46 protein-coding genes (2 of these 46 running past the window's edge) are annotated in these 57,671 nt (G+C 71.6%); 31 read left to right on the top strand and 15 right to left on the bottom strand.

Annotation, left to right across the window (positions count from 1 at the left end):
* Positions 1 to 1,390: the 3' portion of a protein kinase gene (locus FHS39_RS18185; protein ID WP_184350394.1), read on the top strand. 1,088 nt of this gene lie to the left of the window's left edge; the window shows 1,390 of its 2,478 coding nt (coding positions 1,089-2,478); its start codon lies beyond the left edge, outside the window; it ends in the stop codon at positions 1,388 to 1,390.
* Positions 1,391 to 1,415: 25 nt separating this feature from the next.
* On the opposite strand, the gene FHS39_RS18190 is transcribed toward FHS39_RS18185, so the two are convergent.
* Positions 1,416 to 2,999 (bottom strand): class I adenylate-forming enzyme family protein, encoded by a 1,584-nt coding sequence (locus tag FHS39_RS18190; RefSeq protein ID WP_184350395.1) that lies wholly within the window; start codon positions 2,997 to 2,999, stop codon positions 1,416 to 1,418.
* Positions 3,000 to 3,159: 160 nt separating this feature from the next.
* On the opposite strand from FHS39_RS18190, the gene FHS39_RS18195 reads away from it, so the two are divergent.
* The 4 genes from FHS39_RS18195 (at position 3,160) to FHS39_RS18210 (ending at position 7,479) form a co-directional block, all read left to right on the top strand.
* Positions 3,160 to 4,359, top strand: a complete 1,200-nt coding sequence (locus FHS39_RS18195; RefSeq protein WP_045932230.1) for an amidohydrolase family protein — start codon at positions 3,160 to 3,162, stop codon at positions 4,357 to 4,359.
* A gap of 7 nt (positions 4,360 to 4,366) precedes the next feature.
* Positions 4,367 to 5,536 carry an acyl-CoA dehydrogenase family protein gene (locus tag FHS39_RS18200; RefSeq protein ID WP_184350396.1) on the top strand — a complete coding sequence of 390 codons (1,170 nt, stop codon included), beginning with the start codon at positions 4,367 to 4,369 and terminating at the stop codon, positions 5,534 to 5,536.
* Positions 5,537 to 5,542: 6 nt separating this feature from the next.
* Positions 5,543 to 6,586, top strand: a complete 1,044-nt coding sequence (locus FHS39_RS18205) for an acyl-CoA dehydrogenase family protein (protein ID WP_184350397.1) — start codon at positions 5,543 to 5,545, stop codon at positions 6,584 to 6,586.
* A gap of 413 nt (positions 6,587 to 6,999) precedes the next feature.
* Positions 7,000 to 7,479, top strand: a complete 480-nt coding sequence (locus FHS39_RS18210; protein WP_184350398.1) for an ATP-binding protein — start codon at positions 7,000 to 7,002, stop codon at positions 7,477 to 7,479.
* A gap of 245 nt (positions 7,480 to 7,724) precedes the next feature.
* Here the strand turns inward: FHS39_RS18210 and FHS39_RS18215 are convergent, their stop codons facing one another.
* Complete coding sequence (locus FHS39_RS18215) at positions 7,725 to 8,651, bottom strand: cyclase family protein (protein ID WP_184350399.1); 927 nt, start codon at positions 8,649 to 8,651, stop codon at positions 7,725 to 7,727.
* Positions 8,652 to 8,734: 83 nt separating this feature from the next.
* Between FHS39_RS18215 and FHS39_RS18220 the strand changes: the two genes are divergently transcribed.
* The 5 genes from FHS39_RS18220 to FHS39_RS18240 all read left to right on the top strand — a co-directional run bounded on the left by FHS39_RS18220 (position 8,735) and on the right by FHS39_RS18240 (position 14,844).
* On the top strand, positions 8,735 to 9,646 hold the full coding sequence (locus FHS39_RS18220) for an SDR family NAD(P)-dependent oxidoreductase (RefSeq protein ID WP_184350400.1): 912 nt from the start codon (positions 8,735 to 8,737) through the stop codon (positions 9,644 to 9,646).
* A gap of 99 nt (positions 9,647 to 9,745) precedes the next feature.
* Complete coding sequence (locus FHS39_RS18225) at positions 9,746 to 10,909, top strand: acyl-CoA dehydrogenase family protein (RefSeq protein ID WP_184350401.1); 1,164 nt, start codon at positions 9,746 to 9,748, stop codon at positions 10,907 to 10,909.
* On the top strand, positions 10,906 to 12,369 hold the full coding sequence (locus tag FHS39_RS18230) for an aldehyde dehydrogenase family protein (RefSeq protein ID WP_184350402.1): 1,464 nt from the start codon (positions 10,906 to 10,908) through the stop codon (positions 12,367 to 12,369). The genes FHS39_RS18225 and FHS39_RS18230 overlap by 4 nt, the downstream gene beginning before the upstream one ends.
* Before the next feature lie 96 nt (positions 12,370 to 12,465).
* Positions 12,466 to 13,539 carry a Zn-dependent alcohol dehydrogenase gene (locus tag FHS39_RS18235; RefSeq protein WP_184350403.1) on the top strand — a complete coding sequence of 358 codons (1,074 nt, stop codon included), beginning with the start codon at positions 12,466 to 12,468 and terminating at the stop codon, positions 13,537 to 13,539.
* 297 nt (positions 13,540 to 13,836) lie between these two features.
* Positions 13,837 to 14,844, top strand: a complete 1,008-nt coding sequence (locus FHS39_RS18240; RefSeq protein ID WP_184350404.1) for a hypothetical protein — start codon at positions 13,837 to 13,839, stop codon at positions 14,842 to 14,844.
* Positions 14,845 to 14,899: 55 nt separating this feature from the next.
* Here the strand turns inward: FHS39_RS18240 and FHS39_RS18245 are convergent, their stop codons facing one another.
* Genes FHS39_RS18245 through FHS39_RS18255 form a run of 3 tightly spaced genes read right to left on the bottom strand, consistent with a single transcriptional unit; the run spans position 14,900 to position 18,738 of the window.
* Positions 14,900 to 15,571, bottom strand: coding sequence for a flavin reductase family protein (locus FHS39_RS18245; RefSeq protein ID WP_246470330.1), 672 nt, complete (start codon positions 15,569 to 15,571; stop codon positions 14,900 to 14,902).
* Positions 15,572 to 15,602: 31 nt separating this feature from the next.
* Positions 15,603 to 16,490, bottom strand: coding sequence for an enoyl-CoA hydratase/isomerase family protein (locus FHS39_RS18250; protein WP_184350405.1), 888 nt, complete (start codon positions 16,488 to 16,490; stop codon positions 15,603 to 15,605).
* A 16-nt stretch (positions 16,491 to 16,506) separates the two neighbouring features.
* Complete coding sequence (locus FHS39_RS18255) at positions 16,507 to 18,738, bottom strand: acetate--CoA ligase family protein (protein WP_184350406.1); 2,232 nt, start codon at positions 18,736 to 18,738, stop codon at positions 16,507 to 16,509.
* A 126-nt stretch (positions 18,739 to 18,864) separates the two neighbouring features.
* On the opposite strand from FHS39_RS18255, the gene FHS39_RS18260 reads away from it, so the two are divergent.
* Positions 18,865 to 19,287 carry an OB-fold domain-containing protein gene (locus tag FHS39_RS18260; RefSeq protein ID WP_184350407.1) on the top strand — a complete coding sequence of 141 codons (423 nt, stop codon included), beginning with the start codon at positions 18,865 to 18,867 and terminating at the stop codon, positions 19,285 to 19,287.
* 18 nt (positions 19,288 to 19,305) lie between these two features.
* Here FHS39_RS18260 and FHS39_RS18265 read toward each other — a convergent pair whose 3' ends face one another.
* On the bottom strand, positions 19,306 to 20,478 hold the full coding sequence (locus FHS39_RS18265) for a thiolase C-terminal domain-containing protein (RefSeq protein ID WP_184350408.1): 1,173 nt from the start codon (positions 20,476 to 20,478) through the stop codon (positions 19,306 to 19,308).
* Positions 20,479 to 20,573: 95 nt separating this feature from the next.
* Here FHS39_RS18265 and FHS39_RS18270 point away from each other — a divergent pair, with 95 nt between their 5' ends.
* On the top strand, positions 20,574 to 21,779 hold the full coding sequence (locus FHS39_RS18270; RefSeq protein ID WP_184350409.1) for an acyl-CoA dehydrogenase family protein: 1,206 nt from the start codon (positions 20,574 to 20,576) through the stop codon (positions 21,777 to 21,779).
* Complete coding sequence (locus FHS39_RS18275; RefSeq protein ID WP_184350410.1) at positions 21,779 to 22,252, top strand: nitroreductase family deazaflavin-dependent oxidoreductase; 474 nt, start codon at positions 21,779 to 21,781, stop codon at positions 22,250 to 22,252. The genes FHS39_RS18270 and FHS39_RS18275 overlap by 1 nt, the downstream gene beginning before the upstream one ends.
* 163 nt (positions 22,253 to 22,415) lie before the next feature.
* Here FHS39_RS18275 and FHS39_RS18280 read toward each other — a convergent pair whose 3' ends face one another.
* Positions 22,416 to 23,063 (bottom strand): TetR/AcrR family transcriptional regulator, encoded by a 648-nt coding sequence (locus tag FHS39_RS18280; protein WP_045932215.1) that lies wholly within the window; start codon positions 23,061 to 23,063, stop codon positions 22,416 to 22,418.
* A 321-nt stretch (positions 23,064 to 23,384) separates the two neighbouring features.
* Between FHS39_RS18280 and FHS39_RS18285 the strand changes: the two genes are divergently transcribed.
* Both FHS39_RS18285 and afsK read left to right on the top strand, forming a co-directional pair.
* The gene (locus FHS39_RS18285; RefSeq protein WP_184350411.1) at positions 23,385 to 24,191 is read left to right on the top strand and encodes a VOC family protein; all 807 of its coding nucleotides are present in this window, start codon (positions 23,385 to 23,387) and stop codon (positions 24,189 to 24,191) included.
* Positions 24,192 to 24,414: 223 nt separating this feature from the next.
* Positions 24,415 to 26,928, top strand: a complete 2,514-nt coding sequence (afsK, locus tag FHS39_RS18290; protein ID WP_184350412.1) for a protein serine/threonine kinase AfsK — start codon at positions 24,415 to 24,417, stop codon at positions 26,926 to 26,928.
* Positions 26,929 to 26,992: 64 nt separating this feature from the next.
* Here afsK and FHS39_RS18295 read toward each other — a convergent pair whose 3' ends face one another.
* The 3 genes from FHS39_RS18295 to FHS39_RS18305 all read right to left on the bottom strand — a co-directional run bounded on the left by FHS39_RS18295 (position 26,993) and on the right by FHS39_RS18305 (position 29,448).
* Positions 26,993 to 27,760: an enoyl-CoA hydratase-related protein gene (locus tag FHS39_RS18295; RefSeq protein ID WP_184350413.1), complete on the bottom strand. Its 768-nt coding sequence runs from the start codon at positions 27,758 to 27,760 to the stop codon at positions 26,993 to 26,995.
* Positions 27,757 to 28,236 carry a Zn-ribbon domain-containing OB-fold protein gene (locus tag FHS39_RS18300; protein ID WP_246470331.1) on the bottom strand — a complete coding sequence of 160 codons (480 nt, stop codon included), beginning with the start codon at positions 28,234 to 28,236 and terminating at the stop codon, positions 27,757 to 27,759. Before FHS39_RS18300 ends, FHS39_RS18295 begins: the two co-directional genes overlap by 4 nt.
* 63 nt (positions 28,237 to 28,299) lie before the next feature.
* The gene (locus FHS39_RS18305; protein WP_184350629.1) at positions 28,300 to 29,448 is read right to left on the bottom strand and encodes a lipid-transfer protein; all 1,149 of its coding nucleotides are present in this window, start codon (positions 29,446 to 29,448) and stop codon (positions 28,300 to 28,302) included.
* 315 nt (positions 29,449 to 29,763) lie between these two features.
* On the opposite strand from FHS39_RS18305, the gene FHS39_RS18310 reads away from it, so the two are divergent.
* Positions 29,764 to 31,410: an AMP-binding protein gene (locus FHS39_RS18310; RefSeq protein ID WP_184350415.1), complete on the top strand. Its 1,647-nt coding sequence runs from the start codon at positions 29,764 to 29,766 to the stop codon at positions 31,408 to 31,410.
* Positions 31,411 to 31,534: 124 nt separating this feature from the next.
* Here the strand turns inward: FHS39_RS18310 and FHS39_RS18315 are convergent, their stop codons facing one another.
* The 3 genes from FHS39_RS18315 to afsR all read right to left on the bottom strand — a co-directional run bounded on the left by FHS39_RS18315 (position 31,535) and on the right by afsR (position 35,837).
* Positions 31,535 to 31,831, bottom strand: coding sequence for a hypothetical protein (locus tag FHS39_RS18315; RefSeq protein ID WP_184350416.1), 297 nt, complete (start codon positions 31,829 to 31,831; stop codon positions 31,535 to 31,537).
* 597 nt (positions 31,832 to 32,428) lie between these two features.
* A complete protein-coding gene (locus tag FHS39_RS18320) occupies positions 32,429 to 32,617 on the bottom strand; it encodes a hypothetical protein (protein ID WP_184350417.1) in 189 nt (62 codons plus the stop codon).
* 292 nt (positions 32,618 to 32,909) lie between these two features.
* A complete protein-coding gene (gene afsR, locus FHS39_RS18325) occupies positions 32,910 to 35,837 on the bottom strand; it encodes an SARP-family global regulator AfsR (protein WP_184350418.1) in 2,928 nt (975 codons plus the stop codon).
* Positions 35,838 to 35,991: 154 nt separating this feature from the next.
* On the opposite strand from afsR, the gene FHS39_RS18330 reads away from it, so the two are divergent.
* The 10 genes from FHS39_RS18330 (at position 35,992) to FHS39_RS18375 (ending at position 49,881) form a co-directional block, all read left to right on the top strand.
* Positions 35,992 to 37,212, top strand: a complete 1,221-nt coding sequence (locus tag FHS39_RS18330; RefSeq protein ID WP_184350419.1) for an amidohydrolase family protein — start codon at positions 35,992 to 35,994, stop codon at positions 37,210 to 37,212.
* Between the two features lie 97 nt (positions 37,213 to 37,309).
* Complete coding sequence (locus FHS39_RS18335; RefSeq protein ID WP_184350630.1) at positions 37,310 to 38,221, top strand: TIGR03619 family F420-dependent LLM class oxidoreductase; 912 nt, start codon at positions 37,310 to 37,312, stop codon at positions 38,219 to 38,221.
* Between the two features lie 15 nt (positions 38,222 to 38,236).
* The gene (locus FHS39_RS18340; RefSeq protein ID WP_184350420.1) at positions 38,237 to 39,031 is read left to right on the top strand and encodes an SDR family NAD(P)-dependent oxidoreductase; all 795 of its coding nucleotides are present in this window, start codon (positions 38,237 to 38,239) and stop codon (positions 39,029 to 39,031) included.
* A 151-nt stretch (positions 39,032 to 39,182) separates the two neighbouring features.
* The gene (locus tag FHS39_RS18345) at positions 39,183 to 40,310 is read left to right on the top strand and encodes an LLM class flavin-dependent oxidoreductase (RefSeq protein ID WP_184350631.1); all 1,128 of its coding nucleotides are present in this window, start codon (positions 39,183 to 39,185) and stop codon (positions 40,308 to 40,310) included.
* A gap of 108 nt (positions 40,311 to 40,418) precedes the next feature.
* Positions 40,419 to 42,221 (top strand): amidohydrolase family protein, encoded by a 1,803-nt coding sequence (locus FHS39_RS18350; protein WP_184350421.1) that lies wholly within the window; start codon positions 40,419 to 40,421, stop codon positions 42,219 to 42,221.
* 195 nt (positions 42,222 to 42,416) lie between these two features.
* A complete protein-coding gene (locus tag FHS39_RS18355; protein WP_184350422.1) occupies positions 42,417 to 43,967 on the top strand; it encodes an APC family permease in 1,551 nt (516 codons plus the stop codon).
* Between the two features lie 225 nt (positions 43,968 to 44,192).
* Complete coding sequence (locus tag FHS39_RS18360) at positions 44,193 to 45,656, top strand: alpha/beta fold hydrolase (RefSeq protein WP_184350423.1); 1,464 nt, start codon at positions 44,193 to 44,195, stop codon at positions 45,654 to 45,656.
* A gap of 1,831 nt (positions 45,657 to 47,487) precedes the next feature.
* Entirely contained in the window at positions 47,488 to 48,054 is a 567-nt protein-coding gene (locus FHS39_RS18365) for a papain-like cysteine protease family protein (RefSeq protein ID WP_184350424.1), read from the top strand.
* Between the two features lie 11 nt (positions 48,055 to 48,065).
* Entirely contained in the window at positions 48,066 to 48,899 is an 834-nt protein-coding gene (locus FHS39_RS18370; RefSeq protein ID WP_184350425.1) for a hypothetical protein, read from the top strand.
* Positions 48,900 to 49,035: 136 nt separating this feature from the next.
* The gene (locus FHS39_RS18375) at positions 49,036 to 49,881 is read left to right on the top strand and encodes a hypothetical protein (protein WP_184350426.1); all 846 of its coding nucleotides are present in this window, start codon (positions 49,036 to 49,038) and stop codon (positions 49,879 to 49,881) included.
* Here the strand turns inward: FHS39_RS18375 and FHS39_RS18380 are convergent.
* A complete protein-coding gene (locus tag FHS39_RS18380; RefSeq protein ID WP_184350427.1) occupies positions 49,851 to 50,141 on the bottom strand; it encodes a hypothetical protein in 291 nt (96 codons plus the stop codon). The two genes, FHS39_RS18375 and FHS39_RS18380, sit on opposite strands and share 31 nt — an antisense overlap.
* A 53-nt stretch (positions 50,142 to 50,194) precedes the next feature.
* Between FHS39_RS18380 and FHS39_RS18385 the strand changes: the two genes are divergently transcribed.
* Entirely contained in the window at positions 50,195 to 50,512 is a 318-nt protein-coding gene (locus FHS39_RS18385; protein ID WP_184350428.1) for a MazG-like family protein, read from the top strand.
* A gap of 81 nt (positions 50,513 to 50,593) precedes the next feature.
* Positions 50,594 to 51,460 carry an AraC family transcriptional regulator gene (locus FHS39_RS18390; RefSeq protein WP_184350632.1) on the top strand — a complete coding sequence of 289 codons (867 nt, stop codon included), beginning with the start codon at positions 50,594 to 50,596 and terminating at the stop codon, positions 51,458 to 51,460.
* 25 nt (positions 51,461 to 51,485) lie between these two features.
* Here the strand turns inward: FHS39_RS18390 and FHS39_RS18395 are convergent, their stop codons facing one another.
* Positions 51,486 to 52,982: a CehA/McbA family metallohydrolase gene (locus FHS39_RS18395; protein WP_184350429.1), complete on the bottom strand. Its 1,497-nt coding sequence runs from the start codon at positions 52,980 to 52,982 to the stop codon at positions 51,486 to 51,488.
* Between the two features lie 176 nt (positions 52,983 to 53,158).
* On the opposite strand from FHS39_RS18395, the gene FHS39_RS18400 reads away from it, so the two are divergent.
* The 3 genes from FHS39_RS18400 to FHS39_RS25500 all read left to right on the top strand — a co-directional run.
* Complete coding sequence (locus FHS39_RS18400; RefSeq protein ID WP_184350430.1) at positions 53,159 to 54,016, top strand: TIGR03619 family F420-dependent LLM class oxidoreductase; 858 nt, start codon at positions 53,159 to 53,161, stop codon at positions 54,014 to 54,016.
* Between the two features lie 111 nt (positions 54,017 to 54,127).
* Positions 54,128 to 56,734, top strand: a complete 2,607-nt coding sequence (locus tag FHS39_RS18405; protein ID WP_184350431.1) for a bifunctional FO biosynthesis protein CofGH — start codon at positions 54,128 to 54,130, stop codon at positions 56,732 to 56,734.
* Positions 56,735 to 56,836: 102 nt separating this feature from the next.
* Positions 56,837 to 57,671, top strand: partial view of a DUF8017 domain-containing protein gene (locus tag FHS39_RS25500; protein ID WP_246470332.1) — the 5' portion only. Its footprint extends 419 nt past the window's final position; the window shows 835 of its 1,254 coding nt (coding positions 1-835); the start codon lies at positions 56,837 to 56,839; its stop codon lies beyond the right edge, outside the window.

Genomic DNA, 57,671 nt, shown 5'->3' on the forward strand with positions numbered 1-57,671 from the left:
GACCGTGACGGGCGCTGCGGCGGGGGCTGACGCGTCGGCTTCCGGGCCCGGGACGGGCGGTTGGGCGCCTGCCGCGGGTCCGGTCAGTGCCCTCGCCGCGGAGCGGGCGCGGCAGGCACGCATGGTGGTGGTCGGCGCCGTCACCGAGCGCTGGGCGCCGGAGCAGGCATGGCCGGTCCAGGAGAACTGGCAGCTCGCTCCCCCCGTGGGGCCCCCGGCCGACCTCTGGGCGCTGGGCGCGCTGCTCTTCCGCGTCGTCCAGGGCCACGCCCCCTACCCCGAGGACAGCACCTCCGACTTGGTGCAGCTCGTCTGCGTGGAGCCGCCCGCCTACGCGGAGGAGTGCGGCGCGCTGCGCCCCGTCGTCGAGTCGCTGATGCGCAAGGAGCCGTCGGAGCGCCCGGAGTTCGAGGAGCTCCGCGGCTGGCTGCGGTCGCTGATCCGGTCCGCGCCGGAGCCGGACATCGGCAGCCGTACGGTCACCGTCCCCTCGATCGGGCCCGGTCTCCCCGCCGACCCCGGGCGGCTGCCGGTGATAAGGCGGCGCGGCGAGCTGGTCCGCCGCCGACGCGGCCGCGCTGCCGCCGCCGATGCGGCGTCGGCTCACGGACGGCACAAGCGGGCGCCCGGCCGGGAGCGGGCCGGTTCGGTCGCCATGGGGCACCTTCAGGAGCAGCGGGTGCGCACCGCCCCCGCGCCCCGCCGCCTCGGCCGTCTGCTGCTGGGGCTGATCCTGCTCGCGCTGGTCGGTGCGGTGCTCTATGCACTGCTGTTCATGCCGCGCGCCGAACAGAGCGCCGGGCAGACCCCTGCCGACCGCAGTGGCAACGCGGGAGCGATGAGTGCCGCGCCGGGCGGTGCAGGGGCCGCGGGTACGGCCGGGCGTCCGGCGGACACCGGCACCCAGGCGAGCCGGACGGTCGCCGCGGACGGCGTCGCCAAGGGGTTCACCCTGCGCAAGGACCCCAAGGGCTTCTCCGTGGCCGTCCCCGACGACTGGCAGCGCCGCGGTGAGAACGAGCGCGGCCAGGTCGTCTACGTCGGCGGCGACTACGAGCTGATCGTGGTGCCCGGCCGGGACACGGTGGCGGAGTCCGGCGGCGACCCCATGGCCTACCAGCAGGACAAGGAGCCCGAACTGGCCCCGTACCGCTCCTCCTCCTGGTCCGGCGCCTCCGGCCTGCGCCGCATCGACGTCGGCGGGACGGCGACGGCGGAGGGCGCGTTCAACTGGAACGACAGCAGCGGCCGCCAGGTCTATGTGCGCAACTCCGCGATGATCCTGGACTCCCGGTACCACGTGCTGCAGGTGATCGGCCCGATGGACGAGCAGCGCTCGGTGGACACCTTCTTCGACCAGGCCACGGCCACCTACCGGGCCAAGGGCTGAGCCGCTCCCCGCGCCGTGCCGGGGCTCAGGGCCGTGCGCTTTCGCCGCCGAAGCGCTCGCGCAGCTCGTACTTGAGGACCTTGCGCAGCGTGCCGTTGCGCGGCAGCTCGTCCACGAGCTCCAGCTGCTCGGGCAGCTTGTGCACGGACAGCCCCGCGGCCCGCAGGTGGTCCGTGACGGCGCCGAGGGTCAGCGGTGCGGCTCCCGGCCGCTGCTGCACGACCGCGCAGACGCGCTCGCCGCGCACCGCGTCGGGCAGGCCGATGACGGCGACATCCTCGATCCCGGGGTGCCCGTAGAGGAGTTGTTCGACCTCTTGGGCGGAGATGTTCTCGCCCTTGCGGATGATGACGTCCTTGGCGCGCCCGGTGAGCACGAGATATCCGTCCGCGGTGAGACGGCCCAGGTCGCCGGTGACGAGGAAGCCGTCCGCGTCGAACGCCTCGGCGGTGTGCGCCGGGTCGAGGTAGCCGGTGCAGACCGCTTCGCCGCGCAGCCGGATCTCTCCCGTGACCCCGGCGGGCACCGGCCGGCCGTCCTTGCCGACGACACGGATCTCCATTCCGGCGGGGGACCGTCCTTCCGTGGCGGCGAGCTTCTCCGGCGGGTCGTCCTCGGTCCCCATGGTGATCATCGGCGCCTCGGTCATGCCGTAGCCGTGAGTGAGCCGACAGCCCAGCTCGCGCACGACGTCGTGGTACAGCTCCGGCGGCTTGGGGGCGCCGCCTCCCGCCATGAGACGGAGGGTGGGGATCAGGGGGCGGGCGGGCTCCTTGCGCTGCTCGGCGAGGAACATCGCGTAGAACGCGGTGGAGCCTCCGGCGACGGTGACGCCGTGGCGGCGGTAGGCGTCGAGCGAGTCCGGCAGGACGAAGTGTTCGAGGAGGACGGCGGGGAAGCCGCTGAGCAGCATCGTCACGGTGTAGTCGGGCCCGGCCACGTGCGCGTAGGGGAAGGCCATGGAGCCGACGTCGTCCGGGGTGAGGCGGAGCGCGCCGGCGAGGCAGGCGCCTGCGGCGATGAGGGAGCGGTCGGTGTGCAGGACGCCTTTGGGCCGTGAGGTCGTGCCGGAGGTCCAGTAGATCCAGCGCACCGTCGTGCCGTCGCGGGGCGGGGCGGGCAGGACGGCGGGGTCGCCCTCGGGGAGGGGCTCGTAGGCCGGGAAGACGAGCGGTGGCGTGGGGAGGGCGAGGGCGAGACGATGGGCCATCGAGGCGTGGTCGAAGCCCCGCCAGACTCCCGGTACAGCGAAGAACTCCGCTTCGGCCGCCCGCAGCACATGGCCGACCTCGTGCTCCCGGTAGAAGGGGACGATGGGGATCTGGACGGCGCCCAGGCGAGCCAGCGCGAAGGCCAGCTCGACCGTCTCGATCCGGGTGGGCAGCTGCCAGGCCACCCGGCTCCCGGGCCGTATGCCGAGCCCGTACAGCCAGGCGGCGACCCGCTCCGCGCGGGTGTGCAGACCGCCGAAGGACAGCCGGTGGCCGGCGCCGGGGCCGTCGCCCTGGATGAGCGCGGGGGCGCCGGGGGCCAGGGCGGCGCGGCGGTCGAGGAGTTCCCACAGGGTGCGGCAGCGGGCCGGGTCCAGGGCGTCGGTACCAGGGCGCATGGCGTCCTCCTCCGGGGAACCCTCTGGTCTGACCGTACGGGGTATCTGACGCAGCATCAGGTCTGGCGGAGCATAGGCCGGTGCGCCTTGTCGGTCCAGGGGGTGCGGACTAGCCTCGAAGCGAACTGACGGTTCGTCAGATAGGCGAGAGGGAGCCCTCATGGATCTGCCGCGCATCGTCAGCGTCGACGACCACGTGATCGAGCCCGCCCACCTCTTCGAGGCCTGGCTGCCGGCCAAGTACCGCGAGCGCGGCCCCCGGCCCCTGACCACCGGCATCGGAGAGCTGGAGTACACCGGCGGGAAGTACCGCATCGCCATGGACCCCGACGGTCCGCCCGCCGACTGGTGGATCTACGAGGACCTCCGCTTCCCCTACAAGCGCACCATCGCCGCCGCGGGGTTCGACCGCGACCACATGACCCTGGAGGGCATCACCCGCGCCGAAATGCGCCCCGGCTGCTGGGACCCGGCCGAACGCCTGAAGGACATGGACCTCAACCACGTCGAGGCCTCTCTCTGCTTCCCCACCTTCCCCCGCTTCTGCGGCCAGACCTTCGCCGAGGCCCACGACAAGGAAGTCGCCCTGGCCTGCGTACGGGCCTACAACGACTGGATGGTGGAGGAGTGGTGCGGCGACAGCCGCGGCCGGCTGATCCCGCTGTGCCTCATACCCCTGTGGGACGTGCGCCTCGCCGTCGCGGAAATACACCGCAATGCCGAACGCGGCGTACGCGCGGTGACCTTCAGCGAGCTCCCCACCCACCTCGGCCTCCCCAGCATCCACACCGGCTACTGGGACCCCTTCTTCGCCGCCTGCCAGGAGACCGGCACCGTCGTCAACATGCACATCGGCTCCTCCTCGCAGATGCCCGCCGCATCCCCCGACGCACCACCGGCCGTCCAGGCAACCCTGTCCTTCAACAACGCCATGGCCTCGATGTCCGACTACCTCTTCAGCGGCGTGCTCGTGCGCTTCCCCCGCCTGAAACTGGCCTACAGCGAGGGCCAGATGGGCTGGATCCCCTACCTCCTGGAACGGGCCGACGACGTATGGCGCGAGCACCGCGCCTGGGGCGGGGTGCGCGACCTCGTCCCGGAGCCGCCCTCCACCTATTACTACCGGCAGGTCTTCTGCTGCTTTTTCCGTGACAAACACGGTGTCGCATCACTCGATGCGGTGGGCCGGGACAACGCCACCTTCGAAACCGACTACCCCCACGTCGACTCCACTTTCCCCCACACCAAGGAGATCGCCCTGGAGCACGTGCGGGGCCTGGACGGCGAGACGGTTCACAAACTCATGCGGGGCAACGCCATCCGCATGCTCGGCCTGGACCTCGACGCCCCCGGCAGGTGAACCCTCCATGGACCTCACCTACTCCCCGGAAGAGGAAGACTTCCGGCGCTGCCTGCGCGCCTGGCTGCGCCGGACGCTGCCCAAGCTGCCGCCCAAACCGCCGCCGTCCGACTGGCCTGCCCGCCGGGCCTACGACTGCGCCTGGCAACGGGCGCTGTACGACGCCGGGTACGCCGGCCTGCACTGGCCCGTCGACGCAGGCGGCCAGGGCGCCACCCCCACCCAGCACCTGATCTTCCTTGAGGAGACCGAGCTGGCCGGCGCGCCATATGTGGGGGCGAACTTCGTCGGCCTGCTGCACGCCGGTCCCACCATCGCCACCGAGGGCACCGCCGGACAGCGCGCCCGCTGGCTGCCGCCGATCCTGCGCGGCGAGGAGGTCTGGTGCCAGGGCTTCTCCGAACCGGAAGCCGGCTCCGACCTGGCCTCGCTGCGCACCCGCGCCGTCCGCGACGGCGACGCCTACGTCGTCACCGGCAGCAAGATCTGGACCTCGCACGCCCAGGTCGCCGACTGGTGCGAACTGCTCGTCCGCACCGATCCCGCCGCGCCCCGGCACCGGGGTCTCTCCTGGCTCGCCCTGCCGATGGACGCCCCCGGGGTGACCGTCCGCCCGCTGCGGACCCTCGCCGGCTCCACGGAATTCGCCGAGGTCTTCCTCGACGACGTGCGGATCCCCCTCGCCCACCGCATCGGCGCGGAGAACGACGGCTGGCGCGTCACCATGGTCACCCTCTCCTTCGAACGCGGCACGGCCTTCGCCGGGGAAGTCGTGGCCTGCTGCCGCACCCTCGCCCGCCTGGCGGCTGTGGCCAAGGAGAACGGCCGGTGGGAGGACACCGCCCTGCGCCGCCGCCTCGGCCGCCTGAACGCCGACTTCACCGCCCTGTGGCGGCTCGTCCAGGCCAACGTGAGCGAGGCCGAGAGCTCGCTGCGCACCGGAGGCGACGGGGTGCCGGGCCTGGGCGGCTCGGTCTTCAAGCTGCACTACTCACAGGCACGCCAGGAGCTGTACGACACGGCCGCCGACATCCTCGGCCCCCACTGCCTGGACGCCGACCACGAGTGGACCGCCGAGCGGCTCTCCTCCCTCTCGTACACGATCGCGGCAGGCACCTCCCAGATCCAGCGGAACATCATCGCCGAGCGCATCCTCGGCCTTCCCAAGGGACGGTGAGCGGCCATGGACCTCCGGCCGGACGACGACCAGCGGGCCCTGAAGGCGGGAATGCGGGAGCTCCTCCAGGCCCGTTTCCCCCGCGAGCGGCTCCGGGAAGCGGCCGATGCGGACCGGCCAGGACCGGCGTTCGACCGCGCCTTGTGGCGGGCACTGGGGGAAGCCGGGCTCTTCTCCCTGCGGCTGCCCGAGAAGGACGGCGGGGCGGGTCTGGGGCTGCCGGAGGCCGTGCTGGTCTTCGAAGAGGCGGGGCGCGCCCTGCTGCCCGGCCCGCTCGTCGCCACCCACCTCGCCGCCGGTCACGTGCCGGGCGCCGCCGAGGGGGCGGCCGTGGTGACGGCGGTCGACCGACCCGGCATGGTCGAGCATCTGGACGCGTCGGATGCTGTGCTGTTGCTCAACCACCCCAGCGTCCACGTGCTGTCGACGGCCGGGGGCACGGGAAGGGAGAAACTGCCGGGGCGCCCGGTGCGGTCGGTGGATCCGACGACGCCTCTGTACGACGTACGGCAACTCCCCCCGGCGGTCACCGATCACGCGATGCAGGTCGCGGCCCCGGGCGCAGACCGGCTGCGCCGCGAGGCGGCGCTGCTGACTGCCGCCCAGCAACTCGGCAGCGCCTCCCGCACTCTGGAGATGGCGGTGGACCACGCCAGAACACGCATCCAGTTCGGCCGCCCCATCGGGACGTTCCAAGCCGTGCAACACCTCTGTGCCCAAATGCTCGTGCGTGCGGAAATCGCACGCAGTAGCGTGCACGCCGCGTCATTGACGATGACGGCCTGTGATATTTCGGCGGCGAAACTGTTGGCCGATGATGCGGCTGTCCGTAATGCCCGTGACTGTTTGCAACTGCATGGCGGTCTGGGATTCAGCTGGGACATGGATGTGCATCTGCACTTGAAACGGTCATGGCTGCGGCTCGAACAGTGGCAAGGGGCGTACGAGGCCGAGGAGGTGCTGGCGGCCGCACTGTCGAACGGGCCCACGGAGGGCGTCCCGGACCATCGCTTCCGCGAAATGGACTGGACGTTCAATGGCGTTGAGTAATCGATGTGGGTGGAATGCCTGCCTTGCCGCGGATAAAAGATCACGCTGCGTTGATATCGAGTTGTGCCCTTGACGTAACTCGTCACAGTGTGGAGTTGGGTCCGACCTCGGGTACTCTCCCTCGGGTGCGAGTAGTTCAAGGGCGCAACAAAACGGGTGTTGCTCATGTGGTGACATCGGCTGTGGGAATGCCCGTCTATCGCGTCGAAACTGGGTACTCGATTCCCCAATGTTCGACTTCCCGCAGCGAGCGTCGCACAGTATGCAGTACCCCTACCCCTTTGCGCCGGAATATGACCGAAGCGCTTGTTGGGGTAACTGAACGTCAACCATGCTGTCTCTCAAGGGGATCACGCTCCGTGAACCCCGGGAGGCGCGAGGCGTTGTGTCCGCCGGTTCGGATGGTGTGAGCGGTGCAGGTGCTTCAAATGCAGATGGAGGTCGGGGCCGACCCCTCGGAGGTGGGGCGGGCCCGTAGATGGGCGCGGTCACGGCTCGCCGGATCCGGAATAGGGCTCGACGAGCCTCTCGCCGAGACGCTGATCCTGCTGATCTCCGAACTGGTCACCAATGCCGTGGTGCACACGGGCTGTCCGGCTGTGCTGCGCATGCTCTTCCCCGGCACGGGCGCTGCCGCCGGGGTGATGGCCGCAGGCGCCGCGGGCACGGTCCGGGTCGAGGTGGCCGACATCAGCGCTCGTCCGCCGAGCCGGCGGTGCGCCCAGGGTGACGACACGGGAGGCCGGGGCCTGGAGTTGGTGGACGGTCTCGCCGACCGCTGGGGCTGGCACCGTGAGGGTGTGGGCAAGCGGATCTGGTGCGAGGTCGATCGCGGTGACTCGCTCTGGACTGGTGCTTTTGAGTCACAACACGCCGCGACAAATCGGGCGTAGTCGACAAAAGTCCAGACCAGGTGTTGACGTGAAGTGTTCACGTGATCACCCTTGGATGCAGCGATTCGTTGCGAGGGGACGTCGAGAGGTCCGTGTGCCCAGGGCCGCCTTGGCGAGTGCGGGTCGCGGCCCGGCGCGATCACAGGGCTAAGGCGCCGGAGCTGGGTGGCGGCGTACGGTGCCGTGCTCGGGGTGCGCATCTGTGCGCCGCCGCCCGCCCGTCCCCTCGACAGGCCGTTCCGGTCTCAGAGAATCGCGACCGGTGCGACGGGCGCCCCCACTCCGCCGACGAACGGCTCCGGCGTCGCGGCCAGCAGGAACGCGTAGCGCCGTGCTTCTGCGCACGCTTGTGAAAGCTCCTCCAGATTCCAGTTCTGGCCCTGCATCATGCCCATCTCCACCAGGTCGAGTGCGTGGACGGGCAGCCAGAGCCCCTCGATTTCCGGGGGGAAGATCTCGAACGTCAGGGTGTCGTTGGCGACGGCGGCCACATCCCGCGCGTGGAACCATTCGGGCGTGCGAATCGACAGTCCGGGCGAAGGGTAGGTGTACGCCTGCTTGTCGCCGGCCAGGTACCGCTGAATCTGGCCGGTTCGTATGAGCGCGATATCGCCACGGCCGACCGTGACGCCGGCCAGCTCCTCCGCGGCATCCAAGTCCTCCGGCGTGACGACATGGCCGGCGTCGAGGCGGTCCACGCCCCGTGCGCGGGTGACATCGAGCAACACCCCGCGCGAGACGATCGGGCCCGCCTTCTCCACTCCGCTGAAAGCCGCCCGACCGTGAGTGGTGATCGACTCTGCGGGGCGGCCGTTGTACAGCCTGCCGCTGTGTGAGACGTGGGCCAGCCCGTCCCAGTGGGTGGCCGCCTGCAGGCCCATGGTCACGATGTCGTCGCTGGTGGCCACGGTGCCGGGGCCCGCAAGCTCCACATTGATCCCGGTCATGGTGTGCAGCGGATTGACCCTGCCCGGGATGACGCCCGTCTGCACCCCGTCCTGTTGGAGGGGGAGCGCCAAAGGGATGCGGCGGCCACTGGTGACCGTTGCCGCCGTGGCGCGGACGACCGCCTCGGTGATGAGGTTGAGCGTGCCGATTTCGTCGGTGTCTCCCCATCGTCCCCAGTTGTTGATGCGCTTGGCGATCTCGTGGAACTCGGCCGGCAACGACATGGGATCCCTCCCCGGTCTTGTGTTCGTGCCTTCCCTGCCCAAAAATCTAACGGTCCGTCAGATTGGGCCGGAAGGGGTGCGCCGTGGGCAGCTTCTTGGCAGGCAAGGTCGTGGCCGTCACGGGGGCCGGACGGGGCATCGGCCGGGCCGTTGCGCTGGCATGTGCCGCCGAGGGGGCGAAGGTCGTCGTTAACGACTACGGCGTCTCCGTCCACGGTGACGAGCCGGCAAGCGAGGTGGCGGAAGCCGTCGCCCAGGAGATCGCAGCGATGGGCGGCGAGGCGGCGGCCGTGGCCGACGACGTGTCGACCATGGCGGGTGGACAGCGGATCGTCGACACCGCACTCGGGCGGTACGGGCGGCTCGACGGTGTCGTGTGCGTCGCGGGGATCCTGCGCGAACGCATGCTCTTCAACATGACGGAAGAGGAGTGGGACCCCGTCATCGCCACCCACTTGAAGGGGACCTTCACGGTCTTCCGCGCCGCCTCCGCGGTGATGCGCCGCCAGCGCGGCGGCACCCTCATCGGCTTCACCAGCGGCAACCACCAGGGCAGCGTGTCCCAGGCCAACTACGCCTCCGCCAAGGGAGGCGTCATCTCCCTCGTCCGCAGTGCCGCCCTGGGCCTGCACAAGTACGGGGTCACCGCCAACTGCGTGGCCCCCGTGGCGCGCACCCGGATGTCTGAGGGCGTGCCCATGGAGCTCAAGGAGATCGGCGAACCGGAGGACGTGGCCGCCCTGGTCGTCTATCTGCTCAGCGAGCGGGCCCGGGCGGAGGGGATCACCGGGCAGGTCTACACGGCGGCCGGTTCCAAGATCGCGGTCTGGGCCCAGCCGCGTGAACTGCGCGCCGCCTACGCCGAGGGCCCCTGGACGCCGCAGCGCATCGCCGACGTCCTCCCCACGACCGTCGGGGCCGACCCGATGCCGATGCTGGACCAGCTGGCGGCCATGACCGAAGCGGCCGCTGCCGGAGACCGCCCCAACACCTGACCCGGCCCCGGGCCGGGCCGCACTGTTCTGTCGAGTCCGTCGATCGTGTCCAGTCTGTCGATTGTGCTGATTGTGTCGATTTCGGCGAGGGGAGAAGCCGTGGACTTCGCGTTCGGACCGGAGGACGAGGCGTTCCGCCGGCAGGCGCGGGCCTGGCTCGCCGAACACCTCCCGGACGGCGCGGCCCGCACCCCCGGCCGCGCATGGGAACGCGAACTGGGCACCGGCGGCTGGACCGGGCTCGGCTGGCCCCGGGCCCGCGGCACCTACGGCAACCGGGCCGCGACGGTCACCGAACAGGTCGTCTGGGCCGAGGAGTACGCCCGCGCCCAGGCGCCCGCCCGCCTCGGGCACCTCGGCGAAAACCTGCTGGCCCCCACCCTCCTCGCGCACGGCGACGATGCGCAATGCGCCCGCTTCCTGCCCGCCATCGCCCGGGGCGAGGAACTGTGGTGCCAGGGGTACAGCGAACCCGGCGCGGGTTCGGACCTCGCGGCCCTGCGCACCACCGCCGTGCGGGCCGACGGAGGTCGTACGTACCGGATCGACGGGCGGAAGATCTGGACCTCCCTCGCCCACGAGGCCGACTGGTGCTTCGTCCTCGCGCGCACCACGGCGGGCTCGCTCCGCCACCACGGACTCTCCTTCCTGCTCGTCCCGATGGACCAGCCCGGCCGGATCGAGGTCCGCCCGATCCGGCAGATGACGGGCACGGCCGACTTCAACGAGGTGCTCTTCGACGGTGCCCAGGCCCGCGCCGAGCACCTCGTCGGCGGCGAGGGCAACGGCTGGCGGGTGGCCATGGGGCTGCTGGCTCGGGAGCGTGGTGTCTCCACGCTCGTCCAGCAGATCGGCTTCGCCGCAGAGCTGATGAGGGTCACCGGCCTCGCCCTCCGGACCGGTGCCGCAGCGGAGCCGGTCGTACGCGACCGGCTCGTACGGCAATGGGCGCAGCTCCAGATCATGCGCTGGAACGCCCTGCGGACCCTGGGGGCAACCGACGACCCGGGCGCACCGAGCGTCGCCAAGCTGCTGTGGGGCGGCTGGCACCGGCGGCTCGGCGAGCTGGCCATGCAGGTACAGGGCGCGGCCGCCACCGTGGGACCGGGCGACTGGCACGCCGACCGCCCCTACGAGCTGGACGCCCTGCAGCGCCTGTTCCTCTTCACGAGAGCGGACACCATCTACGGCGGGTCCGACGAGATCCAGCGCAACATCATCGCCGAGCGCGCGCTCGGTCTGCCGAAGGAGCCCCGGCCATGAGGGCGTACGGGCACTGGATCGACGGCGCCTGGCAGGCGCCGGAAAGAGGGCACTATCCAGTTGTCAATCCGGCGACCGAACAGGTCGTCGGGGAGGCCCCGGAGGCGACTCCCGCCGAAGTCGCCGCCGCCGTGACCGCCGCGCAGGCCGCCCAAGACGGCTGGTCGCGTACCGATCCGCGCAAGCGCGCGGCCGTGCTGGAACGGATGGCGGAACTGCTCATCGAACACGCCGGGAAGCTCACTGCCCTGCTCCAGGCCGAGACGGGCGCCACCATGCGCCTCACCACGGCCATGCAGCTGCCCACGGCCGTGGACCGCTTCCGCCGCTGCGCACGCGGCGCACTGGAGCCGGACGTCCTCCCGATCGCTCCACGGCCCGTCAGGGCGAGCCCGCTCGCTCCCGGCGGCCTGATCGGCGCCGCCGCGGTGCGCCGCCCCGTGGGCGTGGTCGCCTGCATCACCTCCTACAACTTCCCGGTCGTCAATCTCGCGGGCAAGGTCGGACCCGCCCTGGCCATGGGCAACGCGGTCGTCGCAAAACCGGCTCCCCAAGATCCGCTGTGCTGCCTGGAACTTGGGCCGCTCTTCCGGGAAGCGGGGCTCCCGGACGGCGTCTTCAACGTCGTCACCGGCTCGGGTGCGGCCACCGGCGAAGCGCTGGTGGCCCAACCCGGCGTCGACATGGTCAGCTTCACCGGTTCCACGGCTGTGGGAAAGAAGATCGCCGAGTGCGCGGGGAGGTCGATGAAGCGCACCCTGATGGAACTGGGAGGCAAGGGTGCAGCCATCGTCCTGGGGGATGCCGACACGAAAGTGCTGGAGTCGGCGATCGGGGCGGTCGGTTCGGTCTGGTCCTTCCACAGCGGGCAGGTCTGCACGGCACCGACCCGGGCGCTCGTCCATCGATCGCTGTACGAGCGGGTCGTCACCGGTCTCCGAGACTACGCCGGGTCGTTGATCGTCGGGCAGCCTGTGGATAACTCCACGATCGTGGGTCCGTTGATCTCCGCCGCGCACCGCGACCGCGTCGAGGCCTACATCGCCGGGGCCCGCGAGCAGGGGGCCCGCATCGTCGCCGGCGGCACCCGCCCCGCGCTCCGGCCGGGCTTCTACGCCGCCCCGACCCTCATCGCCGACGTCACCCCCGAGATGCCCGTCGCCCGCGAGGAAATCTTCGGACCGGTGGTGGTCGTCATCCCCTTCGACGACGAAGACGAGGCGATCCGTATCGCCAATAGCACGCCGTACGGCCTCTACGACTACGTCTTCAGCGCCGACACCGGCCGCGCCTGGGCGCTCGCCGCCCGGCTGTGCAGCGGAAACGTCGGTATCAACACCGTCCAGCGGCACCCCGAGACGCCCTTCGGGGGGTTCAAGGAGAGCGGTGTCGGCCGGGACGGAGGCTCCTTCGGCCTGCACGCCTACAGCGAACTCCAGTCGGTCGTCTGGCCCTCCTGACCGCCGGCCCCGGCATGCCCACCCCGCCGCGCGCACCAACGGCAACCGGAATCCCTGGACGCATACCCAACAACCGCCGTTCGAGAGGACACAGCCATGAGGGGCGTCATCTTCGACGGCAAGCGGACCCAGGTCGTGGACGACTTGGCGGTCCGGGAGCCGGGACCGGGCGAAGTGCTCGTCGCCGTCGGCGCCGCGGGCCTGTGCCACAGCGACCTCTCGGTCGTCGACGGGACCATCCCCTACCCCGCCCCCGTCGTCCTCGGCCATGAGGGCGCGGGCCGGGTCGAGGCGGTCGGGGCAGGCGTCACACACGTCTCACCGGGCGATCCCGTCGCTCTGTCCACGCTCGCCTCATGTGGAGCCTGCGCCGACTGCGACCGGGGCCGGCCGACGATGTGCCGCCGGTCCATCGGACGGCCCGGCAGGCCGTTCACACGCCGGGGCGAGGGACTCTTCCACTTCGCCTCGGTCTCCGCCTTCGCGGAACGCACGCTGGTCAAGGCCGCCCAAGCCGTCAGGATTCCGGTGGACGTCCCGCCGGCCTCGGCCGCGCTCATCGGATGCGGCGTGCTGACCGGCGTCGGCGCGGTCCTCAACCGGGCAAAAGTGGAGCAGGGCGACTCCGTGCTCGTCCTCGGCGCAGGCGGTATCGGGCTCAACGTCATACAGGGCGCGCGGATCGCCGGAGCGTCGGCCGTCGTCGCCGTCGACGCCAACCCGGCGAAGGCCGCCCTCGCCCGGAGGTTCGGTGCCACCCACTTCGTCGACGCCCGCGCGAGTGGCGACACCACGGCCGCGGTGCGCGAGATCCTCCCGACCGGCGTCGATCACGCCTTCGAGTGCGTGGGCGACGTCCGGCTCATCCGGCAGGCGATCGACCTCCTGGACCGGCATGGCCAGGCGGTGCTGCTCGGTGTGCCGCCCGCCGGCACGGAGGCGTCCTTCCCGGTCTCGTCGATGTATCTCGACAAGTCGATTCTCGGCTGCCGCTACGGCTCCTCCCGCCCGCAGCGCGACATCCCGCGCTACGCCGGGCTCTACCGTCAGGGCCGACTGCTGCTCGACGAGCTGATCACTGTGACGTATCCGGTGGAGGCCTTCGAGCAGGCGGCGCACGATGTGCTCAACGGTGCGGTCGCCCGTTGCGTCCTCACGTTCGACCAGTGACCCGGGTCTGAACCGCCGTGTGGTCCCTGCCGGAGGTCTTGCGTCCGCCCTGCCGCACGTGTGGGGTGGGCCCTGTCTGCCGGTTGGGGGTCCCGGCGGCCGGAGCCCTCGGACCAGCACACCCGAAGTCCGGTCAAGAAGGACTATTCGGTAAGAATGTTCGCCTGGGCGGCCGGCCTCGGTTCGGTGGTCTCGGGCCTCATCAGTCGACGGATCGGCGGGCCGGGCACGTCTCGGACCTCCGGCAACGGAACCTCTCGGCCTCTGGGGGAATCATTCTTGGAGAGAGGGGCGGATATGACACAGCAGGCTGAGCCGCACGCGATACCGGACGACGCGGAGGGTGCCGCACCGGAGGCATCCGGTGGCGCGCCGGCGCAGGTGACGCACGCCGACGGCTTCGGCGCCGCATTCTGCGCGTCGATGGCCGCATTCTGTGCGGAAACCGTCATCGCGGTGACGGTTGCCGTGCTCGTACTGCTCACACGGGAGCACGACGGCATCCCCAACGGTGTTCCGCTGATCGCCGCAGTGTCGCTCGGGGTCCTGCTGCTGACCGTTATGGTCAGCGGCTTCGTCACGGTCGCCACGGTGATGCCCGCCCTGACGCTGGCCCGCCGGGCCGCGCGCCGCCGGGGCCGTCCGGACGGATGGCTGTGGACCGCGGGCGCCGTGCCGGTGGTGTCGGCCACGACGGTCGCCGCGTTCGGAGCCGTGGCGGCGCTCGGCAGCTTCTCGTTCGCCCGGCCGCTGTCCTACCTGGTGTGGTGGGGGGCGCTCACGGTGGGCATGCTGCCCGCCGCGCTCGCGGGCCGCGCCGCTGCCCGCCGGGTCCACGAGGGCGGCCAGGGGAGCGTGGCGCGGAGAGTGACCCGCAACGGTGCGCTCGCCTGGCTCGCCATCGGCGCGCTCGGCGCGACGGCGTACGGGACCGGGCTGGTCAGCGTGTACGAACCGCCCCGCCTGACCAAGTCGGACATCGCCGGCACCTGGACCGACGGCCGCGGCGGCACGGTCAAGCTCGACTCCGACGGCCTGGCGATCGCCAACGGGCTCGACAACTACATCTGGGACGGCACCGGCAAGGACCTGCCCAAGGACTGCGACGGCTCCGGGACCTGGACGGTCATGAAGGACAGCGGCAGGGTCCAGGGCGTGTCCATGCGCATCAGCTCCTGCGAACTCTCCCGCGACTGGAGCGTCATCGGTACGGAGAAGGCGCCGCGGATCTTCCACGAGATCGGCAAGCCCGGCTCCGGCAAGCGCTATGTGCTGACCAAGGTGGTCAGGCACAAGAAGAGGTAAACGGTTACGGACCTTGTCCTGACCAAGGTGGTCAAGCACTAGAGGAAGTAAACGTTTACGGATCCGGGTGGACCGGACCGAAGCCGTCGAACGTCCCGAAGTCGCCCCGGTGGAAGAGCAGCGGACCGGCGCTCGCCGCGTCCTCGTCCGCGCCCAGTGCTTCCACGCGCCCCACGACGATGAGATGGTCGCCACCCGTGTGCACGGTATGGATGACGCAGTCGATCCACGCCGGTACGCCGGAAAGCCTCGGAGAGCTCGTCACTGGGGCCCGGTCGTAGGGCACACCGGCGAACTTGTCGCCTGTTAGCGCGCTGCTGACCGCGAAACCCCGGCAGAGCGTTCTCTGTCCCGAACCGAGTACGTTGACGCAGAAGACCCCGGCGCGTGCAATGCGGGGCCAGGTCGTGGACGTCCGGCCGACCAGGAACACCACCAGCGGCGGGTCCAGCGACAACGAGGCGAACGACTGGCAGGCGAAGCCCGCGGGCCCCTCCGCGCCCCGGCCCGGGGCGGTGATCACCGTGACGCCGCTGGCGAAGTGCCCGAGGATGCGCCGGAACTCCTCCGACGCCACCGGAAGCTGTTCGTCCGCTCGTACGGCCCGCAGTCTGGGCGGGGGTGCAGGGGTGTGGTGAGCCGGCAGCGAGGAGAGCGGGGCGCCCGTCGAGCGCAGGTAGCGCACGGCGGCTGCCGCCATTCCGGCGTGTCCCATCATGAAAGCCATTGAATCTGATGGTGCGTCAGGTCGGAAGGGGTCAGCGTCCCCGGAAGACCGGAGTGCGGCGCTCGACGAAGGCGGCGACGCCCTCCGTCGCGTCCGCCGTTGCCATGTTGATCTCCTGGGCGGCCGCCTCGGCGGCGAAGGCGGCCGTGCGGTCACTGTCCAAGGAGGCGTTCACCAGCTGCTTCGTCAACGCCAGCGCCCGGGTCGGCCCGAGGGCCACCCGCTGGGCCCATGCCCGGGCCGTTGCTGCCAGGTCCCCGTCCGGAACCACGCGATTGACCAGGCCGAAACGTTCCGCCTCGGTGGCCGCGAGGGCGTCGCCGAAGAACATCAGCTCTTTCGCGCGGTGCGGCCCCACCAAGCGGGGCAAGAGGTACGCGCCGCCGCCGTCGGGGACCAGGCCGCGCCGGACGAACACCTCGATGAACCGCGCCGACTCCGCGGCCAGGACCAGATCGCAGGCCAGCGCAAGGTGCGCGCCCAGGCCCGCCGCGACGCCGTTCACCGCCGCGATCACGGGTTTTTCGCAGTCCAGCACCGCGCTGATCAGCCGCTGGGCTCCCTCCCGGATCGTGCGGGCCACATCGCCCGGAACGCGCTCGGCGGTGGCTGCCGCCGGGGCCGAGCGCAGGTCGGCGCCCGCGCAGAACCCCTTGCCGGTGGCGGTGAGGACGACGGCTCGGACGGCGGGGTCGGCGGAGGCCCGGCCGAAGTGCGAGATGAGGCGTTCGCGCTGGTCAGCCGTGATGGCGTTCAGTGATTTCGGACGGTTGAGAGTGATCCACGCCACGCCGTTGTCAGTGGCGTGGAGTATCAATGAACCATCGGCTGGGTCACCGCCGGAGGCGAAGTCCTGGGCTTCGGCGGAGGGTTCGGAGGTTTCGGAGGCTTTTGAGGTTTCACGGGGGGAGAGGGGCATGGGGGAGTTCCTTGTCTCAAGGGCGGCAGAAGGCGAGCGCGTCGAGGGCCACGGCGCCTTGGCCGCGTTCCAGCACCACCAAGGGGTTGATGTCCAGCTCGGCGAGGCCGTCGTCCAGCTCCAGGGCCATGCGCTGGACGCGCAGGACGGTCTCGACGAGGGCGTCCACGTCGGCCGGGGGAGCCCCCCGCACTCCGCTCAGCAGCGCGCGGCCGCGCAGTTCGCCGATCATGGCGCGGGCGTGGTCCTCGCCGAACGGCGGCACGCGCACGGCAGTGTCGTCCAGGACTTCGACCAGCACTCCGCCCAGTCCCACGGTCACCGTGGGGCCGAAGAGGCGGTCGTGTGTGATGCCGACGGCCATTTCCACACCCCGTCCGACCATTTGGCAGATGAGGATGCCGTCCAGGGGGAGTTGCTCGTAGCGGGCGATGTCGGCCAGCTCGCGGTAGGCGTCGCGGACCTGGCTGGCGGAGGTCAGGCCGATCTTCACCAGGCCGAGCTCGGACTTGTGGGCGAGCTGCGGGCCGGAGGCCTTGACGACGATGGGGTAGCCGACCAGGGCGGCGGCCCGGACGGCTGCCGCGGCGCTGGTCACGAGTTGTTCGCGCGGCACGCGTATGCCGTACGCGCGCAACAGCTGCTTTGCCGCGTGCTCGCTGAGCTGCTCGCCCGGGCGCAGCAGTGGTTCGGCCTTGCGTGCGGACGGGGAGGGGCGGCGGGGCGCGTCGTCGAAGGGGGACCGGTAGCCGGTGGTGAAGCGGTGGTGGTCGAGGTAGGCGCGGATGGCGGTGATGCAGTTGGCGAAGGTGCGGAAGGTGGCCACGCGCGAGGAGCCGAGCAGGGTGGTGCGATAGGCGGCCTCGGTGCCGACCGGGGAGCCCCACACGACGCAGATCAGCTTGTCCGTGGTCTCCGCGGCGTCCACGAGGTCTTGGGCGAGCTTGTCGCTCATGGGCGGGAAGGGGCCGGTGATCGGGCAGACGAGGATGCCGATGGAGGGGTCGGAGAGGAGCGCGTCGAGGATTTTGCGGCCGCGCCAGTCGCCGACGGGATGGCCGCCGTTGTCGATGGGGTTCGCGACGCTCAGATAGCCGGGGATCCATTGGTGGAGCTGCCTCTGCCTGGCCATGGAGAGGGCGGGCAGTTCGAGGCCGGCTGCGGTGGCGAGGTCGGCGAAGTGGGCGCCGGTGCCGCCGGAGATCGAATACACGGCGACGCCGGTGGCGCGGGGCGGCCGGGCGCGGGCCAGCAGGGCCGCGGTGTCCTGCAGCTCGTCCAGGCCGTTGACGCGGATCACGCCGAACTGCCGTATGGCCGCGTCGACGACGTCGTCCGCGCCCGTCAGCTTGCCCGTGTGGGTGGCGGCGGTGCGGGCGCCGGTCTCGGTGCGGCCGACCTTGACGGCGACGACGGGCACCTTGTTGCGGGCCGCCCGGTCCGCGGCGAGCAGGAAGGCGCGGCCGTCCTTGAGCCCTTCTATATACGCGGCGATGGCTCCGACCTCGGGCCGCGTGGCGAAGTAGGAGATGAAGTCGGCGCATTCCAGGTCGGCTTCGTTGCCGGTCGGCGCCCAGTGAGAGAGCCGGATGCCCAGTTCTTGAAGGGCGAAGACGGGGCGGCCCTGGTGGCCTGACTGGGTGATCAGGGCGATGGCGGGTCCGTCGAGATCGTCGCGGAAGTGCTCGAAGGCGTTCAGGTTGGTGTTGGGGCCGAGCATCCGGATTCCCGTGCCCTGGAGGGCGGCGGCGAGCCGGGCCTGTGCGGCGGCGCCTTCGTCCCCGGTTTCGGCGAATCCGGAAGCGAAGACGACGGCGAACTTGACCTTGTACTCGCGGAGTTCTTCGAGGACGGGGGCTGGATCGCCGACCAGGAGGACGGCAAGGTCGATCTGCTCGGGCAGGTCGCGGAGGGAGGCGTGGCAGGGCAGGCCGAAGACGGTGGTGCGGGTGGGGTGTACGGGGTGGACGCGGGCGCCGACGCGTCCGGCCCAGGCAATGAGCTGTCGCGTGATGCCGGTGTTGGGGCGGCCCTCGGTCTCGGAGGCGCCGATGACGGCCACGGCCTCGGGGCGGAAGAAGCGGTCGAGGTCGGGGACCGGCGAGCACAGGGGGCGGCCGCTGACGTCCGTGTCCTCGGGACCCGGGGCCGCCATGCCGTGGACGGCGGGGCCGGGACGTTCGCCGCAGGCCACCACACGGGCCGGGCGGGAGGTGGTGGTGAGGGTGCCGTGAGTCGATCCAAGCATCGTTCTCGCCCACTCCTGCTCGTTGGCCGATAAACTGACGTAGTGTCAGACTATCGAGCTGACGTACCGTCAGGAAATGGCTGTGCGGGGCCGCGTGCACGACCGAATGCAGGGGAGGTCGGTTCCGTGGGAGGCTCGCCGCGCTTCGATGCGCCGGAGATCGACGACTTCACGCGGCCGTACTGGGAGGCGGCCGCCGAGGGGCGGTTGCTGATCCGCCGCTGCCGGGCGGAGGCGTGCGGCAGGGCGCACTTCTATCCGCGCGAGTTCTGCCCGCGCTGCTGGAGCGAGGACGTCGTCTGGGAGGAGGCGAGCGGCCGGGCCACGCTCTATACGTGGTCCATCGTCCATGTGAACGACCTGCCTCCCTTTGGCGGGCACCTTCCGTATACCGCCGCCGTGATCGACCTCGAGGAAGGGCCTCGCATGTCAGCCGAGGTGATCGGGTGCTCTGAGGGCGGACTGCGGGTCGGCATGCCCCTGGGGGTGGCCTTCCGGGCGGGGGCGAGGGCTCCGTTGATGGTGCCGGTGTTCCGCCCTGCCGGGTAGGGGGTGCCGGCCCGGCCGTCACAGCCTGCCCAGGATGGCCGTTCCCGACGAGCAGAACCAGCCGCCCGTCCCCGAGGCGACGGCGAGGCGGGGGAGGCTGCCGTCGCGCGTGCGGACCTGGCGCCCCGGGCCCGCCTCGCCGCGCAGCTGCCGTACCGCCTCGACGAGGAGGAAGAGGCCGCGCATCCCGGGGTGGCAGGCGGAGAGCCCGCCGCCGTCGGTGTTGACCGGCAGGTCGCCGCCGATCGTCAGCCGCCCCTTCGCCGCGAACGCGCCGCCTTCGCCCTTTGCGCAGAAGCCCAGGTCCTCCAGCGTTACGAGCGTCATATAGGTGAAGGCGTCGTAGAGCTCCGCGACGTCGATCTCCTGGGGCGTGACGCCCGCCCGGTCGAAGGCCAGCCGCCCCGAGACGGCCGCCGGGGAGACGGTGAAGTCCTCCCATTCGGACATGGCCGTGTGCGACACGGCGGTGCCCGTGCCCAGCACCCACACCGGCGGCCGCGCCGCGTCCGCCGCGTACTCCTCTGCCGCCAGCAGCACGGCGCAGCCGCCGTCGGACCGTATGCAGCAGTGAAGCTTGGTGAACGGATCGGCGATCATCTTGCCGCCGAGGACGTCGTCGACCGTGATCGGCGTGCGGTACAGGGCGTCGGGATTGTGAGCGGCGTTGGCGCGTGTTTGAACGGCGATGTCCGCCAACTGTTCCAGCGTGGTGCCGTACTGGTGCATATGGCGGCGGGCGGCCATCGCGTACTTGGCGACGAGTGTGTGCCCGTAGGGAGCCTCGAACTGTGCGGGACCGCGGGTGCCGAAGGAGAGGGCTCCGGTGCGGCGGCCCGCCCTGATGTCGGCGCGCGCGGTGGAGCCGTACACCAGAAGGACGGCGTTGGCATGGCCCGCGGCGATGGCGTCGGCGGCGTGGGCGGCCATGACCTCCCAGGTGGAGCCGCCGACGGAGGTCGAGTCCACCCAGGTTGGCCGCAGGCCCAGGTACTCGGCGACATCGATGGGTGCGAGCGCGCCGAGCCCGGCGGAGGCGAATCCGTCGACGACGTCCTTGCCGAGACCGGAGTCGGCGAGGGCCCGGCGAGCGGCCTGGGCGTGCAGGGCGTAGGGCGTGGCCCGGTCGAGACGGCCGCAATCCGAGAGGGAGACGCCGACGACAGCGACCTTGCGCTTGCCTGGAGTCATGAAACTGACGGTACATCAGATCGGGCCGCGGGGAGGGCTGGGAAGGCGACGCCATCGCGCCTAACATGACGGCCCGTCAGAAGAGGAGGCTCGTCATGGATGCCGCGCTCACTGCCGAACAGATCGAGATCCGGCGCACTGTGCGTGAGGCCTTGCTGAAGCACTGCGCCACGGATGACGTCAGGGCCGCGGCGCAGACCCGGGCCGGGTACGACGAGGCGCTGTGGCGGCAGCTCGCGGACCGGCCGGGGCTGGCCGGGCTGGCGGTCGAGGGCCGCTACGGGGGAGCGGGCTGCGGCCCCACGGAGCTGGCTCTGGTCTGCGAGGAGACTGGTCAGGCGCTGCTGCCCTCGCCCCTGCTGGCGACCGCGGCGGTGACGGCCCCGCTCGTCGCCGCTCTGGGCAGCGAGGAGCAGCGGGCCGTGTTCTTGCCGCGCCTGGCCTCCGGCGAGCTGACAGGGGCGCTCGTGGTGCCTTGCGGGACGTTGCCGGAGGCCTTCGGGCTGACGGGGCGCGAAGACGGCGGCTGGTCGGGCGGCGGCCGTGCGGGCGGGGTGCAGGCGCGGCGGGACGGGGACGGCTGGCGGCTGTACGGCGAGGCCGCCCAGGTGCTCGACGGGCACAGTGCGGGCCTGCTGCTCGTCGCCGCGCATACGGGCGGCTATGCGCGCGGTCGCACGCTGCTGTTCGCCGTACGGCCGGAGGGGGCGAGTGGTGTGGCTCGTAGGCGGCTGACGGTGCTGGACGAGACGCGGCCCCAGGCCCGTGTCCAGCTGCGGGACGTCCCGGCGGAGCCGCTCGGTGACGCCGGCCGTGACGTGCGGGCGGCCATGGCCCGGCTGGGCGGGGTGCCGGCCGCCGTGCTGGCGGCCGAGGCGGTCGGGGTGGCAGGCCGGGCGCTGGAGCAAACGGTGCAGTACGCGCGCGTGCGTGAACAGTTCGGCAGGCCCATCGGCTCCTTCCAGGCGGTCAAGCACCGGCTGGCAGATCTGTACGTGGCCGTGCAGGCGGCCCGTTCGGCGGCGTACTACGCGGCGTGGGCAGCCGGAAACGGGCCGTCTGCAGCCATCGGGGGACTGGCGCTCGCACAGGCGCTGGAGGCGGCCCGGCTGGTGACGGGGGAGGCGGTGCAACTGCACGGAGGCGTGGGGGTGACGTGGGACCACGATGTGCAGCTGTACTTCAAACGGGCGGCATCGGACGAGCTGTTGTTCGGCCCGGTTCAGCGGCTGCGTGAACACGCCGCGCAGGCCGCGGGGCTGTTTGCGGCCGCGATGCGGCGGGAAACGGTGGTGCTGTGATGGCCGCCGTCGAGCGCCTGGTGCAGAAGGTCTCCTCAACCCGATCCTTCGCTCGGATCGCGCCGCACTTCCTGCCCGCGATGGACCGGGCGGTGCACCGGCTGACCGGCGGAAAGGTCCTGCTCAGCGCGCGCATGCTGCCCAGCGTGGTCCTGCTGTCGACGGGGGCGAAGAGCGGGCTGCCCCGGCGCACGCCGCTCGCCTGCATGCCGGAGCGCGAGCGCGGCACATGGATTCTGATCGGCAGCAACTTCGGCCGCCCCGGGCACCCCGCCTGGACGGCAAACCTGCTGGCGCACCCCGATGCGGAGATCAGCTGGAAGGGCCGGGACGTCCCGGTGCGGGCGCAGCTGCTGCGCGGGGTGGAACGGGAGGCCGTATGGGTGGCCGTGCTGGAGTTCTGGCCGCCGTACGCGCGCTATCAGGCGCGGGTGGAGCGGCAGATCCGGCTGTTCCGGCTGGAGCGGCGGTAACGGTCGGAAGCCGGCGTGGGCCCCGGCGTGGGCGGACGGCGCGGATGCGCGACGGCGGGCCGACCGGGCCGTGCCCGGACAGCCCGCCGTTGCGATGACAGGACATACGAGGTGCCGAGGCGTCGTGCGCTGGGCGGACGCCTGCGGGGGCTGCGCTGACGCGCTATTTCGTCGGCTTCTTGCCGGTGATGCCCAGATGGACGAGGAGCGCGAGGTTGGGCTTGAGCTCGGCCTGTTTGACGCCCCAGCTCTGGAAGCCCTTCTGGTGCGAGGCCACGGCCGCGAGCATCGCGACGAGCGAGCCGGCCACAGCCGCCGGGCTGACGTCCTTGTCGACCTTGCCCTTGGCCTGGAGTTCCTTCACGGAATCCGTCAGGGAGTTGGTGACGGCGTTCAGGATCTTCATGCGGATCTTGTAGAACCGCTTGTCGCCCTCGGCGGCCCCCAGGTCCACGACGCGCAGGATCGCCTCGTGCTTGCGCCAGAACCCGAGGAAGCCGTCGACCAGTTCCTCGGCCGCCTGCCAGCCGGACTTGCCGACCCACGAGCGCCCGGCGACCAGTTCGGTCAGGCCGGCGCCCTCCTTCGCCATTTCCTCGGCGATTTCCAGGACGGCGCCTTCCACGTCGGGGAAGTACTGGTAAAAGGTCGCGGGCGAGGTGCCGGCCCTGCGGGCGACGTCGATGACCTTCACATCGCGGTAGGGCGAGGAGCTGAGCATTTCGCTGAGGCAGTCGAGCAGCTTCTGCCGCGTCGCCTGGCCGCGCCGACCGGCCACGCGGCCGTCGACGGTGCGTACTTGTCCTGTCATGCCGTCAGCTTACCGAGGGGTGATCGGAGCGCGATTCGGCTGCATGCAAATGGGGGCGGGGGTGAATGATGGGGTATATGTGCAGGTCAGATGGGTTGTGAAGGGGCAGCGAGAGAGTTGAAGCGGATTGGCCCGTACCGGTGAATTGTCCTATCAACAAGCTGTGGACCACGATCTCCGCGCCGTTCCTTCGATAGTTATCCACAGGCCGCGCGCGAATCCCCGACCACCTATACCGTGGCTGCCAGAACACTCCGCGTAGCAAGGACACCCGGCCGCATTTCGCCGCACTTCGCCCGATCGCGCAAAGGAGACCCGACCATGAGCGCAGCCCCGGACGGAATCCCGGAAGGCATGCCCTGCTGGGCGGATGCCATGCTGCCCGACGTCGAAGCGGGCAAGCGCTTCTACGGCGAGCTCTTCGGCTGGACGTTCGAGGACAGCGGCGGGGAGTACGGCCACTACACCCAGGCGTTCCACGACGGGAAGAACGTCGCGGCGCTGGCCCCCAAGCCCGACGGCCGGATGCCGACCACCTGGTCCGTCTACTTCGCCTCCTCCGACGCGGCCGCGACGGCCCGCCGGATCCATGCCGCGGGCGGCACGATGGTCATGGGCCCGATGTCCGTCGGCCCGTACGGCACGATGCTGATGGCCGCCGATCCCGGCGGCGCGGTCTTCGGTGTCTGGCAGGCCGGCTCCCACAAGGGCTTCGAGAAGCGGGGCGAACCGGGTGCGTACGGCTGGACCGAGGTGTACACGCGCGATCCGAAGGCGGTCGATGCCTTCTACGAAGCCGTCTTCGGCTTCCAGGGCCACGACGTCAGCGAGCAGGCGGGTATCGACTTCGCCGTCTGGACGCCCCCGGGCAAGCCCCTCACCCCCGAGCACGCGCTCGGCGGCCGGGCCGTCATGGACGACGACCGGTTCCCCAAGGAAATGCCCGCCCACTACCTGACCTACTTCGTGGTGGCCGACTGCGACGAAGCAGCGGCGACGGCCCGCCGGCTGCGCGGTCGTGTGCTGCGCGATCCGCAGGACAGCCCGCACGGGCGCTTCGCCGTGCTCGCCGACGACCAGAGCGCTCTCTTCGCCGTCATCGACCTCTCCCGGGCAGGCCGGGGGTAGCCGGAGAGGGGCGGGCGGGGGGAGGCGGAGAAACGGTGAGATGACGGCGGGGCGTGGCGTTCCGCATGTGGCGGCATGGGGCGAAGACACGGCGAAGCGCGCCCCGGGTTCGCCACCGCGGACTTCGCCAGGAAGAATCGGGGTGCGTCGACCGGGATAATTCTGCGGTGTGACGCGCACGGGGCTGAAACCCTTCAAGCCCCCACGGGGAGGTGGCAGACCAGTGGTGGAGCAGCTTACGCAGCACGACCCGAGACGGATCGGCCCGTTCGAGGTGCTCGGCCGACTCGGTGCCGGCGGCATGGGGCTGGTCTATCTCGCACGCTCGGCATCGGGCCGACGGGTGGCGATCAAGACGGTGCGCACGGAGCTGGCGGAAGACCAGCTCTTCCGTGTCCGCTTCACCCGTGAGGTGGAAGCTGCGCGGGCGGTCAGCGGCTTCTACACCGCCGCCGTCGTCGACGCCGACCCGCGGGCCGCCGTGCCCTGGCTGGCCACCGCCTATGTGCCCGCGCCCTCCCTCGAAGAGATCATCACCGAGTGCGGCCCCCTGCCCGCCCAGGCGGTGCGCTGGCTTGCGGCCGGCATCGCGGAGGCGCTGCAGTCCATCCACGGTGCGGGCCTGGTCCACCGCGACCTGAAGCCCTCGAACGTCCTGGTGGTGGAGGACGGTCCGCGGGTCATCGACTTCGGCATCGCCTCCGGTGTGTCCAACACCCGGCTGACCATGACCAACGTCGCCGTCGGCACGCCCGCGTACATGTCGCCCGAGCAGGCACGGGACTCCCGCAGCGTCACGGGTGCGAGTGACATCTTCTCCCTCGGCTCCACGCTGGTCTTCGCCGCGACCGGCCACGCGCCGTTCCACGGGGCGAACCCGGTGGAGACCGTGTTCATGCTGCTGCGGGAGGGCCCGGACCTCAGCGGGCTGCCCGACGAGCTGCGTCCCCTGATCGACTCCTGCATGCAGATGGCCGCCGAGCTCCGGCCGAGCCCCGCGGACCTGCAGTCCGAGCTCGCGCCGCACCTCTTCGCCTCCGGCGGGGACGACGACAGCGGCACGGCATCGGCCTGGCTTCCCGACAACGCTGTCTCCCTCATCGAGCAGCGCCGCGCAGGGCACCGGCCCGCCGCCGCGGGCTCCGGCGGCAGGGGCGGCGCGCGGCGGCCGAGCGCGCCGCCGCGGCCCGCCCAGGCGCCCGCCCCGGAGCCGGTGGCGGCGTACGAGCCGGACGGCGGGCACGGCAGCCCCGGCTGGGGCGCAGGGGCCGCCCAGGGCCGCTCCGGGCTGGTCGGCGCGCCCGATCCGCGCGGCGGCCTGAGCGGTCCGATGCCCGCCGCGCCCGCCACCGGCCCCGCCATGCACGGGCGGCATGCCGCGGCGCCGGTCGTCGACGGGACCGTACGGCTGGCCGGGTCGAAGGTGCCGATCGGTCCCGGCCCGCGCGTCGCCGACACGCGTGAGCCGCAGGGCCAGCTGGGCGCCGGGCCCGCGACGGGCTGGGTGCGGCCCCCCGCGGGGGCTTCCGCGGCGATGCCGGCCCAGCCGCCGGTCCCGGCGCCCGCCCCCGCTCCGGATGCCGGGGCCAACGGACAGGCAGAAGAGGGTCGTTGGCGGCCGTGGCGGTTCCGTATGTCCAATGACGTATGGGGGACGCCGGTCGTCGACGGGGAGCTGCTGTACGTCACGTCCTTCGAGGTGCACGCGCTCGATGTGGCAAGCGGGCGGCGACAGTTCAAGACGCGGGACGTGGCCTGGGCGATGGCCGTCGCCGACGGGCGCATACACGCCTCCGACGGCCCGACGCTCTACGCGCTGGACGCCTCGGACGGCACGGAGCGATGCCGGCTGTCCACGGACGGCTGGGTCTACTCGCTCAAGGCCGACTGCGGCACGGTCGTCACGGGCACGCGCGGTGGCGGCGTGCAGGCGTGGGAGGCGGCCAACGGCGAGTTGCTGTGGGAGATGAGCGGCGCGCAGACGGACTTCGAGACGCCCGACTGCGGGCCGGTCGTCCACGACGGCACCGTGTACGTGTGGGCCGACGCGCGCCTGCGGGCCCTCGAAGCCCGTACGGGCGTGGAGCGGTGGTCGTATCCGGTGGGCGACGCGGCGGCGTGCGGCGGCGTGCCGGTGCGGTTGCTGACCGCGCCGGACGGTGCGGTGTACGTCGCAGCGGGCACGCGGGTCCTCGCGATCGACGTGGCGCGCGGCGACGTCCGCTGGCGCTTCGAGGCGCCGGCGGTCTTCCTGAGCCCGCCCGCGTACGCGCCCGGCCCCGCGGTGACGGGTGGCGGTGTCTACATCGCCGACTATCTGGGCACTGTGTACGCCCTCGACGCGGCGACCGGCCGGGACCGCTGGCGCATCGCCACGGAGGCCCGGCAGTCGAGGGAGCCGGTGCTGGTCTCGGCGGGTGCCGTGCACCTCGGCAGTGGCGGCGCGCTGTACACGCTGGACGCCGTCACCGGCACGCCCAAGTGGCGCTTCGCGGCGGGCGGCGACATCGTGGGCTCGCCGGTGGTCGCCGACGGGCGGGTCCACTTCGGCTCCGCCGATCACTGTCTCTACACGGTGGATGCGGCAGGCGGCCAGCTCCGCTGGAAGCTCGCCACGGGCGGCGAGATCACGGGCTCCCCGGTGGCGACGGGCGGGGTGGTCTACGCCTGCAGTAAGGACCGCTGTGTGTACGCGCTGGATGCGGCGAAGGGCACAGGGCTGACGCCGCGGCGCTGAGCAGGGCGCGGCCGCCGCCGATGTGGGCGGCGGCGCGCGGTGTCCGGCGTTCCCGGCCCGCGGCTCAGCGCATGCGGTGCTCGCGATTGCGCTCGGTGAAGAGCCCGGCCTGCCGGTCAGGTGGCAGGTTGCCGAGGGCGATGAGGTGGGGGGCCAGGGCGAGTGCGTGTGCCTGGGCGGCCTGCCTGGCCGCCCACAGGGCTCGTACCGTGCCCTGGACCGGCTCGGTGGGCCAGGCGGCGATGGTGGCGGCCGCCCGCAGGGCCGCGTCGGTGGCCTCGCCGGGCGGGGTGAGCTCGGAGACCAGCCCGATCTCGTACGCGCGCCGCGCGGAGAGGCGTTCGGCCGTGCCCATCAGCGCCAGCCGCGCCGCCTCCCCGAAGGGCATGAGCTGGGCCATGTACAGCGACTCGTAGGCGCTGACCATGCCGTACGAGGTGTGCGGGTCGAAGAAGGACGCGTCCTCGGAGGCGACGACGAACTCCGCCTCGCCCAGCAGGTAAAAGGCCCCTCCGCAGGCCATGCCGCCCACTGCCGCGATCACGGGCTTCCACAGGTCTGCGGCCTTGGGGCCGACGGTGAGCAGCGGGTCGTCCGTGGAGTACGGCGAGTGCGGCTGCGGGACCTGGGCGGAACGGTCGATGCCGGTGCAGAAGGCGCGGTCGCCGGCGCCGGTGAGGACGACGGCCCGGACCGTGTCGTCGAGGCGGAACGCCTGCCACACATCGCGGAGTTGCCCGGCCATTTCGAGGTCGATGGCGTTGTGGCGTTCGGGGCGGTCGAGGGTGACCAGCGCGACGCCGTCCGCCCGTACTTCGCTGCGGACGCTCACGCCTCCTCCAGGACCCAGCGCGGCACGACGACGTCCTCCGCGAGCTCGGCGAAGACGGCCTTGACGGGAGCGCCGATGCGCAGCCGGGACGGGTCGGCGGAGTTGAGGGGGGCGTCCCGGGCGGTGACGAGGTTGCCGACGAGGCGGATGCCGGGAGCGTCGGCGAGGGCCACGAGGATGACGTTATACGGGGCCAGTTCCGCGTAGGCGGGCAGGAGGGGCGGGTGGGGCAGGACATAGGACCAGATGCGGCCGCGGCCGCTCATCCTGCGCCACTCGCTGTCGAACGACTGGCAGTGCGGGCAGCACGGCCGGGGCGGGAAGCGGAGCTCGCGACAGTCGGCGCAGGCCTGTATGCGCAGTTCGCCGCGGGCGGCGAACTCCCAGAACGGCAGCCCGTCCGCGTCGGGGACGGGCAGCAGCAGGCCGTCGGTGGTGGTGTTGCAAGGGGGTTGCCTGGTACGGGAGTTGTTCATGTCGCCCACAGTGTTCCCCGGGGCGTTGTCAGTGGTACCCCTCATGATGGAGGGCATGAGCAATCAGCTCCTCAGCAGCAATGCCGACGTGGGTACGCCCTCGCCCGCCGTGACCAAGCAGGTCTCGGCGCCGGGCACCTGCGCGGTGGAGGTGCCGCGGAGTTGCCTGACGCCCTCGTTGATGAGGTTGAAACCATGGACGTAAGCCTCGCTCAGCCCTCCGCCGCCGGTGTTGATCGGCAGCCGGCCGCCCAGTTCGAGGGCGCCGCCCTCCGAGAAGGCCGCGCCTTCGCCGCGCGCGCAGAAGCCATAGCCCTCCAGGGACAGCGGGATGAGCGGGGTGAAGGCGTCGTAGATCTGGGCGACGTCCACGTCCGGGGGGCCGAAGTCCGCCGTGTGCCACAGGCGGCGGGCGGCGGTCCAGGAGGGCCCGGTCAGCGGGTCGTCGGTCCAGTAGTTGACCATGCCGTGGTGCTGGGCGGGCAGGCCCTGGGCGGCGGAGTGGACGTAGACGGGCGGGTGGCGGCAGTCGCGGGCGCGCTCGGCGGAGACCACGACGCAGGCCAGCGCTCCGTCCGTTTCGAGGCAGTTGTCGAAGAGGCAGAGAGGTTCGCTGATCCAGCGGGAGGTCATATACATCTCGCGGGTCAGCGGGCGCTCGTACATCATCGCGGCCGGGTTCTGGTTGGCGCGGTTGCGGCAGGCGAGGGCGACGTTGAAGAAGTGGTCGCGGGTGGCGCCGTACTCGTGCATATAGCGGCGGGCGAGCATCGCGATCTCGTCGGCGGGGCGTAACAGCCCGTACGGGCGGGTCCACTGTCCGGGGGTGGGCAGCTCGGCGCCGGTGTTCCGCCAGGGGCGCGGGCCGGAGCCGCGCTTGCGGGAGCGCCAGGCCACGCCCACGGTCGCCTGGCCGGTGGTGATCGCGGCCGCGAGGTGGGCGACGGTCGCGCAGGAGCCGCCGCCGCCGTATCCGGCCTTGGAGAAGAAGGTGACGTCGCCTGCGCCGATGGCCTTGGCGACCTCGACCTCGTCGGTCTCCTCCATGGTGTACGAGGTGAAGGCGTCGACCTGGGAAGGGGGTATGCCCGCGTCGTCGAGCGCGGCGAGGATCGCACGACAGGCCAGGGTCTTCTCGGGCTCGGCAAGGTGTCTGGCGAAGGGGGTTTGACCGATGCCGACGATTGCGGTGGTGTCCTTGAGCGGTGCCATGGCGGCGGGGCGCGCCGGTGCGGTCGCGGGCGCCGCGGTCATGACCGCGGCCGTGCTCGCTGCGGTCGTTGCGTTTGCCGTCGGGATGCCTGCTGCCCTCGCGTCTGCCGCCGTCGTGTCTGCCGCCTCTGGGCCGACCGCCTTCGCGCCTGCCGCCGGCGCATGCGCCGGCGTCGTGTCCGGTGTCGCTGTGCTCGCCTTCATCGTTGCCGCCTTCGCGTTCTCGGGTCCGGCGCCGTCGCGTTCCCTCCTGACAGCGCGGAAGGGTATCGCTAATCTGACGCACAGTCAGCTAGCGGAGCGGGAGGGCAAGCCATGTGCGGCGACCTGGAGTTCGGCTCGATACCCCGCCTGGTGCGTACGGCGGCCGAGCGGTACGGGGACCGCGAGGCGGTGGTCGAGGGCCGCGCGCGGATCACCTACCGGCAGCTGGGGCGGCGCATCGAGCGGGCCGCCGCGGCGTGCATGGCCGCCGGGGTACAGGCGGGGGACCGGGTCGCGGTCTGGGCCCCCAACTCCCTGGACTGGATCACCGCCGGCCTGGGGGCGGTCACGGCGGGCGCCGTGCTCGTCCCCGTCAACACCCGCCTCAAGGGCGCCGAGGCGGCCCAGGTGCTGGCGCGGACCCGGGCCCGGCTGCTGTTCGTCACCGGTCCCTTCCTCGGCACCTCCTATGTGGCGGCGCTGCGCGGAGCGGCCGGGAAGCCGGCCGGGGCCCCCGGTGCGGCGGCACCCTGCGCGACCGTACGCGCCCGCACGTCGCCCCTGCCGGGGCTGCCCGAGCTGCGGGACGTGGTGGTGCTGGCCGATGCCGCACCTGCGGACTTCCGCACGTGGAAGGAGTTCCTCGCGGCGGGGCGCGAGGTCCCCGCCGAGGCCGTGCGGGAGCGGGCAGACGCGGTTGGGCCCGCGGCCGCCTGCGACATCCTCTTCACCTCGGGCACCACGGGCGAGCCCAGGGGCGTCGTCACCACGCACGCGCAGACGCTGCGCACCTTCGGCGTCTGGGGCGAACTGGCCGGACTGCGGGAAGGAGACCGCTATCTGATCGTCAACCCGTTCTCGCACACCTTCGGCTACAAGGCTGGTGTCATCGCGAGCCTGATGCGGGGCGCGACGATCCATCCGCAGCCGGTCTTCACGGCGGAAGCGGTGCTGGCCAATGTGGCGGCGGAGCGGATCACCGTGCTGCCCGGTCCGCCCACCCTGTACCAGGCGGTCCTGGACCACCCGGCCAGGGAGGCCTACGACCTCTCGTCGCTGCGGGTGGCCGTGACGGGGGCGGCCGTCGTGCCGCGGCGGCTGGTGGACCGGCTCCGCGGAGAGCTGGGCATCGCCACCGTGCTGACCGCCTACGGCATGAGCGAGGCCACGGGCGTGATCACCATGTGCCGCCCCGGCGATTCCGCCGAGGTCGTCGCGGGCACCTCGGGCCGGGCCATACCCGGTACGGAGGTCAAGGTGACCGGTGCCGACGGGAGGGCGCTGGGCGTGGGCGAGCCCGGAGAGATCCTGGTGCGCGGGTATCAGGTGATGTCCGGCTACTTCGAGGACGCCGACGCCACTGCGCAAGCCGTGGACGCCGACGGATGGCTGCACACGGGCGATGTCGGCGTGCTGGACGGCGACGGCAATCTGCGGGTCACGGACCGGCTGAAGGACATGTTCGTCGTCGGTGGCTTCAATGCCTACCCGGCCGAGATCGAGCAGCTGCTGGCCCGGCATCCGGGCGTTGCGGACGTGGCCGTCGTCGGCGTGCCGGATGACCGGCTGGGCGAGGTCGGCAAGGCGTTCGCCGTCCGCAGCGGTGGGGCGGACGCGGTCACGGCGGAGGGCCTGATTGCCTGGGCGCGGCGCGAGATGGCGAACTACAAGGTGCCGCGGGAAGTGGAGTTCGTAGGGACGCTGCCGAGGAATGCGTCCGGGAAGGTGCTCAAAGGGGTGCTGCGGCAGCGGCGGTGAAAGGGGGAAGACGCGCGGGGCGCGGTCCGGTGACCGTACTCACCCGGCAGGTGTGTGCCACACGGAGCGAGGACGGTGATGGTTGTCACCGGACCGCGCCTCCGGCGCCTGGCCCGGGCTTCGGCTAGCTCAAGTCCAGGCCGGTCGTGTGGTCGTCGTCAGCAAGGGTGCTGTGGTCGTCAGCAGCAAAGGTGGAGTGGTCGTCGGAGCCACCGGTGGTGTGGTCGTCCGCACCGCCCGTGGTGTGGTCGTCGTGAGGGGCCGCGCTGCCCGTGATCGCGTGCAGGGCGGGTACGGCGGTCGAGTGGTCGTCGGCGAATGCCGGCGCCGAGCCGAGGATCGCCGCCGTGGCGGCGAGGCCGAATATGGCGAGCGTGCGCTTTCCGCGGGCCATGGTGGTGGTCGTCGTCTTGCGGTTCATTGCGACTCCTCTGCTCGGGGGTGGTGGTACATCGGGTGATGTTGCCGATTCCGGCGGATTCCTTGCTGCTCCCGGATTCGCGCCGACAGCCGGCTGTGCAGTGGTGCGGTGATTCAGTCGTGCAGTAGTGCGGCGGTGCAATGGTGCGTTGACGCAATGGTGCTTTGGTGCGATCGATCACGTGTCAACTGCTGCTCAGGAGCGGCAGTTTGCGATGCTATGCGGTCGCGGAAGACGGTGCATGGGGGAACGTACCCGGCCGGTCCCCGTTCCCCATGGGAAACGGCCGAGAATCGGGGCTTTCCTTCGTCGCCCCTTGTTGCCCCTTGTCGCCCCCCGCGAGCGCAGGGACCGGTGCCGACGGCTCCCCCTCCGCGCCGTCGACGCCGGTCCCTGTGTGTTCCCCCGTGGCCAGTCCCCCGATATCCCCCGATATCCCCCGTTGGACTGTCCCCCTGATTCCCCCGATCCCCCGATCCCCCCGTTCCCCCGTTCCCCCGTGAGGACCGTGCGGGTCCGGGAGCTTCCGGCCGATGTCAGACGGAAGCTACCGAACACACGATCTTGGTGCTTTTTCGTGCAGGTGGCACCTGACCGTCAGAACGGCTTCTCGGTCGTCGCGTGGTCGTCCTTGAGAACGATCGGCTGACCGCCGGTCGCGTGGTCGTCCAGACGGACGGCCGGCTGACCGGTGGCGTGGTCGTCCTGGAGGACGGCCGGACTACCGGTGGCGTGGTCGTCCTGCGGTGTGGCCACCTTGGGTGTGAGCTTCTTGTCGTCGCTCATGTCGTTCAACTCCGTAGGTCAAGGCGAGTCGCCTTTGTGGCGGGGACTGCAGAACCCGCCCGGCGACTCCCCCGAGGACCGCCGGACGGGCATTAGGGCTGTTCACCCTAGAGGTGAGGCCTCACCTACGACCCGCCTGCCCCCCGACGCGACGGATCGACATCCCTTAGATTGGCGGTACGCGATAAACGATCGATGAACGGGCACGTGACAGGGTTTTCACGGCAGTTGCGCCCGCCCCCGGAGGGGAAAAGACACCGCCGGCGCCTCCCGCACGCCGACCCGCTCGCTCCTAGACCGCCACCGGCGTCAGGAGCTCCCGCACGTCCGCCGCCTCCGAGGAGCCGAGCTGCTCGAAGATGGCCAGCGCCTCCGTCCAGCAGGCGTGGGCGCGCCCGGACTGCCCGAGGGCATCCAGACAACGCCCGAGCACCGTCAGTGCGTTCCCGCGCCGCCAGTCGCCGCCCATGGTGCGCAGCTGCACCAGGGCTTGTTCGGCGTGGGCGGCGGCCTGGGCGGGCTGGTGGGCGGCGAGGTAGAGCTCGGCCATGCGGAAGAGGGTCATGCCCTCCCACATCCGCTGCCGGTTGTCGCGGAAGATGGGCAGCGCCTCGGCGAGCTGGGCCAGCGCCTCCACGTGCCGGCCGGCGCGGGTGAGGGCCACCCCGTACGCGTACAGGCCGTTGGCCAGCCGCCAGGAGACGTTGACCTCGCGGTAGATGGCGATGGCCTGCTCGGCCAGGCGCAGCCCGGACTGGACGCGCCCGCTGTCGAGGTGCACCCGGGAGAGGTTGCTGAGCGCGCTGGCCTCGCCCGGCCGGTTGCCGTCGGCGCGGAAGCAGGCGAGGGCCTGGCTGATGTAGGCCTCGGCGTCCTCGTGGCGGTGCTGGTAGATGGCGGTGATGCCACGGTTGTTGGAGGCGTAGCAGCAGGGGATGGGGTCTTCGCAGGCGCGGCCGAGCAGGACCGCCTGGCGGGCCTGCTCGTCGGCCTGGGCGAAGCGCCCCGCGACGTTGTGGACGTGCGTGAGGACCGTGCGGGCCCGGCCCTCGGCCCGGGTGTCGCCGGTCGTCCGCGCGGCCGCGAGAAGGGCCGTGGCGGCCTGTTCGTACTGCCGGGAGTCGGCGCCGGACTCGGCGAGGTCCTTGGCGGCGAGCAGGAGGTCCACGGCACGGCGCAGGGTGTCGCCTGAGGAGTCGGCGTGCTGGCGCACGCAGGCCAGCAGGCAGCCCGCCTCGGCGAAGAGCCAGTCGCTCGCGGCGCTGCGGTCGGTGAAGGTGAGCCCGGGGTGCGTGGTGGGCGTGAGGTGGACGAGGAGCTGGTCGCCGGGGCGTTCGAGGACGTAGACGCCGGCCGCGGTCGCCAGGTAGAAGTCCAGCAGCCGGGACAGGGCGGCTTCGCGCTCGGCCGGCGGCTGTTCGTCGCGCTCGGCGCAGGAACGCGCGTAGAGGCGTACGAGATCGTGGAAGCGGTAGCGGCCCGGCGCCGCGGATTCCAGCAGCGAGGTGTCGACCAGGGACTCCAGGAGCTCCTCGGTGTCGTCGGGGTCCAGGTCGAGGAGGGCGGCCGCGGCGGCGAGCGAGATGTCGGGGCCGTCGGCGAGGCCGAGGAGGCGGAAGGCGCGGGCCTGGGCGGGCTCCAGCTGGCCGTAGCCGAGTTCGAAGGTGGCCTTGACGGCGAGGTCGCCGGCGCGCAGCTCGTCCAGGCGGCGGCGCTCGTCGGCGAGCTTGCGGGCCAGGACGGTGACGGTCCAGGTGCGACGGGCGGCCAGCCGGGAGGCGGCGATGCGGATGGCGAGCGGCAGGAAGCCGCAGGCGGCGACGACGTCCATGGCGGCGTCGCGCTCGGCGCCGACCCGCTCGGCGCCGACGATGCGGGTGAAGAGCACCAGCGCTTCCTCGGGGCTCATCACGTCGAGGTCCACGAGGTGGGCGCCGGCGAGGTCGACCATGCGGGAGCGGCTGGTGACGAGCGCGGCGCAGCCCTCGTTGCCGGGCAGCAAGGGACGGACCTGGGCGGCATCGCGGGCGTTGTCGAGCAGGGTCAGGACGCGGCGGCCGTCGAGGGTGGAGCGGAAGAGCGCGGCGCGCTCCTCGACGCCTTCAGGGATGGCGGAGTCCGGGATTCCGAGGGCGCGCAGGAACGACCCGAGGACGGCCTCCGGTTCGGCGACGACGGGGCCGGTGCCCTGAAGGTCGACGTAGAGCTGCCCGTCGGGGAAGTGGTGGCGTGCGGCGTGCGAGACGTGCACGGCGAGGGTGGTCTTGCCGACGCCGCCGATGCCCGCGACGGCGGAGACGGCCATGACGCTGCCCTCGGCGGTGGCGAGCTGGTCGCTGAGCTCGCCGACGAACGCGGCGCGGCCGGTGAAGTCCGGGACGGTCGCCGGGAGCTGGGCGGGCCGGATGAAGGTGGGGCCGGCGCTGGGCCGGTCGGCGCCCATGTGGAAATTGAGGTCGACGTCGGCCTGCAGGATGCGCTGCTGGAGCTCGGAGAGCTCGGAGCAGGGGTCGACGCCGAGTTCGTCGGCGAGCAGGCGGCGGGTGTCGGCGTAGACGGCGAGGGCTTCGGCCTGGCGGCCGCTGCGGTAGAGGGCGAGCATCAGCAGCTCGCGCAGGCGCTCGCGCAGCGGGTGGGCGGCGGTCAGGGCGGTGAGTTCGGAGACGGCCTCGGCGTGGCAGCCGACTTCGAGGTCGAGGTCGAGGCGGGTCTCCAGCAGGGACAGCCGCCACTCGTCCAGGCGGGCGCGCTGGGTGTCGGCGTAGGGGCCGGAGAGCCCGGCCAGCGGCTCGCCGTCCCAGAGGCCGAGTGCCTGGTTCATCAGCTCGCGGGCGCGGCCGCGGTCGCCCGCGCCGCGTGCCTTGTCGGCCTCTGCCGCGAGCCGTTCGGCGGTGTCGATGTCGAGGCCGCCCTCCCTGACGCGTATGGCGTAGCCGCCGGATTCGCTGACGAGGGCGTCGGCGTCGGGTCCGAAGGCCTTGCGCAGGCGGGAGGCGTAGGTGCGCAGCGCGGCGAGCGCCGCGTGCGGCGGTTCATCGCCCCAGAGGGCGTCGACGAGCTCGGGGGCGGTGGCGGTGCGGCCGCCGCGCAGCAGCAGGGCGGCGAGCAGCGCCCGCTGCTGGGGTGATCCGGTGTGGAGCAGTTCTTCGCCGCGCCAGGCGCGGACGGGCCCGAGCACGGTGAAGCGCAGCCGCTGCCCGTGCCCTGTGTCGCCGGCCATCGTGACCCCCTGCCTGTCCTGCTCGGTCGCACCGGCCAGTCTGCCTTGTTGAAGCCCTCTGCGTCAGCAGGGGTCCGGCCTCTCCACAAGGACTTCCCAGGGCCGCGTGCGTGATTTGCTGACGGTCCGTCAGATCGGCGCTAACGTGTCGGCCATGGCGAGCTTCCCCAAGATAATCTCGGTGGACGACCACGTGGTCGAGCCCTCCGACGTCTGGCGGGACCGGCTACCGGCGAAATTCCACGACGTCGGGCCGAGGATCGTCCGGGCCCCGGTGAAGGAGATGACCTTCACCGGCGGAAGGTTCGCAACGGCCATGGGGGCCCCGGGGGACGACGGGCCGGTGGCCGACTGGTGGGTCTATGAGGATTTGTACCGTCCGCTCACGCGGCTTGATACCGCCGTCGGATACTCCAGGGACGAGATCGGTCTCGAAGGAATCACCTACGAGCGGATGCGTCCGGGTTCTTTCAGCCTGCCGGAGCGGTTGGCCGATATGGACCGCAACCATGTCCAATCCGCGCTCTGTTTCCCCACCTTCCCGCGTTTCTGCGGCCAGACCTTCGCCGAGGCGCGCGACCGCGAGCTCGCGCTGCTGTGCGTGCGGGCCTACAACGACTGGATGGTGGAGGAGTGGTGCGGTCCCGCGGCCGTGGGCCGGCTGATCCCGCTGGGGATCGTCCCGCTGTGGGACGCCGGGCTGGCCGCCGCCGAGGTGCGGCGCAATGCCGCGCGGGGCGTGCGGGCCGTGTGCTTCTCCGAGATCCCGCCCCACCTGGGGCTGCCGTCCGTCCACAGCGACGCCTGGGACCCGTTCCTGCGGGCGTGCGAGGAGACCCGGACCGTCGTCGCCATGCACATCGGCTCCTCCTCCCGGATGCCGTCGACCTCGCCGGACGCGCCGCCCGCCGTCGGTTCGGCCCTCACCTTCGCCAACTGCTGCTTCTCGCTGGCCGACTGGCTGATGTCGGGCAAGTTCGACCGCTTCCCCGGGCTGCGCATCATGTACGCGGAGGGGCAGATCGGGTGGATCCCGTACATCCTGGAGCGCGCGGACGTCGTCTGGCGGGAGAACCGCGGCTGGGGCGGCATCGCGGAGAAGGTGGCCAGCCCGCCCTCCGAGCTCTTCGCCCGGCACGTCCACGGCTGCTTCTTCGACGACGCCTTCGGCCTGCGCAACCTCGACGCGATCGGCGAGCGGAACGTGCTCTACGAGACCGACTACCCGCACTCGGACTCCACCTGGCCGAGGTCCCGGCAGGTCGCCGAGGAGCAAATGCGGCACCTGGCGCCGGAGACGGTCGAGCGGGTGGTGCGGGGCAACGCGATCGAGCTGCTCGGGCTCACGCCCGAAGGGCTCTGGGCCGGTGCCTGATCGGGCGGCGGATCCGGTGCCTGATCCATCACTGGAACAGCCACCGGCCTCGATCCACGGCCTGCAGGTGCTGCCCGAAGGCCGGCTGTCCTACGGCATGCAGCTGCCCGTCCAGGCCCTGAGCACCCTCTTCGCCGAGCCCTGGGAGGCGGCGGCCGGCCCCGACGAGCTGCGGCGCGTCGCCCGCGCCGCCGACCGGCACGGCTTCGCGTACGTCGCCGTCTGCGACCACGTGGCCGTACCCCGGCGCCTGGCCGTCGCCATGGGGACCGTCTGGTACGACCCCGTGGCCACCCTCGCCCACCTCGCCGCCGTCACCGGGCGCGTCCTGCTGCTCAGCCACGTCGCCGTGGCCGCGCTGCGGCACCCGTTGGTCACGGCCAAGCAGTACGCCACCGTGGACCGGCTCTCCGGCGGGCGGCTGGTCCTCGGGGTGGGCGCGGGGCACGTGCGCGAGGAATTCGAGGCGCTGGGCGTGGACTTCGGGCGCCGCGGGGCCGTCCTGGACGAGACGGTCGACGCCCTGAAGGCGGCCCTCGGCCCCGAGGAGTTCCCGGCGTTCGAGGGCAGCCGCTTCCGCTTCGACGGCCTCGGCCAGGGCCCACGTCCCGTACGCACGCCACGGCCGCCCCTGTGGGTCGGCGGCTCCTCGCCCGCCGCGCTGCGCCGGGCGGCCCTGCGCGGCGACGGCTGGCTGTCGCAAGGAGACCCGCGCGAGCAGCTGCCGCAGCGCATTGCGGAGCTGCGACGGCTGCGCGAAGAGGCGGGATGCGAAGGCCCGTTCGCCGTCGGGGCGATCACCGAGCCGCTGTACGTCGGCACGCCCACCTGGGACACCGGCCCCCGGACGCTCACGGGCGCGCCGCAGGCGCTCGCCGCGTCGCTGCGCGCCTACCGGGAGATGGGAGCGGACCAGATCCAGGTGCGCTTGCGCTGCCGCGGCCTCGCCGAACTCCTCGACCAGATGGCGGCCTTCGCGGAGGAGGTCGCCCCCCACCTCCGTGGATGAAGGGATGCGCACGCCATGGGCAGAGGCAGACTGGACGGCCGGGTCGTGCTGATCACCGGTGCGGCGCGCGGCCAGGGCGAGCAGGAGGCGCGGCTCTTCGCGGCCGAAGGCGCAAAGGTCGTCCTCGCCGACGTGCTCGACGAGGCGGGCGAGGCGCTGGCCGCGGACATCGGGCACCCGTGCGCCCGCTATGTGCACCTCGACGTCGGCCGCGAGGACGACTGGGCGGATGCTGTCGCCTTCACCACGAGGACGTTCGGCAAACTCGACGGGCTGGTCAACAATGCGGGGATCCTGCGCCACCGCGCCCTCGTGGACACCTCGCTGTCCGAGTACGAGGTGGTGGTCCGGGTCAACCAGACCGGCCCCTTCCTGGGCATGCGGACCGCGGCGCCCGAGATCGCGGCCGCGGGCGGCGGGACGATCGTCAACACCGCCTCGTACGCGGCCCTGGCCGGCATGGCCACGCTCACCGCCTACGCCGCCTCGAAGGGCGCCGTCCTCGCCATGACCCGCGTGGCGGCCCTGGAGCTGGCGGCCCGCGGCATCCGGGTCAACGCCCTGTGCCCCGGCGGCATCGACACCCCCATGACCAACCCGGCGCTGCTCCGGCCCGGCGCGGTCCCCGGGCACGGCCGGGAGCAGGCGGACGCGGCGTTCCGGAAGCTGGTGCCGATGGGGCGGATCGGGCGGCCGGAAGAGGTGGCGCGCGCGGCGCTGTTCCTGACGTCCGACGACTCCTCGTACGTCACCGGGCAGCCCTTCGTCGTGGACGGCGGCTGGCTGGCCGGGGCGGACCCGTCCTGGTGATGCACCCGTTCACCGGGGCGGACCGGTCCTGGTGAGGCGCCCGCCCGCCCCGCGCGTCCGCCGCTCTTGACGCTCCCACCGGCTGGTGCGAGAGTCCTCCACATCTGACGGTGCGTCAGGTAAATCGGCAGCACGACGGGCGGTGACCTCCGTGGAATTCGGGATCTTTGTCCAGGGGTACGTACCTGCGAGCCGCAGGCGGACCGACCCCGAGGCCGAGCACCACGCCCTGATGGAGGAGACCGAATACGTCATCCAGGCGGACAGGTCGGGCTTCAAGTACGCCTGGGCCTCCGAGCACCACTTCCTCGACGAGTACTCCCACCTCTCCGCCAACGACGTCTTCCTCGGCTACCTCGCCCACGCCACCGAGCGCATCCACCTCGGCTCCGGCATCTTCAACCCGCTGCCGCAGGTCAACCACCCGGTGAAGGTCGCCGAGAAGGCCGCCATGCTCGACCACCTCTCCGGCGGCCGCTTCGAATTCGGCACCGGCCGCGGCGCGGGCAGCCACGAGATCCTCGGCTTCCTGCCGGGCGTCACCGACATGAACGCCACCAAGGACATCTGGGAAGAGACGATCGCCGAATTCCCCAGGATGTGGCGCGAGGAGGAGTACCCGGGCTTCGCCGGCCGGCACTGGTCGCTGCCGCCCCGCAAGATCCTCCCCAAGCCGTACGGACCCTCCCACCCCGCCATGTGGTACGCCGCCGGGTCGCCCTCCTCGTACGCCATGGCGGCCAAGAAAGGGCTGGGCGTCCTGGGCTTCAGCGTGCAGAAGGTCTCCGACATGGAGTGGGTCGTCGACTCGTACAAGACGGCCGTCCAGCAGGCCGAGGCGGTCGGCGCCTTCGTCAACGACAACGTCATGGTCACCTCCACCGCGATCTGCGCCGAGACCCACGAGCAGGCCGTGGACATCGCCGTGCGCGGCAACCTCAACTACCTCCAGTCGCTGCTCTTCCGCTACCACGACACCTTCCCGCGCTCCGAGGGCATTCCGCGCTGGCCCGAGCTGCTGCCCGACTACAGCGCGGAGATCATCGAGCTGCTCATCGCCGAGGAGCTGATGATCTGCGGCGACCCCGACGAGGTCTTCCGCCAGTGCAAGCGCTGGGAGCAGGCCGGCGCCGACCAGCTCGCCTTCGGACTGCCGGTCGGGGTGCCCTACGAGGACACCCTGCGCACCATCCGGCTGATCGGCGAACACGTCATCCCGAAGATCGACACCGACCCCGTGCACCGCACCACGCGCTACCGCCGGGCCGCCGCGGCCTGAGCACCCCCGTCCGCCGGGGCGGCGCCTCCCGGGCCGCCGCCCCGGCCCCGCCCGTACCCCGCGCCCGCGTACGGGCCGTCCGACCGCCGAGCGAGAGGACCCGCCGCCGTGCTCGACCACCTCATCCGCCGCGCCACAGTCGTCGACGGCACCGGCGCACCCTCGTACGTCGCCGACGTCGGCATACGGGACGGACGGATCGCGGTGATCGACCGCGGCCCGGCCGCGGTGAAGGCGGGCGGCCGCACCGGCGAGCGGGCGCGCACCGAGGAGGACGGGACCGGGCTCGTCCTCGCGCCCGGCTTCGTCGACCCGCACACGCACTACGACGCCCAGCTCTTCTGGGACCCCTACGCCACCCCGTCCATGAGCCACGGCGTCACCACCGTCGTCGGCGGCAACTGCGGCTTCAGCCTCGCGCCCCTGAACCCCGCGCGCCCCGAGGACGCCAACTACACGCGCCGGATGATGAGCAGGGTCGAAGGCATGTCGCTGGCCGCGCTCGAGGAGGGCGCGCCCTGGACCTGGTCGTCCTTCGGCGACTACCTGGACGCGCTGGACGGCCGGCTGGCCGTCAACGCCGGTTTCATGGTGGGCCACTGCGCCCTGCGCCGCTACGTCATGGGCCCGCGCGCCGTCGGCGGCACGCCGGACGACGGGCAGCTGCGCGGCATGCTCGCGCTGCTGCACGAGGCCATGGACGCCGGGGCCTGGGGCCTGTCCACCACGCAGTCGGCCTCGCACTCCGACGGCGACGGCCGGCCCGTCGCCTCCCGGCACGCCCTGCCCGGCGAACTCCTCGCCCTCTCCCGCGCGGTCGGCGCCCACGAGGGCACCCAGATCGAGGCCATCGTGGCCGGCTGCCTGGACCGCTTCTCCGACGCCGAAGCCGACCTGCTGGTGCGCATGACGGCCGCCGCCGGGCGCCCTCTGAACTGGAACGTCCTCACCATCGACGCGGCCGAGCCCGGCCGCGTGCCGCACCAGCTCGCCGCGAGCGAGAAGGCGCGCGCCGCGGGCGGCCGGATCGTCGCGCTGACCATGCCCATCCTCACGCCCATGAACATGTCGCTGGGCACCTTCTGCGCGCTGAACCTCATCCCTGGCTGGGGCGAGGTGCTCGCCCTGCCGGTGCCCGAGCGTATCGACCGGCTGCGCGACGGTGCCGTACGGGCCGAGCTGCTGCGCCGCGCGCGGGGACCGGAGGCGGGGGTGTTCCGGCGGCTGGCCGACTTCGCCCGGTACGTCATCGGCGACACGTACGCCAAGGAGAACGACGGGCTCACCGGCCGCAGGGTCGGCGACATCGCCGCCGAGCGCGGACAGGCCCCCTTCGACTGCCTGGTGGACATCTGCGTCGCCGACGTGCTGCGTACGGTCCTGTGGCCGATGCCCACGGACAACGACCCCGCCAGCTGGGAGCTGCGCCGGCACACGTGGGACCACGAGGACGTGCTGCTGGGCGGCTCGGACGCGGGGGCGCACCTGGACCGGATGTGCGGGGCGCCGTACACGACGCGCTTCCTCGGCGACTGCCTGCGCGGGCGCAGGCTGGTGCCGCTGGAGCGGGCGGTGCGGATGCTGACGGACGAGCCGGCGCGGCTGTTCGGGCTGCGCGACCGGGGCCGGATAGCCCAGGGCTTCCACGCCGACCTGGTGCTCTTCGACCCGGAGCGCGTCGACGCGGGGCCCGCGGCGCTGGTGCACGACCTGCCGGGCGACGGCCCGCGGCTGGACGCGCGGGCGGTGGGCGTGGTGAGCGTACGGGTGGGCGGCGTGGAGACGGTGCGGCACGACGTGGTGACGGGGGCGCTGCCGGGGAGGGTGCTGCGGTCGGGGCGGGACACGGAGACGGTGGGGACCGTTGGGGCGGCGGGGACGGCGGGGGCGGCGGGGGCGGGAAATTTTTGAAGTGGGGCAAATGGGGCGGAGATGCGGTTTCCGTTGTGCGGCGGGTGAGGCGGGAGCCCTTGGTGTTACCGGTCGTAATGCGATGTCTTCCTTGCTTGACGAGGTCAACTGCCGGTGCCGCGGCACGAATTCAAGGTCGATTCCCCGGACCGTTTTCCTCCGGATGCGGAAACAGCAGCACCTAACGTCCTGCCCATGGCTCAGGCACATCCCCGGCTGCGGTCCGGAGACACGGTAACGGGCGTCGCGGGCGCCGACGGCGGGGAAGTGCGCGGCAAGGGCCTCGGCGGCGAATCCGTCGGCCTTCTGGGCAGCGCTGTCATCGGGATCTCCACCGTCGCGCCCGTGTACTGCCTGACCTCCACCCTCGGCCCGACCGTCGGCCAGGTCGGGGTGCAGATGCCCGCCGTCTTCCTCGCGGGCTTCCTCCCGATGCTGCTGGTCGCCTTCGCCTACCGCGAGCTGAACAGCGTCCTGCCCGACTGCGGCACGTCCTTCACCTGGACGGTGCGGGCCTTCGGCCCCCGGATCGGCTGGATGTGCGGCTGGGGCCTGGTCATCGCGACCATCATCGTGCTGTCGAACCTCGCCGGCGTCGCGACCTCCTTCTTCTATCTGCTGCTGGGCGAAATCACCAGCAGCGAGGCGGTGGGTGCCCTGGGCGGCGACCGTGTCGTGCACGTCCTGACGTGCCTGGCCTTCATCGCCGTGGCGACGGCCGTCAGCTACCGCGGTGTGACCGCGACCAAGGGGGTGCAGTACGGGCTCGTCGGCCTCCAACTGGCCGTCTTGGCCGTCTTCGTGGCGATGGCCATCGGCAAGTCGCCTTCCTCCGGCAGCTTGCCGGGTGCGGTCGACTTCTCGTGGGCGTGGCTGAACCCCTTCGCCGTGCCGTCCTTCGGCGCCTTCACCGCCGGACTCTCCCTCTCGATCTTCATGTTCTGGGGATGGGACGCCTGCCTGACGGTCAACGAGGAGACGGCCGGCAGCGAGAAGACCCCCGGCCGGGCCGCGCTGCTGGCCATGGCCGTGCTCGTCGGCTCGTACCTGCTCACGGCCGTCGCGGCCCAGATGTTCGCCGGCGTCGGGAAGGAGGGTACGGGCCTGGGCAACCCGGAGACGGCCGACAACGTCTTCGCGGCGCTGGCCGACCCGGTGCTGGGCACGGCGCTCGGCGTGCTGCTGTTCGTGGCCGTACTGGCCTCGGCGGCCGCCAGCCTGCAGACCACATTCCTGCCGGTGGCCAGGACCGTGCTGGCGATGAGCACCTACGGCGCCCTGCCGCCGTCCTTCGCCCGCGTCCACCCGCGCTTCAAGTCCCCGGGCCGCGCGACCGTCGCGGCGGGCGTCGCCACGGGCGTCTTCTACGCGGGCATGAGCTTCCTCAGCGAGAACGTCCTCATCGACACGATCTACGCCCTCGGGTTGATGATCTGCTTCTACTACTCCATCACGGCCTTCGCGTGCGCCTGGTTCTTCCGGGCCGAGCTGCGGAATTCGCTGCGCGCTGCGTGTTTCAAAGGCGTCTTTCCACTAATGGGCGGACTGTTGCTGGCGGCCGTCTTCTTCAAGACGCTCCACGACATGTGGGACCCGGCGTACGGAAGCGGGAGTTCGGTGCTGGGGGTCGGCTCGGTGTTCGTGATCGGGGTGGGGCTGCTGGCCGTCGGCGCGGTGCTGATGGAGTCGATGCGGCGGCGCAGCCCGGCGTTCTTCCGGGGGAGGGAAGGGGCCGACGGGCCTTGAGCCGTTCGGCCGAGCCCGTGTGGCGGGGCTCGTACGCGTGCCGAAGCATGCTGCGTGCAGGTGATCCACGACGCCGGGCGGCATGCGGCAGCCCAGTCAGGAGACACGGTGGACGGCAGCCCGGAGAAGGACAGCCCGCCTGAGCGTGGCGGGCGCGTACGGCCGGCCCGAGCCCTTGCCCAATGGTGGCGCCGCAGGTCCACCGCGCACAGGCGGTGGCTCGCAGTGGGCATCTGTCTGGCCCTGGGCGCGTTCGGTGCCGGCGGGCTGCTGGCGGTCGACAGCTTCCGGTCCTCGGACGAGCCCTGCGACCAGATGCCCACCGACATCGCCACTAGTGACTACGCGCTGGACTTCAGCGTGCCGGCCGGGCTGATGCCGGACAGACGGTTCGACGGCCAGAAGGCGCAGTTGCACGTGCACCGTGTACAGCCGAAGTACCAGCACGGGCGGTGCGCGCAGACGCCCGTCAGGGCCGCCGTGCTGATCCACGGCCGTACGGTCCCCGGACCGGTGGCCTTCGACCTCAAGGGCGCCGACCAGGATCACAACAAGCTCAGCGTGCAGGCGGGCCTCGCCCGAGAGGGGATCGACACCTTCGCGCCGAGCCTGCTCGGCTACGGCCAGTCCACGCGGTTCAAGGACGGCCTGGACGATCCCGACAACGCGAGCCTCAGGGCCTTCCGCTCCGACGGCAGCTGTGCCTTCGCGGAGGGGTGCGACCGTACCCACAACCCCGTCTTCCCCCTCGACCAGCAGGGCACGAAGCTCTCGACCAACCCTCTCGCCGGGCAGCGGTACGCCCACTCCAGCAAGGTGCGCTTCGCGGGCACCGACGTGTGGGTGCGCGACGTCCGCCAGGCCATCGACGATGCCATCGCCAAAGCCCATCCGACGGACGGCAAGGTGACCCTCCTGGGGTACTCGCTGGGTGGAAACCGCGTCGGCCGGGCGCTGTACGCGAACAACCCCAACCCTCTGCTGCCCAAGAGCTCGGACACGATCGCGAAGGTCAACCGCGTCGTCTTCCTGTCGTCGTTCTACGGCGGGACGACCGAGGAGTCGACGCCGTCGGGAGGCTTCGTCTCCTTCCCCCTGACGCTCACCGACCACCAGGGGACGTCCGACGGCTGGAAGCTGGCATCGGGCACGACCGAGCAGGACTGTCCGGGCCGCATCGTGAACGGCAGCCAGGACGAGACCTGGAAGGAGCTCATGCAGCAGGACGGCCGAGGCCGCGACTGGGGCGGCACCGACCCCCACCACCCCGCCGGCCTCAACCGCTCGCCGACCTTCTCCACCTATGGCTGGAACAGCACCGTCGCGGGGCAGCTGACGGTGCCGGCGCTGGTCATCCACGGCATCGACGACGGCGTCCTGCCGGTGACGACGTCGACCACCCTCTACGACCAGCTTCCGGCCAGCATGCAGAACAAGGTGCTGGTGCAGATCAAGTGCGCGAGCCACACGCTCCTGGCCGAAGGCTGCACGGGCGCCCGCTGCAAGCCACCGGCTTCCGCCACGGTGTACGGCCAGGCCCCCAACACGACGTGGGCGGGCCCGCACGCCACACTCAACGCGGCCCTGATCGAGTGGATCACGAAGGGCACGTTCGACGGCGAGGGGACCGGAAAGTTCACCGTCGACAAGAGCGGGGTGGTCCATCGACAGGCGGCCGCGACGGGGTGAGGTGGCCCGCGTCAGCCGCGTGTTGGGTAAGGCTCGCGAACGGCACGGTTGACCGGTAACTTGTGGGGTGTCCTTGAGGACCGGAACCGGTGCCGGGCCTTGTAGGCAGCAAAAAAGGCCCCCGCCACGGACGGCATTCCGCGACGAGGGCCGACCGTAGAGGACGGTTTCCGGCCGTCAGTCCTCAGCTCAGCGGAGGATTGACGGTCACCGTCCGACGGTCACCTTCCGGTGCACAACAAGAAAGGCCCCCGCCGCGGACCGACATTCCGCGACGAGGGCCGACCGTAGAGGACGGTTTCCGGCCGTCAGTCCTCAGCGTTTCGGAGGATTGACGGTCACCGTCCGACGGTCACCTTCCGGTGAACCACCTCCACAGTTCCCGGATCACGGCTGCGACCCGCTCGTGCAGAGGCTTTCTACGGTGGCGCCTCACTGGCGCCCCCCTTCATCGGGACGCGGCCAATGCCGGTGACCGCACCGGAGGGAGCCCAGACCGGGACACCCCGGGCGAGTGCCCCGATGACGGGACCTCTTTGAAGGGGGGCGCGCTCGAAGCGCTGGCGACGACACTACATCGCCGCGGCGCGGCTAATGATGCGTTCCCAGACGGGAGTTGGGTGGGCTCTCGGCTAACAGAATCCCCTGGTCAACTCCCTTTTGGCGACCTCACCCAGGGTGCGGAGCACGGCTTGGCGCAGTCACCTCGCCAGCCGGAACGGAGGGCGCACTGGAGCCTGCCGGGGGCGCACGGGGCGGTTTCGCTCTGCTTCGATGTACGCGGAGGCCGACGGGTCGGGAGACCGTGCTGCGTCACTATCGGCCCGTGAGGGTCAGGCGCGCAGGCCCTGGGCGGCGACCGCGTCGTGCATGTCCTGACGTGCCTGGCCTTCATCGCCGTGGCGACGGCCGTCAGCTACCGGGGGGGGGTGAAGCGAGAGTTTGGTGCTGGCCGTCGGCGTGGTGCTGACGGGGTCCTAAGGGGTCGCGGCCATGTTGGCACCCGTGACCGGTTGGCAGGTGATCCCGACCGGGGTGTCGATGTTTTGGGTGGCCACGCCCAGCAGGCCCAGAAGACTGCCGACGTCGGATTTGCCTACGGCAGACAGCGATTGACAGCGATAGTTCGCCGGGTGCTGCGGTGTCGGCGGAACACACCCGAGGACCACAAGGCCGTTGGGCAGTGCGGAACCGGAACAGTAGACATCTTGGAGAGGGGCTGCGGATGCGGAGGTCGTAGCCGGCCTCGGTGTATCCGGCACGGTGGCCGGATACCAGCAGGAGGCGCCAGATCCCGGTGGGCAGGGTGAGCACTGCAGTGACGTGGGCTGCCCGCACCGTCCAGCGAGACGGGGACGCAACGGCGGAGCGAACCTGAGTGGTGGCCATGCGCACCATCCGCCCGACGTACCGCTCCCGCAACGTCGTTGCCAGGAATGGACGTCCAAGCCAGCCTGGGAAGGACATCCGTGCAACCACCTCCCCCTCCGGAGGGGGGACTCTCATCCCGGGATGCAATGGAGGCCATGCGACGGCGCAGTCCGGCGTTCTTCCGGGGCGCAACGGAGCCGGGGGCGGCTACGGTGGCAGCGGCGGAACAGGTCTTTTCCTCGGGAAAGCGCCCCGCCGCCATTAGGGTGAATTGCCCGCGCGACCCCTGCCCGATGTCGCCCTCTTGCGCTCTTCTGTCATTGCCGCGCAAATATCGGGGCGCAATCCCGAACTGACGCCAGTTCCGGGCCGATTGACAAACCGGCCGGATGTGAAAGGCGGGCGCGGCCGCACCACGTCAACTATCCCCGTATCGCACGCGTTGCAACGGAGGAAAGTCATGAGACGAAAAATGGTGGCCATGGCGTCGACCGTGGCGCTTGCCGCCTCGGGAATGCTGATGGCCGCGGGCCAGGCGCAGGCAGACGGAGCGTACGACGACATCACCATGCTCAAGCAGGAGAAGACCCAGTGGTGCTGGGACGCCTCCGGTCTGACGATCGCGCAGTGGTGGGGCTTCACCCAGTACAGCCAGACCGACTTCTGCAATCTCGCCGCCAAGGGCAGCAGCCTCAGCTGCAACAACCAGCCCGCGACCCTCGACGATATGGCCAACGCCTGGCACAACATGGGCTTCGCCAACACCGGGTACGACCTGTACCGCGCCGCGACCTTCAGCGAGGTCCAGACCGAGGTCAACAACTCCCGGCCCTTCGGCGCGCGCATCGGCTGGAACTCCGGCGGCGGCCACATGAACGTCATCTACGGGTACGACACGTCGGACTCGACGATCGCGGTCGGCGACCCCTGGCCGGACACGCAGACCTACACGTGGTGGAACTACAACGACTACGTGAGCAATTCGTCGTTCAAGTGGACCCATTCCCGTCCCGGCGAACACAACTAAGGCAGGCGATCATGCGAGGCAAGAGCAACCCCCGGCTCCCCCGCCTGGCCGCCGGCCTGACGCTGGGCGTCTTTGCGCTGGCGTCCGCTGTGTGCACACCGGCACAGGCCGCCGACGGGCCGCCCATCCCCGATCTCCAGGGCGCGGTGAACGTGCTGCATTCGGATGCGGTGCACGACACGGTCTGCCGCTTCCTCACCGCCAACACGAAGTCCGGCACCAGCGGCAAGAAGATCGGGCCCTCCAAGGCCGTGACGTGCGACCCCCAGCAGCAATTCACCCTGGGTGACCCGATCGCGCTGTACGAGATCACGCCCGACTTCGTCACCGGAAAGGCCGCACCGACGCTCCTCAGTGCGGTGCAGCTCAGCTATCTGGTGGCCAAGGTGACGGGCCCCAACGGGCACAACGCCACCGTTCTGCTCGCCGCGGCCTCCTTGCTCGGCAACTGGCACATGGCCGCCGTGCGCGACGGCGACGGCGACGTCACCAACGCCGCAAAGGCCACTGCAGGCTCCACGGTGTTCAGCGAGCCGCAGATCCACGCCTGGTACAAGCTCACGCTCGATACCGTCACGCCGCTCAATGACGCGGCGACCACGGGCCTCGGCGGCAAGTCGTCGGTGTCCCTCGCCGACTACCAGAAGCTGGTGAAGGGCCGCTTCTCGGACAAGATGCCGGGCTCGGACTACGACACGAAGGGCTTCTCCAGCGGGTACGGGCTTACCGCGCCGAAGCCGGATTCGTCGTCCTCGGTTCCGGTGGCGCTCGGCGGGTCGGCCGCCTCGGCTGCTCTCGTAGGCGGCACGTTCGCCCTACGGGCGTACCGCAGGCGTCTCGGCTGAGCCCGCGATCCAGGGAGCTGACGCCGTCGCGGTGCGCGGCGGCGTCAGCGCCGAACCGGAGGGACACCTGCCGAAGGCCGTAGCCGGCGGTACGGCCATCATGGAGACGCACACGTCTGCGTGAGGAGCCGGTCCGGTGAGTGCGGTATGGCTGAAAGAACAACTGCTGGAGATCGCCTCTGCGCTGTACCCGGACCGGCCCCCGGTAGTGGTCCGTGAGTGGACCGATCCCGTATGCCTTCTCGACCCGGAACCAGTCGGCCACCGCTTTCTGTTCCTCGTCGCTGCCGGAGGGGACGACCGCCCCGCGTCGCCGGGCTTCGACGACGTGCTGGACGCCTTCACCGCGGCCGGGTGGGCGGCGCACCGATGGCGAGGGAGCGGGCCTGGGGAGAGCCGGGCGACGGCCTCGCGCGATGGTTTCGAAGTCCGGATCTACGAGGGTGAGGGGCGCGGGATCCTGACGTTCACCGGCTGGACGCCGGTCGAGTTCACCGGACGGCAGCTGCGGCAGCCGTACTTCACCCTCAGCACGGTCGTCGATGGGGTGGTGTGCAACGACTGCAACGGCTGGGGCGTGTGCCTGGAGTGTGAAGGCACTGTCCGCATCGACCGGGAGGACGGCGGCGGCTGGGAACGATGCTGGTGTTTCGCGAGCAACGGCGGACCCGGAAGGTGCGGCTGGTGCCTCGGCTCGGGGCGGCGTACCGCTGACGGGATGGGGCCGTGGGACCGAAAGCGGTCCGGACTCCCCGATGCCGGGAGCGCCTTCGGGCAGCCGCCGGTCGAGGGCGGTCACGACTCCGCCATCAGCGCGTTCACCGATGTAGCCCACCGGCCGTGCGCGTGCGGAGAGTTCCGCTGCCTCTGGCGCAACGAGCTCACCGGAGCCGACGGTCAGCGGGTGTCCCGCTTCTTCGGCACCTGCCAGAGCTGCCTTGCGGAGCGCACCTACGCATTCGCGCTGGCCCGGCGCTTGTAGTAGGCGTAGGTGAGTACGAGCACCAGGGGCCCGAACAGTATCCCGGGCGTGATGCAGACCTTCGCCAGGAGCTCCCACCAGCCGTTGGCGAACTCCGCGTGGTGCATGCCGGGGACGATCCAGGACAGCAGGACGGGCAGCCAGAAGGCGGTGGCGCCCAGGCCGCCGAGCGTGGCGGGAATGATCGCCGCATACGGCGGTATGCGCTTGCCGCCGATGAACGGCAGCCAGTCGGGGGCGACTTCGCCCCACCGTCGCACCAGCCCGACCGACGCACGCCTCGCCGACCACCGCAGCTGGGAGCACACAGCGTATGGATCAGCACACCTGGGCCACTGTCGACCGACTAGTGACGTGGCTGGACGAGAACAACCGGATGTCCGACGAGAGCCGGCGCACCCTGCGGGTGAAGAAGCTGACCGAGGAGGTCGGTGAGGTCGCCCAAGCCGTTATCGGGGCGACCGGCCAGAACCCCCGCAAGGGGACCACCCACACCTGGGCGGACGTCGAGAACGAACTGTGCGACGTCGTGCTCACGGCCATGGTCGCGCTGCGCACGCTCACCCCCGATGCGGCGCGGATCTTCGCCGAGCGTCTCGACCACGTCGCGGCCCGGTCGCTGGGTGCCTGACCCGACCGGACCGGGCACAAGATGTCGGGTCCGGCAGGGTGGGTCCTTCCTAACGTGGTGATCGCAAGGAAGGAGGCCGGGATGCTGGAGCGGCTGAACCAGGCCATGGAGCACATCGAGGCCCGTCTCGACCAGCCGATCGAGGCGGCCGAGCTGGCGCGGATCGCGGCGACGTCGGAGTACCACTTCCGGCGGCTGTTCTCCGCGCTCGCGGGGATGCCGCTGTCCGAGTACATCCGGCGCAGGCGGCTCACCGTCGCCGGGGCCGAGGTGCTCGCGGGGGAGCGGACGCTGCTGGAGGTGGCCGTGCGCTACGGCTACGGATCCGGGGAGGCGTTCGCGCGGGCGTTCCGTGCCGTGCACGGCGTCGGCCCCGGTGAGGCCAGACGGTCGGGTGCGGCCCTCAAGTCCCAGCCACGGATGTCCTTCCGCCTCGTCGTCGAAGGGAGCAACAGCATGCAGTACAAGGTCGTGGAGAAGGACGAGTTCCGTGTCGTCGGGAAGAAGGCGCGCGTACCCGTCGTCTACGAAGGGGTGAACCCGGCCATCGCCGCGTTTATCAAGAGCATCGGGCAGGAGACGGTGCATCGGATACACGCGCTGTCCGACCAGCAGCCCGAGGGCATCGTCTCGGCGAGCGTCCTGCACGACCAGAGCCGTGCCGAGGGCAGCGAACTCGACTACTACCACGGTGTGGTGACCGGTGCGCCCGCGCCGGACGACATGGACGAGCTCGCCGTCCCGGCGGGCACGTGGGCCGTCTTCGACAGCTCCGGGCCGTTCCCGCAGGCGCTCCAGTTCATGTGGCGGGACGTCTTCACGGAGTGGTTCCCGTCGAACCCCTACCGGAGCAGGCCGGGCCCGGAGATCCTGCGCACCCGGCTGTCGCAGGACGGCACGCAGGCGGATGCGCAGCTGTGGATACCGGTGGAGCGGACCGCCGTCTGAGCGGCCCCGCCCCTACCCGCGGCCCCTACCCGCGGCCCAGGAAGATCGGGTTCGTCGTGGCCGCCATGGCACCCGGCAGCCCCGACGCCCCGCCGTCCGCTGCCGGGTGCCGGACCTCGGCGCGTACGTACGCGGCCTGCGCCGCGCTCGTGCGCCATTCCAGCCGGCCGTCCGCCGGGACCGGTGCCGTGAACAGCCGTCCCTGGTCGGTGACAAAGGAGGCCGTGCAGCCCGGCACCCCGCCGGCCTCCAGCCGGACCGTGACCGGCGCGTCCGGCGCCACCGGCAGCCGGCCGCCGATGTCCGCGTGGGCGCCGTTGCCGCCCGTCGCCCTGAAGGACAGCTTCACGGCCGACGACTCGGCGATCCAGCTGCGGCCCGCGCGGATGCCTTCCTGCAGGGCCTCGCGGGACAGTGCGTCCGCGAGGACGACGGTCTGCGGCAGGCCGACCACCTGCGGCTCGCGATGGGCGTCGCTGTTGCCCATCGCGGGCAGCCAGCGCCCGCCGTCGCGAACGGAGGCCACCAGCATGCCGTCCCACGCCGCGATGGCCATCTCGTCGTCGGGGGTGAACGGGCCGTTCCACACCTCCAGCGCGTCCGCCTCGGCGTAGCCGAACTTCCAGTTGCAGCCGACGCAGGTCGCGTACGGGTGGGCCGGGACGACCAGTCCGCCTGTTTGCCGGATTCTGCGCGCGAAACGTGCGAAAGCGTGGTCGCGGGCGCGGTAGCGCCAGTCGATGAAGGCGCCCGGGTCGGTGCCCAGGGCGACGACGTGGCCGTTGCGGGTGGTCACCTCCTCGCCGGTGAGGATCAGCAGGTCGTCACCCCACAGGCCCTGCCATGCGCCGTGCGACGACGTCGTGTTGTGCTCCGTCGTCGTGATCCAGTCCAGCCCGGCGGCCCGCGCCGCCGCGGCGATCTCGGCGGGGGTGCGCTTGCCGTCCGAGTGGACGCTGTGCAGGTGGTTGTCGCCCCGGTACCAGGCCCGGCCCCGCCCCCTGGCGTGCTGCGGCGGGTAGACGGGCTTGGGCGTGGCGCCCTGCCGCCCGTACCGCAGGGTGACCTTTACTTCGTACGCCAGGCCCTGCGGGGCCACCGTGTACGGGCCGAGGACGACGTGCCAGGTGCCGGGGCGGACCGGGCCCGCCAGATAGCCGGGCGTGGCCTGCTCGGCGCTGATCGCGAACTCGGTGCGGGCGCCACCCGACCAGCCGCGGAAGCCCGGCCCGCCCAGCTCGGTGCCGCGCTCGTCGAAGATGCCGATGTCGCAGGCGTTGCCCTGGGTGCCGTCCGGCACGGCCGGTCTGTCGTAGCCGTAGGAGACGGCGATCTCGCGCACGCCGCGGGGGACTTCCACGGGGAGGTGGACGAAGTCCGGCGCGCCGGCCGGCAGCCTGCCGGTGACCGTGCGGGTCTCCTCGCCGGATCCGTCGGCGTGGGCGAACGTCACGCGGTCGAGCGTAAGCACACTCGCCGCGCCCGCGACAGCGGTCATTTTCAGTACGTCGCGCCGGTTCATGCGTGCCCCTTCCGGGTCGCCTGGAGGTTCGACACGTGCCGGGCGGCGGTTCGGTCACCGCCGTCCACAGTGTCGTACCCCCAGGTGGCGGATGGGGGAACAGGCGGTTTGTCGCGGGTCACGAATGGGCCGCCAGGGCCTACCGTGTTCCCACGCGACGACGGAGGTGCCCCCCGATGCGGATCGCCACCACGATCTTCCTCACCGACGAGACGATCAGCCCGGTCCGGCTCGCCCACGAGCTGGAGCAGCGCGGCTTCGCCGGGCTCTTTCTCCCCCAGCACACCCACATTCCGAAGAGCCGCCGCACCCCGGCGCCCGTCGGCGACCCGCTGCCGCCGGAGTACGGCCGCGCTCTCGACCCGTTCGTGGCGCTCTCCCAGGCCGCCGCCGTCACCCACCGGATCACGTTGGGCACCGGCGTGGTGCTCGTCGCCCAGCACGACCCGATCGTGCTGGCCAAACAGGTCGCCTCGCTCGACTTCCTCAGCGGCGGCCGGCTCACCTTCGGCATCGGCTACGGCTGGAACGTGGAGGAGGCAGCCGACCACGGCGTCGAATGGCGCACCAGACGCCGCCTGGTGCGGGACAGGATGGCGCTGATGCGGGCGCTGTGGACCGAGGAACCGACGGCGTACGAGGGCGAGTTCTGCTCCGTCGAGGCGAGCTGGGCGCACCCCAAGCCCCTGCGGACGCCGCGCAAGCGCAAGGGCGACGCGCCGCTGACCGGGCCGCGCACGCTCATCGGCGGGTCGGCCGGGCCCAAGCTCTTCGCCGACATCGCGGAGTTCGCGGACGGGTGGCTGCCGATCGGCGGCAGCGGGCTGGGCGAGACGCTGCCGCAGCTGCGCCGGGCGTGGGAGGAGGCGGGGCGGATCGGGGAGCCGGAGGTCGTGCCGTATGCCGTGCACCCCTCGGAGGGGAAGCTGGAGCACTACGCGGACCTGGGCATCGAAGAGGTGGTGGTGGCGCTGCCGTCGGCGGCGGAGGCCGAGGTGCTGCGGGCGCTGGACGCGCACGCGGAGTTCCTGTGACCGGTACCCGCAAACCGCCCGGAGGGAGCCTCCGGAAGGCGTGACGAGAGGCACACCTGCCCGTCGTGTGCGGTGCCTGGCGCTGTCAGTGTGCGCTCGTATGCTCGGACAATGACTTCGAGCGCACCACGACCCGCAGCACCGGCAGCACCGACCGCCAACGCCATGCGGCGCGCGCTGCGGCGTGCTGCCAACGGCGTCGCGCTCGACGTCGCCGAGGCCGCCGTCCTGCTCCAGGCCCGCGGCGCCGATCTGGACGAGCTGTGCGCCTCCGCCGCGCGGGTGCGCGACGCGGGCCTGGAGGCCGCGGGCCGCCCCGGCGTCATCACGTACTCGAAGAGCGTCTTCATCCCCCTCACGCGCCTGTGCCGCGACAAGTGCCACTACTGCACCTTCGCCACCGTCCCCGGCAAGCTGCGCCGCGCGGGCCACGGGATGTTCATGTCGCCGGACGAGGTGCTGGCCATCGCCCGCCGCGGCGCCGAACTGGGCTGCAAGGAAGCGCTGATCACCCTCGGCGACAAGCCCGAGGACCGCTGGCCCGAGGCGCGCGAGTGGCTGGAGGCCGAGGGGTACGACGACACCATCGCCTACGTACGGGCGATCGCGATCCGCATCCTGGAGGAGACCGGGCTGCTGCCGCACCTCAACCCCGGCGTGATGTCGTGGACGGACTTCCAGCGGCTCAAGCCGGTCGCCCCGTCGATGGGCATGATGCTGGAGACCACGGCGACGCGGCTGTGGAGCGAGCCGGGCGGGCCGCACTACGGCTCGCCGGACAAGGAGCCGGCCGTCCGGCTGCGTGTCCTGGAGGACGCCGGCCGCAGCTCCGTGCCGTTCACCAGCGGCCTGCTGATCGGCATCGGCGAGACGTACGAGGAGCGCGCCGAGTCGCTGTTCGCGCTGCGCCGCGTCTCCCGCGCCTACCACGGCATCCAAGAGCTGATCATGCAGAACTTCCGGGCCAAGCCGGACACGGCGATGCGCGGCATGCCGGATGCCGAGCTGGACGAGCTGGTGGCCACCGTCGCCGTCGCCCGGCACATCATGGGCCCCGCCGGCTGTCTCCAGGCCCCGCCGAACCTGGTGGAGGGGGAGTACGCGCGGCTCATCGGCGCCGGCATCGACGACTGGGGCGGCGTCTCGCCGATCACCCCGGACCACGTCAACCCCGAGCGCCCGTGGCCGCAGATCGAGGCGCTCGCCGAGCGCTCGGCCGCCGCCGGTTTCCGCCTGGAGGAACGCCTCGCGGTCTACCCGGAGTTCGTCCAGCGCGGCGAGCCCTGGCTGGACCCGCGGCTGCTGCCGCACGTGCGCGCCCTCGCCGACCCCGAGACGGGCCTGGCCCGCCCGGATGCGGTGGTCGAGGGCCACCCCTGGCAGGAGCCGGAGGACGTCTTCATCCCCACCGGCCGCACCGAACTGCACCGCACCATCGACAGCGAGGGCCGCACCTCCGACCGGCGGGACGACTTCGACGAGGTGTACGGGGACTGGGAGGCGCTGCGCGAGGCCGCGGCCCCCGGCATGGCCCCCTCCCGCATCGACGCCGACGTGCGCGAGGCGCTGGCGCAGGCAGCCGACGACCCCACCCGTCTGACGGACGACCAGGCGCTCGCCCTCCTGCACGCCGACGGGCCCGCCCTGGACGCGCTGTGCCGCATCGCGGACGACGTGCGCCGCGCGACGGTCGGCGAGGACGTCACGTACATCGTCACGCGCAACATCAACTTCACCAACGTCTGTTACACCGGCTGCCGCTTCTGCGCCTTCGCGCAGCGCCGTACGGACGCCGACGCCTTCACCCTCTCCCTGGAGCAGGTGGCCGACCGCGCGCAGCAGGCGTGGGAGGTCGGCGCGGTCGAGGTCTGCATGCAGGGCGGCATCCACCCGGACCTGCCGGGCACCGCCTATTTCGACATCGTGCGGGCGGTCAAGGAGCGGGTGCCGGGCATGCACGTGCACGCCTTCTCGCCGATGGAGGTGGTCAACGGCGCGACGCGCACCGGACTGTCCATCCGGGAGTGGCTGGCCGCGGCCAAGGAGGCGGGGCTGGACTCCATCCCCGGCACGGCCGCCGAGATCCTCGACGACGAGGTGCGCTGGGTCCTCACCAAGGGCAAGCTGCCGACGGCGACGTGGGTCGAGGTCGTCAAGACCGCGCACGAGCTGGGCATCCGCTCCTCCTCGACGATGATGTACGGGCACGTGGACCAGCCCCGGCACTGGCTCGGCCACTTCCGGCAGCTCGCGGAGATCCAGCAGGAGACGGGCGGCTTCACCGAGTTCGTCACGCTGCCCTTCATCCACATCAACGCCCCCGTCTACCTCGCCGGCATCGCCCGCCCGGGCCCGACCACGCGGGACAACCGCGCGGTGACGGCCATGGCCCGGCTGCTGCTCCACCCGCACATCCCCAACATCCAGACAAGCTGGGTGAAGCTGGGTGCGGAGGGTGCGGCTGAGATGCTCCGCTCGGGCGCCAACGACCTGGGCGGCACGCTGATGGAGGAGACCATCTCGCGGATGGCGGGCTCCTCTTACGGCTCCTACCGCTCGGTCCGCGACCTGACCGCCATAGCGGAGGCGGCGGGCCGCCCGGCCCGGCCGCGCACCACGCTGTACGGGGAGGTGCCGGGGGAGCGGCAGGAGGCGGCGATGGCCTCGGACGGGCATCTGCCGGAGCTGCTCCCGGTGCTGGGGAACGACCCGGAATAGACGATTTGGGCCGACCTGGGCGGCTCGCTATTCGTACAAGTGTTGCGGAGCTGTTGATGGGGGCCGATAGGACGGCGACAGTCCATGCGTAGGGTGGCCTGCATGTCTTGGCCCCAGAACCCCGAGCAGCCCCAGCAGCCCGCGCAGCCGCAGAACCCTCAGCCGCCGCAGGGCGGCTTCGGGCCGCCCCCCGTGTGGGGACCCGAGGGGACGGGCCACGCCGAGCCGACGATGGTCTCGCAGCCCGCCGTGCCGGCGCCGCCCGCGCCCGGTCCGGAGGGTTCGCCGCATGCGCAGCCCACGATGATCGCGCAGCCCGCGATGCCCTCGCCGCCGGGTCCGGTGGGCGGCGCCGGTGCCGTGCCTCCGCCGCCTCCGCCCGGTCCGGTGGGTGGCGCGGGTGCCGTGCCGCCTCCGCCCGCGCCGGGCCCGGTGTACGGCCACGGTCACGGCCCCGTGCCCGGTCCGCAGTCGGCGCCGCCCATGGCCACGGCCCCGATGCCGCACCTGCCGCAGCAGCCCGGGCCGGCGCAGCCGCCCGCGCAGCCGAAGAGCAGGACGCTCCTCGCCATCGTCGGCGGCGTGGTCGCGCTGGCCGTCATCGGCGGCGGCGTGGCCTTCGCGCTCCAGGGCGGCGGCAAGAAGTCCGACGACGCCAAGGGCGCGGGGCAGGCCTCCGAGGCGCCCGCGCAGCAGCCCTCGCAAGCACCGGCTGCGCCGGACGGCAGCGCCGCCCCGGGCGCTTCGGCCGCGCCGATGGTCGCCGGATGGCAGACGCAGAACAGCGAGACGCACCACTTCAGTTACGACGTACCGGGCAAGGCGGACAACTGGAAGGTGCTGCCTCCGGAAACCGCCATCGCCTACACCAAGGACGGCAAGCCCCTGGTCACCATGTCGGGTGCGGCCAACTTCCACGAGGGTGGCTGCGCTTCGC

This window comes from Streptomyces olivoverticillatus, from assembly GCF_014203555.1.
Classification (GTDB): domain Bacteria; phylum Actinomycetota; class Actinomycetes; order Streptomycetales; family Streptomycetaceae; genus Streptomyces; species Streptomyces olivoverticillatus.

Coding starts and splice junctions, on each gene's coding strand:
- FHS39_RS18230 (WP_184350402.1), top strand. CDS start 10,906: ATGAGGGCGTACGGGCACTGGATCGACGGCGCCTGGCAGGCGCCGGAA.
- FHS39_RS18340 (WP_184350420.1), top strand. CDS start 38,237: ATGGGCAGAGGCAGACTGGACGGCCGGGTCGTGCTGATCACCGGTGCG.
- FHS39_RS18310 (WP_184350415.1), top strand. CDS start 29,764: ATGTGCGGCGACCTGGAGTTCGGCTCGATACCCCGCCTGGTGCGTACG.
- FHS39_RS18275 (WP_184350410.1), top strand. CDS start 21,779: ATGGCCGCCGTCGAGCGCCTGGTGCAGAAGGTCTCCTCAACCCGATCC.
- FHS39_RS18330 (WP_184350419.1), top strand. CDS start 35,992: ATGGCGAGCTTCCCCAAGATAATCTCGGTGGACGACCACGTGGTCGAG.
- FHS39_RS18195 (WP_045932230.1), top strand. CDS start 3,160: ATGGATCTGCCGCGCATCGTCAGCGTCGACGACCACGTGATCGAGCCC.
- FHS39_RS18200 (WP_184350396.1), top strand. CDS start 4,367: ATGGACCTCACCTACTCCCCGGAAGAGGAAGACTTCCGGCGCTGCCTG.
- FHS39_RS18320 (WP_184350417.1), bottom strand. CDS start 32,617: ATGAGCGACGACAAGAAGCTCACACCCAAGGTGGCCACACCGCAGGAC.
- FHS39_RS18245 (WP_246470330.1), bottom strand. CDS start 15,571: ATGGCTTTCATGATGGGACACGCCGGAATGGCGGCAGCCGCCGTGCGC.
- FHS39_RS18395 (WP_184350429.1), bottom strand. CDS start 52,982: ATGAACCGGCGCGACGTACTGAAAATGACCGCTGTCGCGGGCGCGGCG.
- FHS39_RS18400 (WP_184350430.1), top strand. CDS start 53,159: ATGCGGATCGCCACCACGATCTTCCTCACCGACGAGACGATCAGCCCG.
- FHS39_RS18190 (WP_184350395.1), bottom strand. CDS start 2,999: ATGCGCCCTGGTACCGACGCCCTGGACCCGGCCCGCTGCCGCACCCTG.
- FHS39_RS18390 (WP_184350632.1), top strand. CDS start 50,594: ATGCTGGAGCGGCTGAACCAGGCCATGGAGCACATCGAGGCCCGTCTC.
- FHS39_RS18265 (WP_184350408.1), bottom strand. CDS start 20,478: ATGACTCCAGGCAAGCGCAAGGTCGCTGTCGTCGGCGTCTCCCTCTCG.
- FHS39_RS18240 (WP_184350404.1), top strand. CDS start 13,837: ATGACACAGCAGGCTGAGCCGCACGCGATACCGGACGACGCGGAGGGT.
- FHS39_RS18285 (WP_184350411.1), top strand. CDS start 23,385: ATGAGCGCAGCCCCGGACGGAATCCCGGAAGGCATGCCCTGCTGGGCG.
- FHS39_RS18385 (WP_184350428.1), top strand. CDS start 50,195: ATGGATCAGCACACCTGGGCCACTGTCGACCGACTAGTGACGTGGCTG.
- FHS39_RS18405 (WP_184350431.1), top strand. CDS start 54,128: ATGACTTCGAGCGCACCACGACCCGCAGCACCGGCAGCACCGACCGCC.
- FHS39_RS18205 (WP_184350397.1), top strand. CDS start 5,543: ATGGACCTCCGGCCGGACGACGACCAGCGGGCCCTGAAGGCGGGAATG.
- FHS39_RS18235 (WP_184350403.1), top strand. CDS start 12,466: ATGAGGGGCGTCATCTTCGACGGCAAGCGGACCCAGGTCGTGGACGAC.
- afsR (WP_184350418.1), bottom strand. CDS start 35,837: ATGGCCGGCGACACAGGGCACGGGCAGCGGCTGCGCTTCACCGTGCTC.
- FHS39_RS18255 (WP_184350406.1), bottom strand. CDS start 18,738: ATGCTTGGATCGACTCACGGCACCCTCACCACCACCTCCCGCCCGGCC.
- FHS39_RS18315 (WP_184350416.1), bottom strand. CDS start 31,831: ATGAACCGCAAGACGACGACCACCACCATGGCCCGCGGAAAGCGCACG.
- FHS39_RS18300 (WP_246470331.1), bottom strand. CDS start 28,236: ATGAACAACTCCCGTACCAGGCAACCCCCTTGCAACACCACCACCGAC.
- FHS39_RS18215 (WP_184350399.1), bottom strand. CDS start 8,651: ATGTCGTTGCCGGCCGAGTTCCACGAGATCGCCAAGCGCATCAACAAC.
- FHS39_RS18250 (WP_184350405.1), bottom strand. CDS start 16,490: ATGCCCCTCTCCCCCCGTGAAACCTCAAAAGCCTCCGAAACCTCCGAA.
- FHS39_RS18355 (WP_184350422.1), top strand. CDS start 42,417: ATGGCTCAGGCACATCCCCGGCTGCGGTCCGGAGACACGGTAACGGGC.
- FHS39_RS18335 (WP_184350630.1), top strand. CDS start 37,310: ATGCAGCTGCCCGTCCAGGCCCTGAGCACCCTCTTCGCCGAGCCCTGG.
- FHS39_RS18365 (WP_184350424.1), top strand. CDS start 47,488: ATGAGACGAAAAATGGTGGCCATGGCGTCGACCGTGGCGCTTGCCGCC.
- FHS39_RS18280 (WP_045932215.1), bottom strand. CDS start 23,063: ATGACAGGACAAGTACGCACCGTCGACGGCCGCGTGGCCGGTCGGCGC.
- FHS39_RS18370 (WP_184350425.1), top strand. CDS start 48,066: ATGCGAGGCAAGAGCAACCCCCGGCTCCCCCGCCTGGCCGCCGGCCTG.
- FHS39_RS18270 (WP_184350409.1), top strand. CDS start 20,574: ATGGATGCCGCGCTCACTGCCGAACAGATCGAGATCCGGCGCACTGTG.
- FHS39_RS18305 (WP_184350629.1), bottom strand. CDS start 29,448: ATGGCACCGCTCAAGGACACCACCGCAATCGTCGGCATCGGTCAAACC.